The organism is Burkholderia cepacia complex sp. TUM26381 (genome assembly GCF_057439935.1).
The window spans coordinates 2,510,260-2,564,895 of sequence record NZ_CM172007.1 but is presented as its reverse complement, the minus strand read 5'-3'; the positions used below and the strand labels follow the sequence as shown (position 1 = coordinate 2,564,895).

The window sequence follows — 54,636 nt, the reverse complement described above, 5'->3', positions numbered from 1 at the left end:
GGGAGCCTGACATGTCGACCGCGCCGATTTCCACGCACACCGCGCAGGACGCAGGCCGCGCGCGACGCGCGCAGATCGTTCGTCTCGTGCAGGCGCGCGGTGCGATCGCGATTCTCGTACTCGTGTGCCTGATCGCCGGCCGCGTGTTCCCGCATTTCCTGAGCGCGCCGAACCTGCTCGACATCGTCGCGGCCGCCGCGTTCGTTGCGCTGATCACGATCGGCCAGAGCTTCGTGATCATCCTCGGCGGGTTCGACCTGTCGGTCGGCTCGCTCGTCGGGCTCGGCACCGTGATTGCCGCGTATGCCGCGCCGTATGGATGGGGCGCCGCGCTGGCCGCGCCCGTGTGCGTCGGGCTGATCGTCGGGCTCATGAACGGCTGGCTGATCGCGCGGGCGCGGATGGCGCCGTTCATCGTCACGCTCGCCGCGCTGCTCGGGTTGAAAGGGCTGTCGCTCGTGCTCGCGAGCCAGGACATGCTGATCGCGAACCCCGGATTGTTCGCGACGATCGCGAACGGCTCGCTGTTCGGGATCGGCAATCTCGTGTGGATCGTGCTCGTCGCGTATCTCGTCGCAGCGTTCGTGCTGAATCACACGCGCTACGGCGCGGGCGTGTTCGCGATCGGCGGCAACGAGGAAGCGGCGCGGATGCTCGGCGTGAACGTCGAAGGGTTCAAGGTCGTCACGTACGGATTGAGCGGGGCGCTCGCGGGGCTCGCCGGCGCGCTGCTCGCGTCGCGGCTCGATTCGGGGCTGCCGGGCGCCGGCAACAGCTACGAGCTGCAGTCGATCGCGGCGGCGGTGATCGGCGGCGTGCTGCTGACGGGCGGCGTCGGCACGCTGTTCGGCCCGCTCGCGGGCGTGCTGCTGCTCGGCGTGATCGAGAACGTGATCAACCAGGTCGGCACGTTGAGCCCGTACTACCAGAACCTCGCGAGCGGCGCGTTCCTGCTGCTCGCGGTGATCGCGCAGACGCTGCTGACCGGCAAGCAGCGCAAGCGGTGACGCGCACGGTGTCGTACGCTCGCAAACTGGAACGCTAAATGCTTGTCACGCGTGATCCTTTCGATGAAGGAGCACGACGATGAGCACACCGATTTCCACCGCGTTTTCCCACGTCAGGCCGCAGGACACCGCGTATCGCGGCGAAGGCCTGCGCGACTTCTTCCTGTATCGCGATCTCGGCATCGCGGCCGCGACGCACGGCAAAGTCGTCGCGCAACTCGTCAGGGCCAATCATGCACCGGTGGCGGGCACCGGCTGGCACCGTCACGAGGCCGAGTTCCATATCGTGATCATGCTGAAGGGCTGGGCGCGCTTCATGTACGGCGAGCAGGAGACGCTGGTGGCTGCCGGCGACTGCGTGCACCAGGCGCCGGGGATCGTCCACTACCTGTTCGACTACTCGCCGGACATGGAGTACCTGGAGATCGTCGGGCCGGCCGATTTCAAGTCGATCGACGTCGACGGGCCGTGCGCGGTGCCGCCGCCGACGCCGTGGGGCGAGGCGGGGGCTTAGCCTTCACGCGTTCCCGTGCACGCAATCGACAAACCGCCTGCGGGCGGTTTTTTGTTGGTCTGCCGAGGCTTGCGATCCGCGTCCCTCGCTCCGACGCGATGCTTCGAATTCCGAAGGGTCGAGAAGCTGAAGATCCGGAAAGAAAAGAAAGACATTCGTCAGCTTCGACCGTCGATTGACGGTGCGATGTCAAAGATCGTCAATTGCGCGTCGGTACGGTGCACGGCCTGTCGGCGCCAGGCGTTAAGGAGGTACCAGCCGGATCGCCGGTTGACCTATCCGGGAGAGTTTCACCATGAACCGCATCGCGAAGATCCTGACGGCAACTGCACTGGCTTGTGTCGTGCTCGTGCCGGCACTGGCCGAAGCGCATTCGCACCGCGTGTGCCACTTCGATCATCACCACCATCGTGTGTGCCGCTGGGTGCGGTAACCGAGGCTTTTCCCGGGGATGACCCGGACGCTTTCATCATTCAGGCAAATCAGGAGAGGATCATGAACAAGACGATGTTGATCGCCGCGCTGGTCGCCGGCATGGGTATGTCGATCGGTGCGTTCGCGCAGGTTCCGGCCAGCGCGCCGGCCGGCACGACCGGTCTGTGCAAGGACGGCTCGTTCTACTCGGGCGCGTCGAAGAAGGGCGCGTGTGCAGGCCACAAGGGGGTGAAGACGTGGTACGGCGCGTCGGCTGCAGCCGCGGCGAGCGCACCGGCCGCAGCACCGGCTACGGCGGCTTCGGCTGCGCCGGCATCGGGCACCGCTCCCGCGAAGAGCGCCGCCGCGACGACGGCAGCCGCAGCGCCGGGCGGCGGCCCGGGCAAGGTGTGGGCGAACGACAGCACGAAGGTCTATCACTGCTCGACCGACAAGTACTACGGCAAGACGAAGCACGGCAGCTACATGTCGGAAGCCGACGCGAAGGCGAAGGGCTACCACGCGTCGCACGGCAAGGCTTGCTCGTAACGCGCAGGGCCGGCGCGCGCGAGCATTCGCTCGCGTGTCGCCCGAACGCAGCGGCAACCGTCGCCCCGCCTCTTCGGCGGGGCGATTTATTTGCAACGCTGCGCACGCTCAGTGCGCGTGATGCGATCGCGTGTCAGTCGCCGCATCGCTTCCGGTTGCGCGCGCATCGAGCAGGGCGCGCAGCGTCACGTAGTGGGTGCCGCTCGTGCCGCCTTCCGCATTCGCGGTGCGATCGTACGGCTCGTTGTCATGGATCGTCGCCCGCACGATCGGATAGATCTGCGTTTCCCACCGGCTGCCGTTGAACACGCCGTAGTGCCCCACACCCGTCTGTACGTGGTGCGTCTTCAGATACGGCGGTAACCCCGAACACAGTTCCTGCGCGGCCACTGTCTGGCCTACCGCGCAGATATCGTCTTTTTCGCCTTCGATCGTCAACAGCGCAGTGCGATGAATCGCCGCCGGCTCGACGAGCCTGTCGCCGACCGTCAGCTCGCCGCGCGCGAGCGCGTATTGCTGAAACACCTTCTCGACCGTTTCCAGGTAGAACTCCGCGGTGAGGTCGGCCGTCGCGAAGTATTCGTCGTAGAAGTGCCGCAATGTGTCGGCCTTCGTGGGATCGCCTTTCGCGCGCTCGTAATACAGATCGGCGAACGACGCCGCGTGCCGGTCCGGATTCATCGACATGAACGCGCCGACCTGCACGAAGCCCGGATACACACATCGCTGCGCGCCGACGAAACCCGCCGGCACGACGCTGATCAGGTGATGCGCGAACCATTCGATCGGCTGGCTCGTCGCGAGCGCGTTGACCTTCGTCGGATTCACGCGGCAGTCGATCGGGCCGGCCATCAGCGTCAGGCTCGCGGGCTGAGCCGGATCGCCGCCGGCCGCCATCAGCGCGACCGCCGCGAGCGCGGCGACGGTCGGCTGACAGATCGCGAGCACGTGCGCGTCGGGGCCGATCTGGCGGATGAAGTCGATCACGTGCGCAACGTATTCGTCGAAGCCGAAGCGTCCGGCCGTCAGCGGAATGTCGCGCGGGTTGTGCCAGTCGGTGATGTACACGTCGTGGTCGGCCAGCATCGTGTGCACGGTGCCGCGCAGCAGCGTCGCGAAGTGCCCCGACATCGGCGCGACGATCAGCACGCGCGGCTGGCGCACGACCGGCCGAGCCTTGCGGAAATGCAGCAGCGTAGCGAACGGCGTGGCCGCTGCCGCTTCCTCGACGATCGGCACCGTGTCGCCGTCGACGACGATCGATTCGATCCCGAACGGCGGACGCCGATGCGAGAACGCGCAGCATTCGAGCAGTTCGCACAGCGCGTCGAGCATGCGGCCGGTCGGCGTCGACGTGGCGGGCGGCCACAGCGACATCGTCGCGCGCGTGGCGGCCGCCCACGCACGCGCCGGGCGCAGGCATTCGGCAGACCATTGATAAAACGGATAGGCAAGCAGAGTCATGACCGTCGCTCGTTGCGCCGCGTTGCAAGGAACGAGGCAAGCCGTGTGCCAGCGTGCGGCTGGCACGCGCGTTGCACGCGGTTCGGGAGCGCGGCGCGCGGGCGGCACGTGACGACGGATGGACGCAGGCGACGCGTTGCCGCGCCGGTCTCGCGTGCGATGCGTGCCGCGCCAATGTGCGGCGCTGCGCCAGTTCGGCGAATGCGCCGCACCGGCATGGTGCGGGTAGCGGCGTGACGCGTCCGTTATCGGTGCAGGGGTACGAACGGCAATCAGCAGGGGAGCGACATGGAATCCACCGGACAGACGACGCTGACCATCAGCAGCCGCAATTACTCGTCGTGGTCGATGCGCGGCTGGCTGCTCGCGAAACTGAGCGGGCTCGCGTTCGAGACGGTCAGCGTGCCGATCGATGCCGCGTCGCGAGCGGAATTGCTGCTGCTGTCGCCGTCGATCCTCGTGCCGTGCCTGACCCACGACGGCAGCACGGTGTGGGATACGCTCGCGATCGCCGAATACCTGAACGAGATCCGGCCGCAGGCGCGGCTGCTGCCCGACGACCGGCACGCGCGTGCGCATTGCCGGTCGATCTGCGGCGAGATGCATTCCGGGTTCAGCGCGTTGCGATCGGCGCTGCCGATGAACCTGCGCGCGCATTTCCCCGGCTTCCGGATCTGGTCGCGCGCGCAGCACGACATCCAGCGGATCGTCACGATCTGGCGCGAGTGCCTGGCCGCATACGGCGGGCCCTGGTTGTTCGGCGCGGAGATCGGCATTGCCGATGCGATGTACGCGCCGGTCGTCACGCGCTTCCTGACGTACGACGTGAAGCTCGAACCGGACGTCGCGGAGTACTGCATGCGCGTGCTCGCGCATCCGTTCGTCGCGGAGTGGATCGAGGCGGCGAAGGCCGAGCATGAAGACATCGACGAACTCGACATGGAGTTCTGACGCGTGCGATCGCGGCACGCTTTCAATTTCACTACAGGTGCACGGGACGAAACGAACGTTCGATGCGCTCGCGCAACCCGCAAACGTTTTACCTTGATTTCGGTTCGAACCGAGCATGAATTCCCTAAAGGATGTTGAGCCCGATGACGTAAACGAGTCACGGGGATGACTCGCGATCGCATGCTTTCGATGTGCGACGCGCAGTCCGCAATAACCAGCGCAGCAGGGGAATCGACTTGAATCGTCAGCAATCGTGGACGCGTACGGCGGCGCCCGGGGAAATCATTTATTCCGAGGGCTTCGCCGGCGAGCCCGTCATCTTTCTGATTACCGACGGCAAGGTCGAGCTGTCCACGCGATGCGACGACAAGCGCGTGATCGTCGCGACGCTCGGCCGCGGCGAGTTCTTCGGTGAATCCGCGCTGCTTGCCGCCGAGCCGCGCGCACATACCGCGAAGGCGCTTTCATTCTGTCAGCTCACGGTCGTGCCGGCCGGAATGCTCGACGAGGAAATCGAGCGCGTGTCCGCGCTGCTGCGCCACATCGTGCGGACGATGATTCGGCGCGTGAAGCGCAAGGACGACCAGCTTGCCACCTATACGCACGCGGACTTCATGCCGGGCGTGCTGTCGTACGCGCATGTGCTGTCGCTGATGGCGGGTGCCGACGCGCGCGAAGCGGGCGATGCCTGGGCGCGGCGACCGATGCAGGCGCATGCGGCCGAGACGTCGGTGCCGCTTGCCGAAGTGATCCGCAAATGCCGCGCGATTGCCGGCCATTCGCGACCGCACGTGCTCGCGATGCTGCGACGCATGGAGAAGCTCAATCTCGTCACGATCGAAGCCGCGCAGGCCGACCTCGCCGGCGGCGCAGCCGACTATGCGGCTTCGTCGGATGCGCGCCAGGTCGTCACCTTCGATGCGGCGCGCGTAATCGATCGCGCGCAGCAGGTCGCCGATCACGATCTCGACCTGTCGATCAACAGCGAACTCGAACTCATCGAACTCGCCGATCTCGAATCGCTGATCGGTGTCGAAAAGACGCTGCTGCTCAACAAGCTGTCGAACGGCGAGATTGCCGACGAAGTGTTCGCGTTCCGCAAATCGAAGGTGCTCAGCTACGTCGAGCAAAAGGGCGTTGCGTACTTTTCGCGGCGCAACGGGCGTCGCGGCGGCGACGTGCGCGCGCTGGAAGATCTCGTGTGGGTCGACCAGCGCACGCTGTTCGACGTGATCAGTGCGTTCGATACGTACGACCTGGCGAAGCTGATCGCGAATCTCGACGATCGCGCGGTGGCCGACAAGCTGTTTTCCGTGATGACCGAGGCGCGCCGCAACGAGGTGTCGTGGGTGATGCGTCGCGAACTCAAGCTCGATCCGGTCGAAGTCGAGGAGATCGAGCAGCGCGTGCTGGATGCCGTGCGTGCGGCGAAGGCGCCTGCTGCGGGCGTGGCGCCGGTGGCGTCGACATCGGCATCGGATGCGTGAGACGGAGGCGCGTATGGATCTGTTGACCCTGGCCGGTGTGGTGCTCGGCGGCGCGGCGATCGTGTTCGGTTTCGCGCTGGAAGGCGGGCATTTCTCGATGCTGTTCCAGTTCGAGGCGCTCGTGATCGTGCTCGGCGGCACGCTCGGCGCGGTGATGATCCAGAACACGTGGGCACGCTTCTTCGACGCGGTGAAGCAACTGCGGCTCGCGTTCGTGCGCGCACGCGAGGTCGATCGCAAGAACCTGTCCGACCTGCTCGAATGGGGCGATCGCGCGAAAGTCGACGGGCTGCTTGCGTTCGAATCGATGGACGTGAGCGGGATTCATCCGTTCGCGCGCCGCGGGCTCGAACTGCTGGCGAACGGCGTGTCGACTGCCGTGCTCGAGGATGCGTTGCAGCGCGAACTCGATGCGTACGAGCGCAGCCGCCTCGCGGCCGTGCGCGTGTGGCAGCAGGCCGGCGGCTATGCGCCGACGTTCGGCATTCTCGGCTCGGTGCTCGGGCTCGTGCAGGTGACGAGCCATATTCTCGAACCGGCGCAGCTCGGGCCGGGCATCGCGGTTGCGTTCGTCGCGACGCTGTACGGCCTCGCATTTGCGAACCTCGTGTTCCTGCCGCTGTACGGCAAGCTGCGCGCGCAGATCGACAGCGAGATGCGATTCCGCAAGCTGTATCTCGACGGCTTGCTCGCGATTTCGCGCAAGGAGTCGCCGCATACGATCGAAACGCGATTGACCGGCGATGTGCGCGGACGTGCGGCGGAATCGCTGGCTTGATGCGCGTGTGCTTGTTCAGGTGCCAGCGCCGTATGACGAACCGGGATGCTCGACCGTATGACAGCTCGAACTGACGGCGCATCCGCTGCCGATCGCGACGATGACGAACTCGAAGGCGCGCAGTCCGGGCGCTGGCTGATTTCGTACGCGGATCTCATCACGACGCTGATGGTGCTGTTTCTCGCGCTGTATGTGCTGCAGCTCGCGAAATACAACGCACTCGATGCGCGGTACCAGACGCTTGCACGGCAGGCTGGTGGTGCTGCGAGCGCTGCCGATTCGGTAACGCCCGGCCATGCGCCGCCGTGGCTCGCACTGCTCGATTCGTTGAAGTCGAATGGCCGGATTTCGTTGGTGAAGGCGCCGCACGGCGTCGAGATCGGGATCGATGCGAAGATCCTGTTCAATGTCGGCGATGCGCGCTTGCTGCCCGATTCGTCGCCGGTGCTGAACCAGATTGCGCAGGCGCTGAGCGATCATGCGACCGGCGACATCCTCGTCGAAGGCCACACGGACAGCGTACCGATCGCGAACGCGAAATACGAATCGAACTGGGAGCTGTCGTCGGCGCGAGCGGGGAGTGTCGTGCGCTACCTGACCGAGCGCGGAGTTGCACCACATCGGCTGGCGGCGATCGGCCGGGCCGATACGCAGCCGCTCGTCGCGGGTGACGATGCGGCTTCAAGAGCCCGAAACCGGCGTGTCACGATCTTCGTTGCGTACTGACCGGATTGCTCGCGTTCGTCCAAGAATAGAACCTGAGGGATTGTGTAGATGTCGACCGAGAATAATGCCGGGGCCGTTGCGGATGGCAAAGGCGAGCGAAGTGCTCGCGGTTTTGTCCAGCTGTTGATGCGTTTGTCGACAGCCGATTTGTCGCTGAAAAACCTGATCATCCAAACGGTTGTGCTCGCGTTGGCGATTGCATTGGCCTGCCATTACTGGCTGGGGCCGTGGATGGCCACACATCGCGATTACTTATGGTTGCGCCAGTGGCGCTGGGTGCCGTTGCCACTGGCACTGGGATATTTGGCGTTGATCGGATTCATGCGGCATCGGTCGCTGATGGCGGCGTACGCGGCCAGTCGGGAGTTTCCAGAGGGCACGCCGGACAAGGAGAAGAGCCGGCTCAAGAATCTGGTCGAAAGAAAGCGTAGCAAGTACAAGATGATCGGTGAAGTATTCGCAGCGATGTCGGTGCTCAGCGCTGTATTTTCGCTGATGGGGGCCTATACGTCGTTCGACGCAAGATTCCTGCGGCCCGGTCACGACGAGATCGCAGCGGATCTGACACAGATCCGAGTGCTGACGGAACAGACGTGCCGTATGGGTGTGACCGCCGACATCTGCACGACTCGCTGGCTCCCGCGTCAGATGATCGAAAACATCGAGAAGGAAACCGATCCTATTCAGCGACGAGCGGCGGTGGCCGAGATGCAAGAGCGCGTGCGCCCGTTGCTGGCTACGATTCAGGACGCCGGGCGCGACGAGCTGACGCGGTTGCTCGATAAAGTCGATGCCGCAATCCCCGACGAAGCGATGTTCTCGTTGGTACAGGTGGGCATTGCCTCGTTTCTGGTTCTGACGGTGACCGTTGCGGTCGGATTCAAGCTTGCTGTTGCCGTGTATGAATACCGGCTCACGCTTTTGCCTGCTAGCGACGGTGCGAAGCCAGCCGCCACATCCGACGTCAATCGGTGCGCGAAGATGCCCTGCGCTGCCGAATCACAGGAATCATCAAAATAAGCAGCACAAATCCCGATAGCACCGGGATATATCGATTTTCATATGATGGGCATCTAAAATCAGCGATGCGGTTCTGCGCGTGCATGCCGATAACTCAAACTGGCTCAGATCGAGCGGTTATCGAGGGTTCCCCATGCATTTCTGGCGCAAGCTTTCCATTCAGAACAAGCTGATTCTCAGCATGACGAGTTGCCTGCTCGTGTTCGTCGCGATTTCGAGCGGGCTCAGCGTCCGTCTGATCGGCAACGCGGTGCGCGATCGCGTCGTCCGCGAAGAGCTGCCGACGGCCGTGAACGGCATCCGCGCCGACGTGCAGCGCCAGATGGCCGGCCCGATCGCCGCGTCGCGCATCCTCGCGCGCGATGCGTTCGTGCTGCAATGGGAAGCCGACGGCGAACCCGATGCCGGCACGCGCAACTGGATCCAGCTGGCGAAGAACGTGAAGGACGAGCAGAAGGCGGCGTCCGTGCAGTGGGTGTCGGTCAAGAGCGGCAACTACTACACCGAAGCCGGCCTGCAGCGGAAGGTGACCGACAAGGATCAGTGGCTGACCAGCTTCCTGTCGTCCGGCAAGGCGTTCGATGTGAACATGGATCGCGAGGTGACCGTCGGCGGCTACATGATGTTCATCAACAGCCGTGTAGAGATCGACGGCGTGCCGATCGGCGCGGCGTGCATGAGCCTGTCCGTCGATGCGCTCGCGAAGGGCATTTCGGCCTACCGGATCGGCGAGACCGGGTTCGCGTATCTCGTGCGTCCCGACGGCGCGATCATGATGCATCGCGATACGTCGCTGATCGACGGCAAGCATTTCCTGAAGGATGAGCAGGGCTTGCCGGGCGATGCGTCGTCGACGCTGCTCGCCGGCAAGCCGTATGCGTACCTGAGCTACGAGGGTGACGGCGGCGCGCGCTTCATCGCGACGTCGTTCATTCCGGAGCTGAATGCGTATGTCGTCGTCGAGGTGCCGCAGGCCGAGTTGCTCGGGCCGGTGACGCGCGCGATCCGCAGCGCGGCGCTGGTTGCGGCGGTAGTGGGGCTCGGGGTTGCGCTGCTCGTGATCTGGCTGGTGGGTCGCGCGATTGCCGCGCCGATCCGCCGCGCGGCAACGCTGCTGTCGGAGATCGCCAGCGGCCAGGGCGACCTGACGCGCCGCATGACGGTCGAGAGCCAGGACGAGATCGGGCAGTTGTCGGATGCGTTCAACCGGTTCGTGTCGTCGCTGTCGACGCTGGTTCACCGGATTCGTGCGGCGTCGGCTTCGATTGCGACCGGATCGGCGCAGATTGCTTCGGGGAATGCGGATCTGAGCGAGCGGACCGAAGGCCAGTCGAGCAACCTGGAGCGGACGGCTTCGTCAATGGAAGAGATCACGGCCGTGGTGCGCAACAACACCGAGACGGCGACGACGGCCGCGAAGATGATCAACGGCGCGTCGGATACGGCGGCGCGCGGCGGGCAGGTGGTGGGCGAGGTCGTGACGACGATGGAGCAGATCAGCGACGCGTCGCAGCGGATCTCCGAGATCATCGTGATGATCGACAGCATTTCGTTCCAGACGAATATTCTGGCTTTGAATGCGGCTGTGGAAGCGGCGCGGGCCGGGGAGCAGGGGCGCGGGTTCGCGGTCGTGGCGTCGGAAGTGCGGAATCTGGCGCAGCGCAGCGCGCAGGCGGCGAAGGAGATCAAGGCGCTGATCGAACACAGCGCGGGGACGGTGAATACCGGGTCGCGGCTGGTGAGTGAGGCCGGGAAGGTGATGAGTGATGTTGTCTCGCAGGTTCAAGGCGTGAGCGCGATGATGAGCGAGATTGCCGAGGCGAGCCTGGAGCAGAGTGCCGGGATTGACCAGATTGGCGACGCGGTGCAGTCGCTCGATCAGATGACGCAGCAGAATGCGGCTTTGGTCGAGGAAAGCGCGGCGGCGGCGGCGAGTTTGAAGCAGCAGGCGGCGGAATTGACCAAGCTGGTGTCGGCTTTCAAGGTGGATGAGTAAAGGCTGATTCGCGATTTAGGATTGGGGCGTTTCTGAGGACGGCTGCCGTGGGTTCACGGTGGCCGTTTTTGCATGTTGGCGCGGGATTTGGTGACGTTTATAGAAATGAAACGCATTTCCAGGTTGACGGTTGGGGTGGGGCGAAGGGTGTCGGGTCGCCGACGGAGTCGTATCTGGCTTATCGGGAGAAGGTTGCGGCAGAAGTTGGTGCGGCGAAGATGGAAGATCAGGCGGATCTGGATAAGAAATACGCGGTCGACGTGAAAGGGTTTTCTGCGAAGGCGGGGAGTGTCGTGCAGAGCGTTGTGGCCGATGACGGGATGACGCCCGGGCCAGATGGGCTGTTCTTGACGTCGGATAGCGGGAGGGTGAATCTGCTCGTTACGACGGTCTTGCTTTTGAAGGCTTGGGCCAAGAGGGCGAATGCGGGGATCAAGTCTACGGATGATGTTGCTAGGACGTAATATGGCAAACGATCTGAACCAGGCAGCCTATTGGATTACGTTTATTCTTGAGCGCTGCCCATTTCCAAATCGAGACGCGCTTGCCGCGCAGTTCTTGAATGCAGAGATCGTCAGACTCTGTGAGTGTGGATGCAACACCTTTGGCCTGTCGTTGGTCGCGCCCGATAAAGTTCCTCCCATTGCCATCGCTTCAAGTGGACAGCCCTATCGAAGGGTGTTTGAAGCGGACTTCCGGGATCGGAGGGAACCGGAAGGCTGGGGGTCGATTGAGATTTTGCTCTTTGCCGACGAGTCAGGTCATCTAGCCGATGTCGAAATCGACTATTGCGGAAACGGCATACCCATGCCTGAAAGTCTGGATCCGGAAGCCATGCCTTATAACGTCTTCGTCAGCGAATCGCTCATTTCGTAGAGCGAGTGGCTGCAGTGGATCGAGAGTGCCTATTCGCTGAGCTTGACAGCAGACGTTCGGTGCAGATGATCAGCCGAACGTCCGCAAGGTAGCGTCAAGTCGACCTACCGCGGCCGACACGTGAACGCCTGCGAAGGCCGAGCACTTGCTGCTCAGCGCGCAGGCACGGGACCACGGATATCCGGTTGAACAGAGCTGTTGAGGCTGCGCGGGTTCCAACGGCGGTAGTAGACCGATTGATCGCCATATCCTCCACGAAGCGATCGACAACTTGGAACTATACTGGGCAACCTGGAGGCCTCCATGACCGATCACGACAGACTGCATCCACTACGCCCGCTCCTGAAAAATTGGGTTTGGGAACATGGTCGAATCGGGACTCGCTATCTGGACTGCGTTGATGGCGAAATCAGGTTTGACGAGGGTAAGAAGTCGCATTTCGCGGCCGAGAAATATATCTACGTGCCCCTTTGCAAGGACGCTGAAGACGATGCATCTGCCGAGGGTCCAGCGATCCAGGAGGCTGGACTTGCCCGGTTTTTGCGGGCCGCGCAGTTGGGTACGCCGGAGGAAGCCGGTTCTGTAGCGGATGTCCAGCGCGCAGTGCAGGACTGCGTGGAGATTGGCCTGTTCAGCGCATATCAACGGGAGGCTCGAAAGGCGTTTGCCCGATACGCGCAGGAACCAATGTTCGATGACGAGATCCGCGCGGCGGTTGTCGACGACATCCGGAGTATTTACGCCGGCATGCGGGAGCAACTGGCGCTGTATGATTTCAGTGTGCTCCACGGCTTGCCCATGCCGCTGCTTATCGGCGACACGCCCTTTATCGACTGGCGCGTGCGTGCCAGTCCGGCACTGCCGTTTGTATCGCTCCCGCTGGGACCTTATTGCCTGCTGGTAGGCGCGCCGTCAGGCAGGAAAAGCCGAATCGCCCCGGTGGTCTGGAAGGCCGCTGCCGCGATGGGCCCGTTGAAGGAGCACAACCGCCAAATCGAGGAGCAGGCGCGTCTGTGGCTGGTGGCGACCACGGATGACCAACTCGTCGCTGCGCAAAGCCGCATTGCTGCGGCCATCGGCTCCAGGCAAGGGAATGTGAAACCCTGACCGAAGTTGACCTAAAGCAGATCGTCGGCGGTGGCTGAGTTATGAGCGGTAGGCCGTTGCCTTGTCGGGCGGTTACGCTTGAACCTTGTTCTGCGACCTGCCGCGCCCGGTTGCTTTCATCGCTGTGCTTGCGGTGCAGCAAAATGAGTATCCTGTTGCCCGAGAGGCACCCGATGAGTGGCGCACTGGAAGGCGTGAACCATGCCGATCATGGTGAGCGTTATCAACATTTGATCCAAGTTTGGGAAATGCCATTTTGGATGAGTCAGCGTTGGAGCTTACGAAGCCGCGTGTTTCGTTGTTGCGGGCAAGTACCTCATGCACGCGTGTCATGCGTGTCGGAACTATGCTTGCGATGACTATGCTTTGGTCAGGTCATGCAAGCGCAGAACCGCAGTCCACTCTACGCCTTGCATTGCCTGGCGGAGCAGCAGTGCTCTATAGCAATGCTGCGAACCCTCAAGATCCATTGCCCCGTCGGGTCTGGAAGAAAGCGGTTTTCTCGTTTCCGAATGGAGCGACGTTCGGCCTGCTACCACGAGCAGGTGAGTCGAGCACCGGTGGCGGAACGCAGATGGAGCCTCCTAACAAATGGAATATCGCTCCTTCCGGTCAATATGTAATCGTTATGCGAAACGACCAGGGAACAGTGTTCACGGGGCAAGGGCAACCGGAAGCGGTACTGAACCGGGAGTACTGTTCCATGATTGAGATAAAGACAGGCTGCATTACGGCCGAGCAAACCGGAGAGATTTGCGGAGCAGGATGGCAACCGAATCAAGGTGCCCAGTGGGGTACAGATTCCCAAACTTCGATGATGCTCACGCGAGATCGTCCCTCGGCAAGCAGTAAGTTGACCTCCATCAACGCAGGACAGCCCCCACACTTGCTGATGCGCGATGCTTCGGGGGCCGACAATCTCTTGCGGTGTGACCCACTTTCCTCGGCCAATCGCGAGTCCTATCGGAAAATCGCAGCGGCTCTAAAGGCGGACGGGGCCCGCTTCGATGCGCAACTGGTGGATACGGCGCTTTCGAAAGGCTCTGCCACGTCTGGAGGTACGCCGGTAGAGCAAGGAGTGGGTGTTGAAGGCCCGACCGCTGCGGTGTCGGTCGCAAAAGCGACTCTGTTCACAGCCCCAGACGACACGACCGCAAGTCGAGCCTACCTCGTCCAGAATGATGTCGTAACTGTACTGAAGCAGTCTCCGACTGGGTGGGCTTACGTGGACTACGTGAACGCATCGGGTAAACATCTGCTTCGTTGGATCAAAGTCGATCAGATCTCGATCAAGCAATGATGCAAGTTGCCAAGCCCCACTCGTTAGTTTTGTCGGGCCTGAATAGCTCGCTCTAACAACGACATCTGCCTCAGTCCGCTCGAAGGAGCCGCATGTCGAGCGGACCTATATACCCTTTGGCCACTCCCCCTCAAATCCCCATTTCTGAGATGCCAGCCCAACTACACTGGTCATGAAGCCTTGCTTCTCGCCATCGGAAGTTGAACGCAGCTCCCTCCGCACCGATGGTCGAAAAATCCGTCTTGCCCAACAAGACACAGCGAGAGGGGAGAAAGAAGGGGAAACCCAAGGCAACAAAGAAGCGCGGGCCGCATGGGCGCCAACCCATACGACCCGCTGACCACCAGCAACTCACACCAGGAGTTGAAAATGGCTGACGCCAATAGTAAGACACGTCGCAGGAAGAACAAACCCGTCAACATGCAAAAGACGTTTGAACTCGTCCTGCGCAACTACCCGGATCTTCCCAAGCGTGGCTGGCCGTACCTGCCTTGGATGAAGGCGATCGATATCAATTTCAAGATCTTCGGATTCAAGCCGGGCGATCGCGTGTACCTCGACGTCAACGACGCCACCCGGCAGATCACGATCACGCCGGACAACGCCCAGCTGGCGCTGCGAGAGCAGCCGTATCACGATCCTGATCGGGGACCGTCGCCGCTATAACACCTGCAAGGGCTGCTTGATGCGGCTCTAGCGAGTGGAATGCAGGCGTTTCCAGAACGCGATTGACCGCCGGGGCGATACCGCCCTGGCCATTGCCTCGAACGCCGTGACTTACATCCACATCCACCGTCAACAAGTGTCACGACCACATGGACCGTGGGGCCAAAACACGCTTGCCGAAATCGCGCTGTCCGCTTCCCGCATTCATGCGAAGATTACCCACATCTCAAAAATTCCGAGACCGCCGTGACCCGATCGACCCCCGAGGGCAGCCCGGAAGCGACCGCCCACTCACCCTGGATGCCTGTCGCCCTGGCCGAACTCGGCATCCGCCGTCACCCGCCGGGCAGCATCAACCCGCGGATCGTCGAGTACAACAACCAGACGAACCTGGTCGGCTACGACGACAAAATTTCCTGGTGCTCGTCCTTCGTGAACTGGTGCATGACACACGCCGGATTCCGCGGCACCGGCTCCGCACTCGCACGCTCATGGCTCGAATGGGGCCGCCCGTTGGAGCGCCCGGTCTACGGCTGCATCGCGATCCTGACCCGCGACGACCCGACGAGCTGGAAAGGGCACGTCGGCTTCTACCTCCGCCACGACGCCGAACACGTGTACCTTTTCGGCGGCAACCAGCTGGAAGAAGTCCGCGAACTCGCATACCCGTTGAACGAAGTGATCTCCTATCGCTGGCCCTCCACCGCATGACCACGCAGCGGCAGCACACACAAAACGGCAAACGACACCTTTCCCGCCGCTGCTAATCTGTCGGACACACCGCATTGACCCACCCGGAGCCCGTCGGCCCGCGAACCCGTCGTCGCCGGCCTCCGCACCCACAAGGAGCCAGCAGTGCAAACCGGTAATCTCCGTCTCTACGCGGATGCGCAATACACGAGCCCTTACGCGATGTCGGTCTTCGTCGCGCTCGAGGAAAAATCGCTGCCGTACGAACTGGTGACCGTCGATCTCGGCAACCGCGCGCATTTCGCGCCGGACTATGCGGCGACGTCGCTGACGCAACGCGTGCCGACGCTCGTGCATGACGATTTCGCGCTGTCGGAATCGTCGGCGATTACCGAGTATCTCGACGAGACATTCCCGGGCACACGGATCTACCCGGCCGAGCCGCGCCAGCGTGCGCGGGCGCGTCAGGTGCAGGCGTGGCTGCGCAGCGACCTGATGCCGATCCGCTCGGAACGGTCGACCGAAGTGCTGTTCTACGGGCCGTCGAGCGAGCCGCTGTCGAGTCTCGCACAGGCCGCCGCGCAGAAGCTGTTCGCGGCTGCCGACAAGCTGCTCGCGCCGGGCGCGGCACACCTGTTCGGCGAGTGGAGCATTGCCGATGTCGATCTGGCGGTGATGCTGAACCGTCTGGTGCTGAATGACGATCCGGTGCCGCAGCGCCTCGCCGACTATGCGCGTGCGCAGTGGGAGCGGGCGTCGGTGCAGCGCTGGGTGAAGCTGAAGCGTCCGCCGCTGTAATTCGCAGAAGCAGGGGCGTGTCGGCGGCGCGGAGGAGTGCGCAGCGCGCCGGCACGTCGTACTACCCGCAGTCCGATACACACTGAAAATCGGCATGCCAGATTGGATCGGTTTTCTTCCTTCTCGACGAATTCACCCGAACCGCCATGAGCTATCTTCCCCAACTCGCCGCAGTCGGCGGCGTGATGTTGCTGGCGTGCGTCAGCCCCGGCCCCGACCTGATCGCCGTTTCGTCCCACGCGCTCGGCAATCGCCGTGCGGGCCTTCTGGCTGCATTGGGTATTGCGTCATCGCATGCGGTCTGGGCGGCGATGGCGATTTTCGGGCTCGGGCTGATCGTCGCGAAGCTCGCGTGGCTGTATGAGGCGATTCGCATCGCCGGCGCCGCGTATCTGATTTACCTCGGTATCAAGACGCTATCGGGCCTGCGTCAGTCCGCGCAACAGGCTGAATCCGCGAGTCAGCCCGTTGTGCGCGGCGGTTTGCACGCGTTTCGAAAAGGGCTGCTGGTCGGGTTGACCAATCCGAAAGCCGCAGCGTTCTTCGGCAGTCTGTTCGTCACGCTGCTGCCTGCACACGCACCGGCGTGGGTGCATGGCGCGACGCTGGCCGTGGTCGTTGCCGTCTCGTTGACGTGGTTCTGCACGGTCGCCGTGCTGTTCTCGACGAACCGCGTGCAGACGGGCTACGCGAAACTGCGCAAGCCGATCGACGCGGTAATGGGGACCATCCTGTTGGGGCTCGGCGCGAAGCTGGCGCTGGATCGGTAAGCAAGGCAGCGATCGGCTGTGCTATCGGTTCAATCGTCATTTGGCCCGCGCCAGCTACCAGCCTGATCACTGCGATCCCGTTCGGGCACACCGTCGCAAGCGCATCGTGAGTGTCGTCGTGGCTGGCGTTGTATCGCAGGCTTCGATAGTCGAGATGAAGCCGGCCGCCCGTTTGTTGTCGGCGGTTCGAAACGGCGAGCACACGTCCGGTGTCTGCGCATGTCGACCACCGGCTCTCGAGATAAAGGCGAAACTGCTGCGGGTCGGTATGCGGGATCGGGAATGATTGGGGAATGTCTTCAATTTCACTCCCTGAGTAGCCCGGCGTTCGGAGGTACAGAGTCGGGACACTGGTGTCCCCCCTCGATGCCTCCGGATAGCACGACCACATCAGATACCGACGCCGGTTTCGCACGAAGAAGTACGGCACTTGCGTTCCCTGGACGCTGTAGAGCGCTTCGCTGAACAAGCGGCCTGCGCCCCTGATAACTCCCATCCCGGTTGCCGCCGAGTCTGGCGATGTCGCTGTGCGATCGGATTCGCCCGCCTTTCGAGCCGTGTCTCGTTCGCAAGGCCGGCCTCGTCGAGCGTGCAACCGGCAAGATAGCCCGGTGCTCAGACGGAAAACTTCTCGTCGTCGGACAGGCGGCGCAGGTCGTGTCGCGGGCGACGTCACGAGTGCGAATCGAAAGGAAATCACAAGCCGGGCGCATGGGTGAAAGCCCGCTCACGAGTGCGTAATGCAGATTTACAAAGTCTGAGCGATGCAGCGTCAACAGTGGGTCGGGACGGGACGTTCACTACTGCAGCAACAATCCCTTTCACGACAAGACGGAAAAACTGCACTCATGAAACTCAAATCCATTCCCGTGATTCTGTGCGCCGCTTTGATGGCGAATGCCGCATTTGCCGATGAGCTTCACAACAAGGCGATGGCCGCCACGCACGATCTTCAGCGGTCCATCGAGGAAATGCACATCATCCAGCAGGAACACGGCGGCGAGTTCGGCGGCCACATGGCGCGTGCGGAGCAACTGGCTCGGCAAGCCGAGCAGGAGCGTGCCGCTGCGCTCGAGTACTACCGCGCACGGCATCCGGGCTGGCAGTAACCGCTGGCTGCAGCGCCCGACCACGACGTTAGGATGATCCATGATGAAATCGAAAACCTGTTACACCCTGGTCGCGTCACTGCTGCTGGGCGCATCGCTGTCCGGCTGCGTGGTGGCCCCGGCTGAACCGCCGGCTGTTGCCCCCGCTGGCGTCGTCTACGTTGCGCCGGTCGGCGTGATGCCGGCTCCCGGCTATTCGTGGCGCTATCACCCGCACTACGGGTGGGGATGGTGGCATCCGCACTACGGCTGGCATCGAGGCTGGCGCTGACGTGTGACGGCGCGCGGGAAGTCCCGAGCATCGATCGCGGATGCGAGAGCAAGGCACGGGGAAGGCCCCTTTGCCTTGCTGTCCGGCATGCCCGATGACGCATTTCCGCGATGGGGGAGTTGCGGGCACATTCGTGCGAAGATTGGCGCGGTGCGTGCGCGATCGCGCTCGCCGGCCCCATTCCTCTTCGCGCCATCAAATCAACATGGACCGCTTTGAAAGCATGTCGGTGTTCGTCGAGATCGTCGATACCGGCAGTCTGACCACCGCGGCCGAGCGGCTCGGCCTGTCGCCGAGCATGGTCGGCAAGCACCTGAACGCGCTCGAGGCGCGTCTTGGTGTGAAGCTGCTGCATCGCACGACGCGGCGCCACCATCTGACCGAGGCCGGCGCGCTTTACCTGGAGCGCTGTCGCGACATCCTCGACCGGGTCGAGACGGCAGACGACGCTGCGTCGGCGCTTGGAGGCGATCCAGCCGGCCACCTGCGCATCGCTGCACCGATCTCGTTCGGGGTGACGCAACTCGCACCAGCCGTTGCCGTCTTTCTCGCGCAGTATCCGCGTGTCGATATCGAGCTTGTGCTGACCGATGCAGCAGTCGATCCGGTCGGCGATGGCATTGATCTCGCGTTTCGCATCGGGCCGTTGGCCGATTCGTCGCTCGTCGCGCGGTCGTTGCCGTCGTACTACCGGATGGTCGTCTGCGCGTCGCCGGCGTATTTGTCCCGCCACGGCACGCCTGCTACACCGCAGGATCTGCTGAATCACGATTGCCTCGGCCATACGCGATGGGGGCCGCGTTATCGCTGGCGATTCGACGGGCCCGACGGGCCGATCGAAGTGCCGGTCACGTACCGGCTGCGGGTGGACAGCGGCCCTGCGCTACGCGAGGCCGCGCTGGCCGGCGGCGGCGTGATCCTGCAGCCGTTCGGCCTGGTCAAGGACGATCTCGATGCCGGCCGCCTGCGCGTGCTGCTGGCCGAGTACGAATCGGGCGGCCGCGATTTTTACCTGCTCTACGCACGCGATACCGGTGCACCCGCCAAACTTCGCGCGTTCATTGCGTTCGCGCTCGATCATTTTGGGGTTCCGGAGTTGGCGTCTTGAGGCCGTCGGCGTCCGGCGAGGCGGCGAACACGTCGGCCACGACGCCTAGCGCGTTGTTCACGGCGGCACCACCCGCATAGAACATCGTCTGCAGGATCGTCTCGATGATCTGCTCACGCGTCGCGCCCGCGACCAGTGCAGCTTCGACGTGCGCGCGCAACTGCGGCAGCGCGTATCCGAGCGTCACGCAGCTGGCGATCACGACCAGCTCGCGTGTCGCGAGGTCGAGCCCGGGCCGGTCCAGCACGCCGGCGAACGCCCATTGCATCGTCATCGTCAGGAAATCCGGGCAGAGCGTTTCGCGCGACTCGGCGAGATCCTTGCCGCTATGCGCGCCGTGCAGGCGCTCGAACAACGCGAGACCGCGTGCATAGGTGTCGTCTCGGGGAAGAAGTGGCTGCGTCATCGTTGACCTCGTCGGGAAGCGCCGAAATGCCGGCGGACAGACGCAGTGTGGGGGGAGGCGGCGCGTTGAAAAACACCTGTCTGGTTGGATCATTTCCCACTGGGAGTGGGGAATTGGCCATCCGCCTGGAGTCGCGTTGCGAGCGATTCCCGGGGCCGGTCAGGCGTTTCGTGTTCAACACAGATGATGCTTCCAACGAGGCGGTATGCGTCACAAACCGGCAGATCTGCCGGCGAAGTCCGCAAAGTTGCTTGAGCGATTCGGCAGCGGTCTGACGCTGCCTTGATTTCGCGTACAGCAGGAATTTGCTAATTTCCCATTTGTACGGAGGGTTGGATGTCAGAAAAGTCAGTGCCGAAACGGCAATGCACGGACGAATTCAAGATCGAGACTGCCACGCTCGCCGAATCCGTCGGCCAGCACGAAGCTGCATGGTTCGGGCTACGTGCGCGCGACATCGTGGGCTTCCCATTCACTCAACTCGCGGTGCATCTGTCGCTGGCGTTCTTCCTGCTGCGGGCCTGCGCGCGCACGCTCACCCATGCCATAGTCAGGCGTGAGCTTCAGGCAGCGCGAGCGAACTGGATCGTTTTCCCATGAATGAACGACTTCGCCTCAATCTGTCCGCCCTGCGGGCCCTCGAGACCGCCGAACGATGCCGGAGTTTCACGTTGGCCGCGAACGAACTGAGCCTGACGCATAGCGCCATCAGTCACCAGATTCGGCAGGTCGAGACCTTGCTCAATTTGTCCCTGTTCACGCGCAAGCAGGCGCAGATGATTCCAACGCCGACCTGCACGCGTCTCGCAGAGCGGGTGCGCAAGGGTTTGGCCGATATCGAGTTCGCGTTGCTGGAGGCCACGCACGCGGAGCAGCAGCAGCGACTGGTGCTCAAGCTGAGCGTGATGGCCGACTTCGCGACCGTCTGGCTGATTCCTGCACTTGACCTGTTTTACGACGAACATCCGAATCTCGATTTGTCGATTGCTGTCCGTCACACGCTGGAAGTGCCGGACGGTCACGAGTCGGATATCGGCATCTGGCACAAGAGTATCGAGCGTAACGGTTTCCAGTCGCGCAAGCTGTTCGACGATTCCGTGATCGCCGTATGCACGCCAGAATTTCGCGACAGGCAGATCGCCTTGAAAGGCTGGGATCTCGACCAAGGACCGCTGCTACGATTTTCCGGTCGATCGTGGCAGGAGTTTTTTCATGCCGCAGGTATCACCGACGCCACCCCGAAGTACGGCCCGATGTTCGACGATGCGGCATCGTTGCTCCATGCCGCGCTCGCCGGACAAGGGATTGCGATGCTGAGGGAGCGGTTGATAAGGGCATATCTGCGCGATGGAAAACTTGTGCAGGTCGGATCGACCCGAATACCCTCCAACCTCGCCTACTATTTCTGTTGGCGTGAGGACAACCCCAAACAGGCGGCCATCCTTCAGTTCGCGGCATGGTTGGAGGGGATGGTGGCGCGCATGAGCTGAATCATGACGGCCACGCGCAAGCACCGCGTCAGCGATGGGCGCGTGCGTTCGCGTCGTAGAAGCGAATATCTTCGCCTTCGCGCAGGTCGAGCACCTCGCAGCCGGTATCGGTGACTGCCACCACATGCTCCCAATAGACGGCCAGTGACTTGTCGGCGGTTTGGGCGGCCCGCGTCACGTTGTTCAAACGGATGCCTTCCCCCGATCCGGCACAGATGAACGGTTCGACCGTGATGACCATGCCCTTCTCGAGCACCCTTCCTTCATTGACGGACGACTCGTAGTAGGGGATCAGCCAGCCATCCGCGTGGACTTGGCCAGTCGAATGGCCCGTCCCGCTGGGTACGCGCAGCATGGAGAAGCCGAAGGATTCGACATAGGCCTGAACGCGCCGTGCGATGTCCTGGAGTTTTGCGCCAGGGCGAACCAGGCTGATGCCAAGACACATGGCCTGATACCCGACGGACATCAGCAGGCGCGCCTCGGAGCTGGTCTCTTCGCCAACGATCCACATACGTTGCGTATCGCCGCACCATCCGTTCTTCTTGATGCTGACATCCACCCCGAACAAATCCCCCTTCTTCAGTGGCAGGTCGTTCGGCTCGCCACTGAAGGCGTTCTCGTTGTGGGCGATCGAAATACAGGCGTACTGGCTCGAGTCGTACCCGGAGAGGTCTTCCCGGTCGATTTCCGCGTGGTACTTGTTGACGATCAGGTCGTAGGCGATGTCGTTGATCTGACGCGAAGTCACGCCGGGCTGAATGTGCGGGGTGAGATCCTGCAGAACCTGTGCCGCGATGAGCCCAGCCACCCGCAGCATCGCGATCTCTTCGGGCGTCTTGATGGAAATCTTGTTGTAGTCGACGTTTTGCATCATGTTTCACCGAGTATGTTGAGGTTGAAAACATGCCGCGATACTGGAGAGCGCAATTCCGGTGGCCGGTATCTGACCGAGACATCCAGAACGGATGCAATGGCTTCTCGTGCCGCAGCTTCGTGTCAATGCAGTACCGATTGCACTGTGTGAACCGAGTATGTTGCGGGCGGCACCATGAGTCCAACGACGAATATTCACGTTAGATGTGAACGGAATTTGACGCGAAACTGCTCAAGCCGATCGATGCGGCGATGGGGACGATCCTGCTGGGGCTCGGCGCGAAGCTGGCGCTGGATCGGTAACTCGGGTTGGAGGTCGTGCTTCAGTATCGAACGTAAGCAACATACGGCTTCGTGACAATGCGCAGCAATATGCTTCAACGACAAAGCCGGCCTTGTGCCGGCTTTGCTGGTGTGTGCCGCCGCCGGCATTGGCCGGGCGATCCTTCCGAAGTAGGATCGGCATTACTTTGACGTTATGCGTGGGAGCGAGGATCGATGAAAAAAGTTGGTTTCGTTGCGATCGCCATGGCGATTTCCTGTCAAGGAAGGGCCGCTGCGCCGAACGAAGATCTGGTTAAAAGCTGCCTTCTTGCGCAGTCCGTCGCGCCAACAGTTGCGATCGAGGCCATCAATACGCATGAAGTTCTGCAGGAGGACAACTACGCAGGCGGCTTCGACGCAAGCTATCTCGTCAAACATGAAGGCACCGACGTCGGCTACGCGGAACGGAAGTCGACACCGGCATTGATCTACGCTGGAAAACTCTATCGGTTGTCCGCGGCCAGGCCCGTTGGAAAGAACGGCGGAATCAAGCCGGCCGCATTCAATCCGTCGCTCGCGGAGTGGAGCATCGCAAGAGAAGGCCGTCAGCGCTATCTCTGCGTGAGCTTTGATTTCGACGGGTTGGGGCGAAGCGGGTCGTTTCAGAACGTTCACGGCGGGTACCTCCTGAACGCACAAACCAAAGACTTGTACTTTGCTGCCCGTGACGTCAGGAAGTGAATCATCCTATCTCCACGACGAACACATCGTGCAGGGGTAGCGAAATCATTCGACGACCGACTAACCCTGCACAACCCGGCGCTCAATTCTCCGCCACAGCCTCCACCTCCGGCCCACCCGCCGCCTCATTCCTGCTCCACCCACCCCCAAGCGACCGATACAACGCCACCGCAGCCAGCGCATGCTCGCGCTTGACCTGATTGAGCGAATCCGAATCCCGCAGATACACCTCCTGCGCCGACAGCACATCCAGAAAATCCGTCGCGCCCCCCTTGTAGAGCTGATTCGCCAACCCAAGCGCCTTGTCCGACGCAGAAAGCGCGCTACCCAGCTTCCGCGCAGCCTCATCCGAACTGACGAGATTCGCTCGCGAGTCTTCGACTTCCCGCAACGCTTGCAGCATCGTCTGCCGTAACCCGAGTTCCGACTCGCGCATCCGGCTTTCGCTCTGCGAGATATCCGCGGTAATCCGCCCTGCGTTGAAGATCGGGCTCGTCGCGCTCAACGCCGCGCTGAACAGGTTATCGGTCAACGTCGGCAACCCGAGATACGAAGCCGCGAGAATCCCGTCCGTCAGATTCAACGAAAACTTCGGATACCGTTCTGCCTTAGCCACGCCCACTTGCGCCGCACGCCGTTCAACTTGAGCATAAGCCGTCAGCACGTCCGGCCGCCGCAACAGCGCCTGCGACGGCAGCGTTCCCGGCGCACCAACCGGCGGCGCCGGAATCTCCCCGGCCTGCGCCAACACGAGCCGATCGACCGATTCCGGCGTGCGCCCCGAATACACGGCAATCAGATTGAGCTGATGCGAGATCTGCGCTTGCGTCGGCGGAATCCGCGCTTCGAGCGCATCGAGCTGGTTCTGCGCACGTGTGACGTCAAGCTCGGTCGACAGCCCGAACGCTTGCCGCTTGCGCGTGAGTTCGAGCGCATGCTGCCGGATCTTCGCGTTGTCCTGCAGGATCTTCAATTCCTGCTGCGCCCAGCGCAGATCGACATACGCGGATGCCGCATCGGCAGCGAGCGCGAGCCGCATCGCATCTTCCGCATGCTTTTGCCCGACGAGTTCCGCCTGAGCGGCAAGCAAATCGAGCCGTTCGCCGCCGAACACATCGGGCGACCAGCTCAACGCGAGCCCCGCGCCAGCCTGCCGCACATACCCGAGCGGCGGCGGCGTATTCTGCCGCGCGTCGGCCGCATGCGCAGTCGCATCGAGTTCGGGCAGCAGCACCGCGCGTTTCTGCACGGTCAGCGCCTGCGCCTGCTTCACGCGTTCGGCCGCTGCCTGCAGATCGAGGTTGCCGTCGAGCACGGTCGCGATCAGCTTGTCGAGCACGGGGTCGTGGAATTGCGCCCACCATGCGGCGGCGTCGATGTCCGTGCGCGGCACGTCGGTGTCCCACGCAGTGGGTGCGAGCGTCTGAACGGATTCGTTCAGCGCCGGATGCTGCGCGGGCTGCACTGCACACCCTGCGGCGAATGCACTGACAGCCAGCGCGAGAAGTAGCTTTTTCATGATGATGACCTTGGCCTCAGTGCGCGTCCGGCGGCGGCGCGTTCAACGTAATGGGTTTGGAAAACGCGACGGCAAGCAGCGCGACGACGAAGCACAGCGACAACGCGTAATACGCATCGGCATAAGTGAGCGTCAGTGCTTCGCGATAAATCAGCCGATGCAGGTTCGCGAGCCCGGCCTGCGCGGTATTCAGCGTATTGCCGGCAACAGAGCCCCAGTACGCAGCTTGCCGATCGAGCAGCGACGCGATCTGCGGTTCCCCGGCGCTCACGTGCTCGTTCAAGCGCAGGTAGTGAAAATTCAGTCGGTCGTTGAGCATCGTCGCGCTCACCGCGATGCCGATCGCACCGCCGAGGTTACGCATCAGGTTGAACAACCCGCTCGCCGATTTCAGTCGCGACTGCGGCAGCGAGCCGAGCGCCATCGTCACGATCGGCGGCACGCTGAATTGCTGGCCGATGCCGCGCAACGCCTGCGGCAGCAGCAGTTCCTGCCAGCCCCAGTCGTGCGTGATCGGCGTGTACAGGTAGCAGCCGAGGCCGAAACAGATCAGCCCGAACACGAGCAGCGCCCGCATGCTGAAGTAACGCGCGGCGAACGCATACGCACAGAGCGCGAGCAACTGGAACGCGCCGACCGACAGCAGCGCCATGCCAATTTGCAGCGAGCTGAACGCACGCACCTGCGCGAGAAACAGCGGCGTGAGAAACACGGTCACGAAGATCCCGATGCCGGTCACGAACGACAGCAGGCTGCCGATTCCGAAGTTGCGCACGGCGAGGGCACGCAGGTCGACGATCGGATCGTCGGCGGTCAACGCATGCACGAGGAACAGGAAGCCGCAGATGCCGGAGATCCACGCGCAGATGACGATCGCATCGTCGCCGAACCAGTTCTTGCGCGGGCCTTCTTCGAGCACGTATTCGAGGCAGCCGAGGAAGCCCGACATCAGCGCGATGCCGAGATAGTCGCCGCGCTTGATGAGGCTGAGATCGGGCTCGTCGATATGCACGTAACGCGGCACGAGCGCAGCCACCGCGATGCCCGGCACGAGGTTCAGGTAGAACAGCCAGTGCCACGACCATTGATCGGTGATCCAGCCGCCGATCACGGGCCCGATCGCCGGCGCGAGCGACGCGAGCGCGCCGATGGTCGTCGACGCGATCAGCCGCTGCTTGCCCGGAAACAGCACGAACGCGGTGGTGAACACGGTCGGGATCATCGCGGCGCCGAGCGCGCCCTGCAGCCCGCGAAACAGGATCATCGAGTTGATGTCCCACGCGAGCCCGCAGAGCATGCTGGTGATCGTGAAGCCGACGGCCGACGCGACGAACAGCCAGCGCGTCGACATCACCTTCGACAGCCAGCCCGACATCGGGATCACGATGATCTCGGCGATCAGGTAGGCGGTCTGCACCCACGACAACTCGTCCTGGCTCGCGGAAAGCCCGCCGCCGATGTCGCGCAGCGACGATGCGACGATCTGGATGTCGAGCGTCGCCATGAAGAAGCCGACGCACATCAGCGCGAACGCGAACACGCGCTGTCTGGTCGGTTGCGACGCGGGGTCGCCGGAAAACGCGGTGGTCATCGTCGTCTCCCGCTCAGTTCGCGTGGTCGGTATGCACGGTCACGACCGCCGACAGGCCGGGGCGCAGCACGTGTTCGATACCGGGTTGCGGATCGAGATGCACGCGCACGGGCACGCGCTGGACGATCTTCGTGAAGTTGCCGGTCGCGTTCTCGGGCGGCAGCACGCTGAAGGTCGCGCCGGTCGCGGGCGCGACGCTGTCGACGCGGCCGTGCAGACGCGTGCTCGACGCGTCGAGCGCGACGTCGACGCGATCGCCCGCGCGCATCTTGCGCAACTGGTCTTCCTTGAAGTTCGCGTCGATCCACAGCCCGGAGGCCGGCACGACCGTCAGCAGCGGCACGCCGACGTTCGCGAGCATCCCGACGCGGCCCGTGCGGTTGCCGACGTAACCGTCGACCGGCGAGCGGATCGTCGTGTATTCGACGTTGAGCGCCGCGACGCGCTGCGCGGCGAGCGCGGTGTTCACGCGGGCCTGTGCATCGGCGAGTTGTGCACCGAGCACGTCGAGCTGTCGCTTCGATGCGAGCAGCGCGGCGTCGCTGCGTTCGACGGCCGCACCGGCTTTCGAGTAATCGGCGTCCGCGCGCTCGACGATCTGGTTCGACACCGCGTCGGATTTGACGAGTTCGCGGTAGCGCACGCGGTCCGACGCGGCGCGCGTCAGTTCGGCCGACGATGCGTTCTTGTCGGCCGCATGCTGGCCGATCACCGCGAATTGCAGTTGCTGCTTCGCTTCGAGTTCGGTCACGGCGGAGCGCGCGCTGTCGACTTCGGCGGTTGCCTGGGCGAGCTTCGCGTCGTAGTCGCGCGCATCGAGCTGCACGAGCACGTCGCCGGCTTTCACACGCTGGTTGTCGGTCACGAGAATCCTGTCGACGAAGCCGTTGACCTTCGGCGCGAGCACCGTCACGTCGCCGCCGACATACGCATCGTCGGTGCTCTCCTGGAAGCGCAACACGAACAGCCAGTCGAGCACGGCCGCGGCCACGACGACGACGGTGACGCCTACCGCGATGCGCATCCACGGCACGCGGCGCTGCTGCTTCGCGGGCCGCTCGGTTGTGGCTGCTTCGCGCGATGCGGCAGCGGCTTGGGTCGTTTCCATCGATTCACCTATGTATATGCACTTATCAAAACGATCGGCGACGTCGCGTCGATCGGGGAAGGGGCTAGCGTTCCGGCAGGTTGTGCGTGATCCGGAACAGTTCGTCTCTGAGGCGGGCCGCCTGCGTCGGCCCGAAGCGCCGCTCGAACGCTTCCTGCGCGGCGAGCCAGTGCACGTGCGCGTCGGCGACCTTCGTTTCGCCGTGCGCGGTCAGCGCGAAGGTCTGGCGGCGGTGCGGCGGTTCGATCCGGCCCATCACCAGCGCCGCGCCGACGAGCGGCTTGAGCGCGCGCAGCAGCGCGGTGCGTTCGATCACCAGTACGCTCGACAGTGCCGCCATCGTCAGGCCCGGCCGGTCGCGCAGCAGCGCGAGAATGTTGTACTGCGACGGCGTCACGCCCGCCTGCGACAGATAGCGCTCGTAGAACTGCGAGATCCGGCGGGCGGCTTGCCGGACCGCAAAGCAATCGTCGTCGGTGAGGGTGATCTTGTGCATGTGCACATGTTAGGGCGCAGGCAGCCGCGAATCGATGGGCGGGGCAGGATCAGATTGGTGTCGTGGCTGTACCAATCGCCATCAGGCGGCCGCCGGGACGATCCAGCCTTCGCGGTCGCAGTAGGCGGCCGTGTAGTCGATGAAGGCTTTCACTTTCGCGGGGAGCAGCACGCGGTTCGCGTAGGCGAGCTTGATTTCGACGAACGCGTCGACGAGGTCGGCGTCCGCCAGCAACTGCACGAGCGCGCCCGACGCGAGTTCGGCCTGGACGAGCGCTTTCGGGACGACGCCGATGCCGAAGTCGTGCATCACCATTTCGCGGTTGAAGACGGGGCTGTTCGACGAGATGTCGAAGCGGAACGGCACGGTGAGCAGGTCGCCGTCGACGCGGAACGACAGCGCGGGCCGGCGCAGCGACGGCGACAGCGGCACGAACGCATGATCCGCGAGGTCGGCCGGCGTTTCGGGGCGCGCATGTTCGCGCAGGTACGCGGGTGTCGCGACGATCACGACCGGAATGCGATCGACCAGCCGCACGACGGTCGATTCGCTCGTCAGCATGTACGGCACGACGATGCCGATGTCGTAGCCTTCGCCGACGAGATCGACCGGGCGCTCGGTGAGCGTGACGTCGAGGCGCACCTTCGGATGCGCGCTCTTGAAGCCGGCGATCAGCGGCACGAGCCGGTTCAGCGCGGCCGTCGTATGCGCGACGAGGCGCAGCAGGCCTTCGGGTTCGCGGGTGTGCGTCTGCGCTTCGACTTCGAGCGCATCGAGTTCGTCGAGCACGGCCGCGCAGCGTTCGTAGATGCGCTCGGCCGTTTCGGTCAGCGACACCTGGCGCGTGGTCCGGTGCAGCAGCCGGCTGCCGAAGCGCGCCTCCAGATCGGCGACCGCGCGCGACACGACGGGCCGCGCGAGGCCGTGCATGTCGGCTGCGCGCGTGAAGCTGCGCATCTCCACCACCGACCGGAAAATCCGCAGCTTGTCGATGTAGTCCATGTCCGTCTCCTTGACGCGCGGGCCGGCCGCCGGCCTCGGGTTACGGCGGAGTGTACATTGACTTTATGCATATGCACATATAAATTGCCGAACATGAACGACACCTCGATTGCCCAAGCGTGCCACTGCCTCGCGCTGCGTCAGGCGGCGCGCTTCGTCACGCAACTGTACGAACGCCATCTGGCCCCGGTCGGCGTCACGCCCGCGCAGTTCTCGATCATGGCGAACCTGACGTACCGGCCTGGCCTGTTGATGAGCGAACTCGCCGACAAGCTCGTGATGGACCGCACGACGCTGCTGCGCGCGCTGAAGCCGCTGCAGCGCGACGGTTTCGTCGAGACGGCCGCGTCCGAACACGATGCGCGTGCGCATGCGCTGCACCTGACGCAGCTCGGCGAGCGCACGTTCGCGCAAGCGAAGGTCGCGTGGCAGGCGGCGCAGAACGAATTTGAGACGCAGTTCGGCAGCGAGCGTGCGAAGGCGTTGCGCGGCGAGCTGTTCAACCTGACCGCTGAACGCTAGACGAACTGGAGCCGAATTCGAGCCATTGGCCATCGTGGTGGTCTCTCGTAACGGGAATTGGTCTTTAAACTGTCCGGATTGATGTCGATCTGGACAGTTTTTATTTCCAGTTGTAGAGTCCTCTGACGGATTTCACGGGCCGGCGCCGCCGCCCGAGTCACGAGGAGCAACCGATGCTGCAGTTGAGTGACCGCGACGACGCGATGTTGCGCGGGGATTTCGGCGATGGCGTCGCGCGTGCGATGCGGATCGTCGCGCGTACGGCGCAGGTGATGTCCGCGCCGCACCTGATCGACATTACGTCTGCCCATATCGACGGCTGTCTGTACCACGGCCAGACGAGCCTCGACTTCGTCGAGTATTTCGTCGACACCGGCGCGAAGGTCGCGGTGCCGACCACGCTGAACGTCGGGTCGCTCGACCTGATCCATCCCGAGCTGTACCACGGTGATCGCACGATCCAGCGCGATGCGCAGCGCCTGATGGACGCGCATCTGCAACTCGGCTGCGAATCGAGCTTCACGTGCGCGCCGTATCAACTGAAGAACCGTCCCGCGAAGGGCGAGCAGATCGCGTGGGCGGAATCGAATGCGATCGTGTTCGCGAACTCGGTGCTCGGCGCGCGCACGAGCCGGTACGGCGATTTTCTCGATCTGGCCGCCGCGATCACCGGGCGCGCACCGTATGCGGGGCTGCATGTCGAAGCGAACCGCGCGGCGCGGATCGTATTCAACGCGCCGGATTTCACCCGCCTGCCGTCGCGCGACATTTACTTCGCCGCGCTCGGCTTGGCTGTCGGCAAGATCGCGGGCGCGGTCGTGCCGGCGATCGTCGGGCTGCCGGCGGACACCACCGAAGACGAACTCAAGGCGCTCGGCGCGGCCGCCGCATCGAGCGGCGCCGTCGCGCTGTTCCATGCAGTGGGCGTGACGCCCGAGGCGCCGACGCTCGGCGCCGCGTTGCACGGGCAATCGGCGCAACGCACGGTCGACGTCACGATGGCCGATCTCGACGAGATTCGCCGCACGCTGAACCACGGCGCGGCGGGCGACGCACTCGTCGCGGTGGCGCTCGGCACGCCGCATTTCTCGCTCGCCGAATTCCGCACGCTCGACACGTTGCTCGACGCGTTCGACGGCAAGCCGGCCTGCGATTTCTACGTGAACACGAGCCGCTTCATCCTGTGGGAACTGGAGGAAGCCGGCCTCGCTGGCAAGTTCGCCGCGCGCGGCATCCAGATCGTCGTCGACACCTGCACGTACATCACGCCGGTGATGAAGCAACTGTCGGGGCTGGTGATGACCAACTCGGGGAAATGGGCGTCGTATGCGCCCGCGAACATCGGCGTGACGGTGGCATACGGCAGCATGCGCGAATGCGTGCGGTCGGCGTACGAAGGAAAGGTGCGATTCGATGACTGAAGCGACGGGCAAGCAATTGACGGGCGACACGCTCGTGCCGGGCAGCGCATGCGCACGCCCGTTCGTGCTCGACAAGCCGCTCAGCTTCTGGGGCGGCTACGACTCGGGCGCGGGCAGGATCGTCGATCGCGGCCATCCGCAGGCCGGGGCGAGCCTCGCCGGCAAGGTGATGGTGATGCCGCATGCGAAGGGCTCGAGTTCGAGCAGCAGCGTGCTCGCGGAAGCCGTGCGCAACGGCACGGGGCCGGTCGGGATCGTGCTGAAGGAACGCGACCTGATCATCTCGATCGGCGCGATCGTGGCCGCCGAGCTGTATGCGATCGCGGTGCCGGTGGTGTGCGTGAGCGACGACGTGTACGACGCGATCGTCGCCGCGACGGGCGATGTGCGGATCGAGGCGGGTGAGGGGGAGGGCGGCGCGCGGATTACCGTTGGTGGCTGATGAATCGCATGCGAGTGTTCCGCTTTACTCGCGTGCCGCATCCGCAGCCGCAGCCGCTTCCCGGTACGCACTCGGTGTCTGCCCGGCCCAGCGCCGGAACGCGCGCGTGAAATTCGCCGGGTCGGTGAACTGCAAGCGCTCGGCGATCGTCTTCAAGTCCAGATCCGACGCGGCGAGCAACTGCTTCGCGTCGCGAAACCGTGCTTCGTCGAGCAACTGCCGATAGCTCGACCCGGCTTCCTCCAGCCGGCGCCGCAGCGTGCGCGTCGATACGAGCAAGGCATCGGCGAGCATTTCCGGCCCCGGGTATTCGCCTGCCGCGCGCGCCAGCTCCGCGCGCACGCGTTCGACGAGATCCCCTTCCTCCTGGCGCACCTGCGCATATTCGCGCTCGACCTGCACGAGTGCCTGCCGGTGCGCGACTTCGTCGGCGAGCGGCAGCGGCCAGTCGAGCACGTCGCGCGCGATCCACAGCGCGTTCGCCGCGCAGCCGAATTCGACCGGCGGCAACTGGTCGCGATAGCGCGCGAAATACGCAGGCTCCGGCCACGCGAACTGCAGCTTGATCGGCGGCGACGCGCGCCCGGCCCATTGCGAGATGTTCTGCGCGAGCCCCGTCAGCACGAATTCGAACATCACATGATGCTGCAGCACGGGGCTTGCCTGCACGCCGTGCAGTTCGAGCGTCGCGCCGCGTTCGTCTTCCGCATAGGTCAGCCGGTACTGGCGATTGCGCATCCGGAAGTAGCGCTGCGTGACCGACAGCGCTTCTCGGATGTCCCGCGCGGTCAGCGTCGCGTAGCCGAGAAAGCCGTGCACGGTCGGTTTCAACAGCAGCCCGAACGCGAGCCCGATGCCCGGATCGCCGCCGATCTCGATCGCATTGAGCACGAGCCGCCCCCATTGCGACGGCGCGACGCGTGCGTCCGGTTCGGCCAGCACCGCGTCGCGCAAGCCGGTGCCGGCGCGCACGGCGGCCAGGTCGACACCGCGTGCGCCCAGCGCCTGCAGCAGCAGGCGCGTATAGGCAACCGGAATCGTCGGCCGGCGCAGCCCGAGGCGGTCTTTGGCGAGAAGGGAGGTCATGTCATTTTGGCCGGAAATGACAAGCATTATGGCTGTTTGCCCCCTCACGCTCAAGGCGGCGCGCGCCTACGATGGCAGGCATCGACTCTGGGCTGATTCATCATGACAACCTCCTTTCCCCACCTGCTCGCGCCGCTCGATCTCGGTTTCACGACGCTGAAGAACCGCGTGCTGATGGGCTCGATGCACACGGGCCTCGAAGACAGCCGCAAGACGCTGCCGCGCCTCGCCGAATATTTCGCCGAGCGCGCGCGTGGCGGCGTCGGCCTGATCGTGACGGGCGGCTTCGCGCCGAACGTGGCCGGCTGGACCAAGCCGTTCGGCGGCACGCTGATGACGTCGGCCGCCGCGCGCCGGCATCGCGAGATCACGGACGCCGTGCATGCGGAGGACGGCAAGATCGCGCTGCAGATCCTGCATACGGGCCGCTATGGTTATCACCCGTTCGCGGTCGCGCCGTCGAAGATCAAGTCGCCGATCTCGCCGTTCGCGCCGCATGAGCTGAGCGCGCGCGGCGTCGAGCGGCAGATCCGCGCGTTCGTGCGTTGCGCGAAGCTCGCGCGCGAAGCCGGTTACGACGGCGTCGAGATCATGGGCTCCGAGGGCTACCTGATCAACCAGTTCATCTCGATGCATACGAACAAGCGCACCGACCAGTGGGGCGGCTCGTACGAGAACCGCATTCGTCTGCCGATCGAGATCATCGAGCGCACGCGCGAAGCGGTCGGCCGCGATTTCATCCTGATCTACCGGCTGTCGATGCTCGATCTGATTCCGGACGGCAGCGACTGGAACGAAACCGTGCAGCTCGCGAAGGCCGTCGAGCGCGCGGGCGCGACGATCATCAACACGGGGATCGGCTGGCATGAGGCGCGTGTGCCGACGATCGCGACGTCGGTGCCGCGCGGTGCGTTCGCGTGGGTGACGAAGAAGATGAAGGGCGAGGTCGGCATTCCGCTCGTGACGACCAACCGGATCAACCGGCCGGAAGTGGCCGAGCAGATTCTCGCGGATGGCTGCGCGGACATGGTGTCGATGGCGCGCCCGCTGCTCGCGGATGCCGAATTCGTCGTCAAGGCCGCGCAAGGCCGCGCCGACGAGATCAACACCTGCATCGGCTGCAACCAGGCGTGTCTCGATCACGCGTTCAAGAACAAGATCGCGTCGTGCCTGCTGAATCCGCGCGCGTGCCACGAGACGGAGCTGAAATACACGCCCGTGCAGCAGCCGAAACGCATCGCGGTGGTCGGCGCGGGGCCGGCCGGGCTCGCATGCTCGACCGTGCTCGCGCAGCGTGGCCATCACGTCGACCTGTTCGACGGCGCAGCGGAGATCGGCGGCCAGTTCAACATGGCGAAGCAGGTGCCGGGCAAGGAAGAGTTTCATGAAGCGCTGAGCTACTTCGGCCGCCAGGTCGAGCTGACCGGCGTGAACCTGCACCTGAACCGCCGCGTCGATGCGAGCGACCTGATCGCGGGCGGTTATGACGAGATCGTGCTCGCAACGGGCGTCGCGCCGCGCGATCCGAAGATTCCGGGGCAGGACGGGCCGAACGTGCTCAGCTATATCGACGTGCTCGCGGGCAAGCAGCCGGTCGGACGGCGGGTCGCGGTGGTCGGCGCGGGCGGGATCGGCTTCGATGTCGCCGAATATCTGGTGCAGGACGGCGAATCGCCGGCGCTCGATCTGGAAGAATGGAAGGCCGAGTGGGGCGTGACCGACCCGGCCGCGACGCGCGGCGGCGTGACGCGTGCGCAGGTCTCGGCGCCCGCGCGTGAAGTGACGCTGCTGCAGCGCAAGGCCGCTCCGCTCGGCAAGGGGCTCGGCAAGACGACCGGCTGGATTCACCGCGCGACGCTGAAGATGAAGCAGGTGAAGATGGTCGGTGGCGTGAACTACGAGCGGATCGACGCGCGCGGGTTGCACGTGTCGTACGGCGAGCAGCGCACCGACCACGAGCTGATCGAAGCCGACACGATCGTGCTCTGCACGGGGCAGGAGCCGCAGCGCGCATTGCTCGCGCCGCTGCAGGCGGCCGGGCGCTCGGTGCATCTGATCGGCGGCGCGGAACTGGCCGCCGAACTCGATGCGAAGCGCGCGATCGATCAGGGCTCACGGCTGGCGGCAAGGCTGTAACGGGCGGCGGCTTTGACGGTCGCCTGGACGGACGTCGCGCGGCGGAGAGCCGCCTGCGCGACGGTTTGCGGCTACCGTCCGGTGCGCCGATTTGCTGACGCAGGGCCGCCATGAACGGCAGCGCCGACCGCGTCACCACGCAACGTGGCGGCGCGGCTCCGGCAGATCGTGACCGCGAACGGTCATGACGCGTCAGGCCGCTTCGGCCCGTTCTTCCTCTTCCGCGTCGAGCATCGCCTTGACGATCAGGTAGATGGCCGGCAGGTCGTCATCGTCGCGGCGCCAGTCGACCGGTTCCTCGACGTCCGCGGCGACCAGCCGGCTGTCGCGCAGCCGGATGAACGCGTCGACGACGGCCGGGTCGTTGCGGTTCAGGAAACCGGCATTCGAGAATGCCAGCTCTTCGACGTTCAGCAGCGCCTGCCAGCTCATCGTGCGGACGGCCGCAGGATGGGTGCGGCGCCGCAGGCCGAGCGCACGTTGCGCGGGGCCGCCCGCGACACGCTGCAAATCGACGACCGCCCGCTGCGCGGCGCGCTCGAAGTGGACGGGATTGAAGCCGGGTTGCTCGGGATCGAATGCGGATGCCTGGAACATGGTCGCCTCACAAAAGTCCGTTCGTCTGTGGATGACGGAATTCGGGTCAAATGGTGCAAAAGCACTGTAAATATATACAGTGTTTGGCGGGGTTTCAAGCCCCGAATGAAGGATTTCGTGCCGCGGCGCTCGCAGCGGGCGGCCGTACCGATCCGGCGAACGGCTTACACCGCTGCCGCGATCGTCTCCCGCAGCCACCGATGCGCCGGATCGCGATGCACGCGCTCGTGCCACAGCATCGACATTTCATAGCCGGGCACCTCGACCGGCGCGTCCACCACCCGCAGCGCGGGCACGTCGCGCACCAGCCGCTCGGGCAGCATCGCGACGAGATCGGTGCTCGCAACGGCCGACATCACGAACAGGAAGTGCGGCACCGACAGCACGACGCGCCGCGCGGCGCCGACCTTCGCGAGCGCTTCGTCCGTCACGCCGAAGAAGCCGCCGCCGTCGGGCGACACGATCACGTGCTCGAGCGTGCCGAACTGCGCGAGCGTCGGGCGCCGTTTCAGCTTCGGATGCCCGGCGCGGCCGATCAGCACGTAACGCTCGACGAACAGCGGCAGGCGCCGCATGCCGGGCGGTGAACCCTCGGTTGTATGGAACGCGAGGTCGATGCCGTTTCGTTCGGCATCCTGCTCGATGCGCGGCGGCACGAGTTCGACGACGGCGAGCCGCGTACCGGGCGCGGCCGAGCGCAGCGTATTCAGCGCGGGCAGCACGATCGTCGATTCGCCGTAGTCGGTCGCGGCCACGCGCCACGTGTCCGTCGCGGTCGCGGGATCGAACGGCGTGGCCGGAATCACCGCGCGTTCGACCGCTTCGAGCGCATCGCGTAACGGCGCGCGCAACGCTTCCGCGCGCGCGGTCGGCCGCATCCCGCGGGGCCCGGGCAACAGCAGCGGATCGCCGAACACGTCGCGCAGTTTCTGCAGCTGTACGCTGACCGACGGCTGCGACATGTTCAGCTTCTCGGCCGCGCGCGTGACGTTGTGCTCGGCGAGCAGCACGTCCAGCGTGACGAGCAGGTTCAGATCGAGCCGTCTGAGATTATTCATGGCTATACCTGGAATATCAGGAATTCATTTCAAATATACCTTTGGCAGCGGCATCCTGCAGTCATTCAATCCACGGAGTGACGAACATGAAGGTGCTGATCGTGTATGCCCATCCCGAACCGCGTTCGCTGAACGGCGCGCTGCGCGACTTCGCCGTCGCGCATCTCGAAGCGGCCGGCCACGCGGTGCAGGTGACCGACCTGTATGCAATGAACTGGAAGGCGGCGTTCGATGCGAACGACGTGACCGATCGTGCGCCCGACGCGCGCTTCGATCCGTCGCTCGACTCGAAGCGCGCATTTGCGGCCGGCACGCAAAGCGACGACATCGCGCGCGAGCAGGAGAAGCTGAAGTGGGCCGACGCGGTGATCCTGCAATTCCCGCTGTGGTGGTTCTCGATGCCGGCGATCATGAAGGGCTGGTTCGAGCGTGTGTATGCGTACGGCTTCGCGTACGGCGTTGGCGAGCATTCCGATACGCACTGGGGCGATCGCTACGGCGAAGGCATGTTTGCCGGCAAGCGGGCGATGGTGGTCGTCACGACGGGCGGGTGGGAGTCGCACTACAGCCCGCGTGGCATCAACGGGCCGATCGACGACGTGCTGTTTCCGATCCAGCACGGCGTGCTGTATTACCCGGGGTTCGACGTGCTGCCGCCGTTCGTGATCTACCGGACGGGCAAGATGAACGAAGCGCGCTTCGCCGAAACGCGCGCGGCGCTCGGCCGGCGGCTCGACGATCTGTGGACCACGCAGCCGATTCCGTTCCGGCAGCAGAACACCGGCGACTACGAGATTCCCGCGCTGACGCTGAAGGACGGGATCGCGCCGGGGAAGGTGGGGTTTGCGGCGCATCTGACCGCGTGACGGTTGCCGCGCACGCCGATGCCGTACGGCACGGGCAACCGCCGCCAAACGCAAAACGACCCGCGCAGCCTGCGAGACATCGCGGGCCGCCCGGGTCGGGCAGCTCGCGGCCGTCGGTCACGGCCGCGCTTCACCGCTGCTTACCGGTCGTCGTCGCGAATCGACGACGGATGCCGGCACAGCGCCCGCACTTCCATCTCCATGTACGGAAACAGCGGCAGCTGGCTCAGCAGGTCATGCAGTTGCTGCACGCTCTCGACGTCGAAGATGCTGACGTTCGCATATTGCCCGGCGATCCGCCACAGATGGCGCCAGACGCCTTCGTTCATCAGCCGCTGGCACATCGCCTTTTCTTCCGCCTTCAGCGTGGCCGCCTTGACCGGATCCATGTCCGCCGGCAGGCGAACGGTCATTTCCACATGAAACAGCATCCTGCACTCCTTGAGTTGTCGATTCGTCGAACGGGAAGGGCGCTCAGGCCTGCGCGCGTGCCCGCTCGACTTCGCTTCCCGGTACGTCCTGCTTTTCCTTGAGCAGCGAGAAATCGAAGTCGATCAGCGCGAACTGCCCGTCGACGCCGTACGGTTTGCCTTCCGCGCCTTCGGCCTGCTTGACCGGCGGGATCAGGCCGTCGCGCGTCGCGAACGCAAAGTCGTCCCACAGATGCGGATCGCCGTCGATGTTGATCTGCGTCGTCAGCTTACGATAACCGTCCGCCGAAACGAAGAAGTGAATGTGCGCCGGGCGATGGCCATGACGGCCGAGCTGGTCGAGCAGTTGCTCGGTCTTGCTGCCCGGCGGCACGCTGTAGCCGACCGGCAGCACGCTGCGGAAGCTGTAGCGGCCGTCGGCGTCGGTGCGGATCGAGCGGCGCAGGTTGAACGCGGGCTGCGACTGGTCGAAGTACGAGTAGTTGCCCAGGTGGTTCGCGTGCCACACCTCGACGAGCGCATTCGCGATCGGTGCGCCGTCCTGGCCGAGCACCTGGCCGCGCATGATCAGCGTCTGGCCCGGATCGGTGCCGTCGTCGAGACGCGCATGGCCGACCGATTCCGGTGCGCCGGCGACATACAGCGGCCCTTCGATCGTGCGCGGCGTGCCGCCCTGGATGCCGGCCTTTTCCTCGGCTTCGTCCATCCGCACGTCGAGGAAGCGCTCGAGGCCGAGGCCCGCGGCGATCAGCCCGAATTCGCGGCCGGCTTCGTTCAGGTAGTTCAGCGCCGTCCAGAATTCGCTCGGCTGCACGTCGAAGTCCTCGATCGTGTAGCAGATGTCCTGCACGATCCGGTTGACGATCGCGCGCACGCGCGGGTTGCCGGGTTTCTCTGCGGCGTCGTCGAAGGTCTTCAGCAGTGCGTCGATGGCTTGCTTGTTCATCTGTGTCTCCGGTTTCGGTTGTCGTGTGGGGATCAGCGGGCGTCGCGTCGCATCCGTTCGATGCGGGCCCAGTCGAAGGTGATGCCGAGGCCGGGCGTCGCCGGCAGATGCAGCTTGAAATCCTCGTAACGCAGCGGCTCGACGAGGATTTCCTCGGTGAGCAGCAGCGGGCCGAACAGTTCGGTGCCCCATTTCAGCGAGTCGAACGTGCTGAACAGTTGCGCGGACGCCATCGTGCCCGCCGCGCCTTCGAGCATCGTGCCGCCGTACAGCTCGATGCCGGCCGCCGCCGCGATCGACGCGACGCTCGCCGCGCCCTGCAGGCCGCCCGATTGCGCGATCTTCACCGCGAACACGTCGGCCGCGCGGTCCTGCGCGAGCGCGAATGCATCGACGGGGCCGTGCAGCGCCTCGTCCGCCATGATCGGCACCTGCGCGAGCTGCGTGAGGCGCTTGAGCCCCGCGCGGTTGGTCGCGGCGATCGGCTGCTCGACGAGGCTCACGCCGGCTTCCGCCAGTCGCGCGCCGGCCCAGATCGCATCGGTTTCGCTCCATGCCTGATTCACGTCGACCCGCACGTCGCCGCGCTCGCCGAGCGCACGCTTGATCGCGACCACGTGTGCGACGTCGTCGGCGACTGCGTTCGAACCGATCTTCAGCTTGAACGCGCGATGGCGGCGGGCTTCGAGCATCGCTTCGGCTTCCGCGATGTCGCGCTGCGTATCGCCGCTCGCGAGCGTCCACGCGACATCGACCGCATCGACCCGGCGGCCGCCGAACAGCTCCGACAGCGGCACGCCCAGACGCTGCGCCTGCGCGTCGAACAGCGCAGTTTCGATTGCGCACTTCGCGAAACGGTTGCCCTGGAACAGCTTGCGCGCGCGCGCCAGCGCGGCGCCCGGACGCGTCGCGTCCATGCCCTGCAGCAGCGGCGCAAAGTACGTGTCGATGTTGACCTTGATGCTTTCGGGGCTCTCCTCGCCGTACGCGAGACCGCCGATGGTCGTCGCCTCGCCGACGCCTTCGATACCGTCCGTGCATCGAACACGGACCAGCACGAGGGTCTGGCAATTCATCGTCGCGACCGACAATTTGTGGGGCCTGATCGTCGGCACGTCGACGAGGATCGTCTCGATGCGTTCGATGGTGGCGGCAGTTGCTATCATGCGATTCCTCCTGTTGGTGCACATGGTAGGAATTCCCGCACCGCGTCGTCCAACACTCTTTCCGACTACTTCCATACCTTTGGGGCATGAAATGGAATTGCGTCAGCTCCGCTACTTCATCGCCGTTGCCGAGGAAATGAACATCACGCGGGCGGCGGAGCGGCTGCACATGACGCAGCCGCCGCTGAGCCGCCAGCTCCAGGCGATCGAGGACGAGATCGGCTTGCCGCTGTTCGAGCGCGGCGCGCGGCCGCTGAAACTGACCGATGCGGGGCGCGTGTTCTATGCGCAGGCGAAGCGCCTCGTCGACCAGGCCGACGAGCTCGGCCCGCTGACGCGGCGGCTCGCGCAGCTGTCGGAGCGGATCGTGATCGGTTTCGTGCCGTCGACGCTGTATGGCGCGCTGCCGGACGTGATCCGCGCGTTTCGCGAGGCGCAGCCGGACGTCGAGCTGTCGCTGATCGAAATGTTCACGCTCGAACAGCTCGGCGCGCTGAAGGGCGGGCGGATCGACGTCGGGTTCGGCCGGCTGCGCTTCGACGACGATCAACTGGTGCGCGAGGCGCTGATCGAGGAAAAGCTGATCGCGGCGCTGCCGGTCGGGCATCCGCTCGCCGATCCGGACCGGCCGCTGACGCTCGCGGATATCGCGAACGAGACGATGATCGTCTACCCGAGCACACCGCGACCGAGCTTCGCCGACCAGCAACTGTCGGCACTGCGCGACGGCGCGGTCGTGCCGGCGGCCGTTCACGAGGTGCGCGAGCTGCAGACGGCGCTCGGGCTCGTCGCCGCGCAGGTGGGCGTGTCGCTGGTGCCGGAGAGCGTGGAGGGCGTGCGGGTGAGGGGCGTCGTCTACCGGCGGCTGCCGGAGCCGGCCGCGACGTCGCCGATCATCATGAGCCGCCGGCTGCATGGCGAAAGCGCGGCTACGGCGGCGTTCTGCGCGATTGCGCGGGAGATGATCGTGCCGGCGGCGTAGCGGTAACGGCCGACGTCGACACAATAAATCGCAACTAACGGTCGGTTTCCGCGCGCACCGCCGAATTCGGCGAGGGTGGCGCGATGACATACCGTTCCGGCTTCCGTCGCAGCCGGCCGGCAAGCCGTCGCGCGGCGTGCCAGGCGAACGGTAACGGCTACCGCTTCCCGTCGAGCGTTTCCGACGGCGATTCGCCGAATTTTTCCCGATACGCGATCGCGAACCGCCCGAGGTGCGTAAACCCGCAATCGAGCGCGACATCGGCGATCCGCCGGTCGGACGCCGTGCCGCGCAGCAACTCTCGCGCATGGTCGAGCCGTGTCGCGCGCAGGTATTGCATCGGGCTCATCCCGCGGAATTGCAGGAATGCGTCGCGCAGCGTCCGTTCGGGCACGTTGGCGGCCTGGACGATATCGGCGAGCTGCAGCGGCTGCGCGTAGTGCGCGTTCACGAACTCCTGCGCGCGTCGCACGAAGCCCGGCGCCGGGTCGCGGTGCGACGCTTGCAGCACCGATGGCGGATGGCCTTCGATCAGCAGGTCGATCAGCAAGTGCTCGAGCTGCGACGCGACACGCGGGTTCGCATTCGCCCGTTCGAGCAGTTCGGGCGACCGTGCGACGAGCATCAACTGCTGGCGCCACGCGGCGAGTGCGGCGTCGCTGATGTGCAGCACGGGGTCGAGGGTCGCGCGCGGGTCGCCGGTCAGCGAACCGACGGTTGCCGCGTCGATGCGCAGCACGAACTGCTCGCAGTCGGCGGACAGCACCGCGTCGAAGGGCTCGCCTGGGGCGCACAGCACGCCGGTCTGGCCGTCGACGCCGAGTTGCCGCCCCATCGCGCGTACGTCGGCATGCCCGGACAGGCAGAACATCAGCAGGTAATAGCCGTCGACCGCGTCGACCTGCACGCGCATCGCGTCGCCGAACGCGATCGCGCCGATCCCGAGCCCGCCGAGCCTGACGAAATCCATGTGTGACGCACCGTGCACGCGGCCGTTCGGCAGCAGTGCATGCGGCTGCATCACGCGCGAGATGCGCTCGCGCGTCTCGTCGAGATCGCGGGATTCGAACAGCCGGTGCGCGCGCAGCGCGAGCGGCTCGAACGACGTTGGGGACATGGGCCTCAGCCTTGGTATGGGCGACGTGCGCTTCGATCCGACGAATGGGTCGCGATCGTGCGCCGGGTCGCGTGTGCCGCCATGCTAGCGCAGAAATCCGCCGAAAGTGGATATTGCACCGCCGCAATCGCACTTTCCGGATAGACGGCGAATATTAGCTTTTCAAAAATCGGCTCCATGCATTCAACGCAACGGATCGACAAGGAGTCCGACATGGAGCAGACAGAATCGCCCGTCGTTTTCGCCGCACGCGGCGACGTATCCGACGTGACCTTTCCGCACGACGACGGCTCGCGCGTGCCATACAAGGTGTTCAGCTCGCGTGCGGTCTACGATCGCGAGCAGGAACGCATTTTCCGCGGGCCGACGTGGAACTTCGTCGCGCTCGAAGCCGAAATCCCGAAGGCCGGCGACTTCAAGAGCACGTTCGTCGGCGACACGCCGGTGGTCGTCACGCGCACCGAGGACGGCACGCTCTCGGCGTGGGTGAACCGCTGCGCGCACCGCGGCGCGCAGGTGTGCCGCAAGTCGCGCGGCAACGCGAGCTCGCATACGTGCGTGTATCACCAGTGGAGCTTCGACAACCAGGGCAACCTGCTCGGCGTGCCGTTCCGGCGCGGCCAGAAGGGGATGACCGGGATGCCGGCCGACTTCGACCCGAAGCAGCACGGGCTGCGCCAGCTGCGCGTCGACAGCTATCGCGGGCTCGTGTTCGCGAGCTTCAGCGACGAGGTCGCGCCGCTGCCCGAGTATCTCGGCGAGCAGATGCGCCCGTGGATCGACCGCATTTTCCACAAGCCGATCGAGTATCTCGGTTGTACGCGCCAGTATTCGAAGTCGAACTGGAAGCTGTACATGGAGAACGTGAAGGACCCGTATCACGCGAGCATGCTGCACCTGTTCCATACGACCTTCAACATCTTCCGCGTCGGGATGAAGGCGCGCTCGATTCCGGATGCAAACCACGGCCTGCACAGCATCATCACGGTGACGAAGACGAACGACGACACGTCGGCCGCGTACAAGCAGCAGAACATCCGTTCGTTCGACGAGGGCTTCCACCTCGAGGACGAATCGATCCTCGATCTCGTGTCGGAATACGACGAGGATTGCACGAACCATATCCAGCCGATCTTCCCGCAGCTCGTGATCCAGCAGATCCACAACACGCTGGTCGCACGGCAGATCCTGCCGAAAGGCCCCGACAACTTCGAGCTGATCTTCCACTTCTTCGGTTACGCGGACGACACGCCCGAACTGCGCGCGCTGCGCATCAAGCAGGCGAACCTCGTCGGGCCGGCCGGCTACATCTCGATGGAAGACACGGAAGCAACCGAGCTCGTGCAGCGCGGCACGGTGCGCGATGCCGATGCGACGTCGGTGATCGAGATGTCGCGCGGCAATCCGGACCAGCAGGACACGGTGATCACCGAGAGCCTGATCCGCAAGTTCTGGGTCGGCTACCAGAAGCTGATGGGCTATTGAGGCGGGAGCGAAAAATGACGGAAGACATGAAGACGTGGTTCGAGATTTACATGCTCCAGAACCGCTATATCGGGCACCTCGACAACGACCGGCTCGAACACTGGCCGGAGATGTTCACCGAGGACTGCCTGTACGAAATCGTGCCGAAGGAAAACGCCGATCTCGGGCTGCCGGTCGGGATCGTCCACTGCACGAACCAGCGGATGCTGCGCGACCGCGTGGTGTCGCTGCGGCACGCGAACATCTACGAAGAGCACACGTACCGGCACATGACGTCGGGCCTGACGATCGTCGCCGAGCGCGACGGCGAGATCGATACCGAGAGCAACTACGTCGTCGTGCAGACGCGCAGCAACGGCGAATCGAACGTGTATCAGGCCGGCAAGTACTACGACACGGTCGTGCGCACGCCCGACGGGCTGCGCTACAAGACCAAGCGGGTGATCTACGACACGTCGCGCGTGCAGACGCTGCTCGCGACGCCGATCTGACGAAGCAAGGAACAGACATGACCGAAGCAACGCTGGCCGAGTGGCATCCGCTCGGCGCTTTCGACGAATTCTCCGAGGACGAACCGGCGGCGCGCGTCGCCGGCCAGAAGCCGATCGCCATATTCCGGATCGGCGACGAACTGTTTGCGATGCACGACCTCTGTACGCACGGCCATGCGCGGCTGTCTGAAGGCTACGTGGAGGACGGCTGTGTCGAATGTCCGCTGCATCAGGGGCTGATCGACATCCGCACCGGTGCGCCGAAATGCGCGCCGATCACGGAGCCGGTGCGGACCTATCCGATCCGGATCGTCGACGGCCAGGTGGAAGTCAATGTCGGCTGATCCGTTCGTGATCGTCGGCGCCGGCCACGCGGCGCGGCGCACGGCCGAAGCGCTGCGCGAACGCGACGCGGCGGCGCGCATCGTGATGATCGGCGCGGAGCGCGTACTGCCGTACGACCGGCCCGCGCTGTCGAAGGACGCGCTGCTGACGGACGGCGGCGAGCAGCGCGCGTTCGTGCGCGATGCGGCGTGGTACGACGCGCAACGCATCGAGCTGCGGCTCGGTACGCGCGTCGATGCGATCGAACGTGCTGCGCAGCGCGTGCGGCTCGACGACGGCACGACGTTGCCGTACGCACGGCTCGTGCTCGCGACGGGTTCGCGCGTGCGCACGTTCGGCGGTGCAATCGACGAAGGCGTCGTGCCGCACTACGTCCGCACGGTGGACGATGCGCGTGCATTGCGTGCGCAACTTGCTCCGGGTCGTCGCGTGGCGGTGCTCGGCGGCGGTTTCATCGGGCTGGAGGTCGCGGCGGCGGCACGCCAGCTTGGTTGCGACGTGACGGTGATCGATCCGGCGCCGCGTTTGCTGCAGCGTGCGTTGCCGGACGTGGTTGGCGCATATGCGCGCCAGTTGCACGATGCGCGCGGCGTGGTGTTCCAGATGGCGACGCTGCCCAGCGCGATCCGTCGCGCACCGGGCGGCGGCGCGATCGTCGAGACCGATCGCGGTGACGTGCAGGCCGACATCGTCGTGGTCGGTATCGGCGTGGTGCCGAACATCGAGCTGGCGCAGGCGGCCGGGCTCGACGTCGACAACGGGATCCGCGTCGATGCGGGCTGCCGCACGGCCGATCCGGCGATCTTCGCGGCGGGCGAGGTGACGATGCACTTCAATCCGCTGCTCGGGCGTCACGTGCGGATCGAGTCGTGGCAGGTGGCCGAAAACCAGCCGGCCGTCGCGGCCGCGAACCTGCTCGGCGCCGACGACACCTATGCCGAGCTGCCGTGGCTGTGGTCCGATCAGTACGATTGCAACCTGCAGATGCTCGGGCTGTTCGGCAGCGAACGCACGATCGTCGTGCGCGGCGATCCGGCGAGCGGGCCATTCACGGTGTTCGGGCTCGGCGGCGACGGCAGGATCGTCGCGGTGGCCGCGGCGAACCTCGGGCGCGACATCGGCGCGTCGCGCCGCCTGATCGCGGCAGGGGCGGTGCCCGATCCGGTGAAGCTGGCCGATCCGGCGGTGAACCTGAAGTCGTTCATGTAGCAACGGGATGCGCGGCGCGTGCGCCGTGCATCCCGACTCCGCCTGCGCGTTTGTCGGCCGCGGCGAAATCGGGGATATTAGCGGCATCGCCGATCCGCCGGTCCTCCATGACGCCCGACAAAGCTCTCGAACTGAAACGCAGCAAGCGCCGCGCCCTGTGGCTGCTGCTGGCCGCCGTCGCGGTGTTCGTCACGACGATCCTGCTGCCGCGCGGCCCGTGGGTCGACGGCGTCAAGGCCGTGGCCGAAGCCGCAATGGTCGGCGCGCTCGCCGACTGGTTCGCGGTCGTCGCGCTGTTCCGCCGCGTGCCGATCCCGTTCGTGTCGCGCCATACCGAGATCATTCCGAAGAACAAGGACAAGATCGCCGACAACCTCGCGGTGTTCGTGCGCGAGAAATTCCTCGGTCCCGACGCGCTCGCCGCGCAGATCCGCCAGCACGATCCCGCGCGGAAACTCGGCGCATGGCTCGGCGAACCCGCGAACACCGATGCGCTCGGCGGCTACGTGACGAAGCTGATGAGCTTCGCGCTCGACATGACCGACGACGCGCGGATCCAGTCGTTCGTGCACGATGCGTTTCGCGCGGCGATCGACCGGGTCGACCTGTCGCAATCGGCCGGCGCGATTCTCGACACGCTGACGAAGGACGGCCGCCACCAGGTGCTGCTCGACGACGCGATCGAACAGGTGGTCGACGTGCTCGACAAGGAAGAGAACCGCGAGGTGATCGCGGGCTTCATCGTCGATTGGCTGAAGACGCAGTATCCGAAGGTCGAGAAGATCATGCCGACGCAGTGGTTCGGCGAGAACGGCGCGCGGATGCTCGCGAGCGCGGTGAGCCGTGTGCTCGAAGGCGTGGCGGCCGACCCCGAGCACGAGTTGCGGCAACGTTTCGACCGGACGGTCGTGCGGCTGACCGAGCGGCTGAAGCACGATCCCGCATTCATCGCGAAGGGCGAGGAGATCAGGCGCTATATCCGCGACGGCGATGCATTCAACGAATATGTGCGCGACCTGTGGGACCAGTTGCGCGCGTGGCTGAAGGCCGATCTCGCGCGTACCGATTCGGCGCTGCACCGGCAGGCCGCGACGCTCGGCGGCTGGCTCGGCGCGCGGCTCGCCGAGAGCCCGGCACTGCGCGCGTCGCTGAACGAACACGTCGAGCGCGCCGTACACGAGATGGCGCCGGATTTCGCCGATTTCCTGATGCGCCATATTCGCGACACGGTGCGCAACTGGGATGCGCGAGAGATGTCGCGTCAAATCGAGCTGAACATCGGCAAGGATCTGCAATACATCCGCATCAACGGTACGCTGGTCGGCGGGCTGATCGGGCTCGGGCTGTATCTGGTGTCGCTGGTGCCGCGCTGGGCGGCCGGCTGGCTGCATTGACGCGGCCGGAGGCATCGCGCGCTGCGAGCGACACCGGCCACGCGTGCATCACGCGTGCGCTTTCGAGCCGTGCAGCTGCAGGCCGAGCGCCTTGATGACCTTCAGGATCGTGCCGAAGCTCGGGTTGCCGTCGTGCGACAGCGCCTTGTACAGCCCTTCGCGCGACAGCCCCGCATCGCGCGCGACCTGCGACATGCCGCGTGCACGGGCGATCACGCCTAGCGCGTGCGCGATGAAGGCTGGATCGTCGCCGGCCTCCTGCAGGCACGCGTCGAAGTAGTCGGCCATGTCGTCTGCGGTTTTCAGGTGTTCGGCCGAATCCCACGGCCGGGTCTTGATCTTGTCCATCGATCACTCCATGTCGAGGTGCGCAAGCATCGCGTGTGCGGCGCGGATATCGGCCTGTTGCGTCGATTTATCGCCGCCGCAGAGCAGGATCACCCAGCGCATTCCACGCCGGACGTAGTAGACGCGATAGCCGGGCCCGTGATCGATGCGCATTTCGACGATGGGCGAGCCGGCGGATTTCCAGTCGCCCGGATTGCCCATCGAGAGGCGGTCGATGCGCGCCTGGATGCGGCGCCTGGCGATGCGATCGGACAGGCCGGCAAACCAGGCGTCGAAGACGGCGGTGGTCCGGACGCTGAACGTAGGCGCACTGTAGGGCACCGATTGCAGTATGTCAACCATGGTTCACATGCGAGGAGGCGGGTGGCGGGTTGTTTCGTGGCTGCTACGGTAGGGCCGCCCGCTTCGTTTGTGTGTGGATTGGCCATCCGGCCGAAGCCGGAATTCCGCGAATCCGTCTACAATCAAAAACGTCTTTGCCGCCCGTGCGCGTTTGCCGCGCGCGGGCGGATCCGTTCGTTCTCCGGTATGGCCGGAGGCGCCGCCGCGCATTGCAAGCGCGTATTGCGCGGCGGGAAGTGCCGTGGTTTGTGTCCAGTAGGTCAGCGTCCGCGTGCCGTAGGCCGGCGCGCGTTATGAACGCCGCGTGTCCGTAGGCCGGGCAGGCGGCATAACCGAGAGTCCCCCATGAAAGCATCGGATCTGTTCGTGAAGGCGCTGGAAGCCGAAGGCGTCGAGTACGTGTTCGGTATTCCCGGCGAAGAAAACCTCGATCTGCTCGAATCGCTGCGGCGATCGAAGATCAAGCTCGTGCTGACCCGGCACGAGCAGGCGGCCGGGTTCATGGCCGCCACCTACGGCCGCCTGACGGGCCGCACCGGCGTGTGTCTCGCAACGCTCGGGCCCGGCGCGACGAACTTCGTCACGGCCGCCGCGTATGCGCAGCTCGGCGGCATGCCGATGCTGATGATCACCGGGCAGAAGCCGATCAAGTCCAGCAAGCAGGGCCACTTCCAGATCGTCGACGTGGTCGACATGATGCAGCCGCTCACGAAGCTCACGCGGCAGATCGTGTCGATCGGCAACATCCCGTCGGCCGTGCGCGAGGCGTTCCGCCGCGCGGAGGAGGAGCGCCCGGGTGCCACGCACCTCGAACTGCCGGAAGACATCGCGCACGAGGAGGGCGACGGCAAGCCGATCCCGCGCAGCTACAGCCGGCGGCCGGTGGCCGAGGAGAAGGCGGTCGCGCATGCGGTCGACGCGATCCAGGCCGCGCGCCATCCGCTCTTGATGATCGGCGCGGGCGGCAACCGCAAGACCACCTGCAAGATGCTGCTCGAATTCGTCGACAAGACGGGCATCCCGTTCTTCACGACGCAGATGGGCAAGGGCGTGATCGACGAGACGCATCCGCTGTGGCTCGGCAACGCGACGCTGTCCGATGGCGACTTCGTGCACCGCGCGATCGAGCATGCGGACTGCATCATCAACGTCGGCCACGACGTGATCGAGAAGCCGCCGTTCTTCATGCGCACCGACGACAAGACGGTGATTCACGTGAACTTCCTCGGCGCGCAGGTCGATCCCGTCTATTTCCCGCAGATCGAGGTGGTCGGCGACATCGCGAACGCGGTGTGGCAGATGAAGGAGGCCGTGTCGCCGCAGCCGCACTGGGATTTCGCGCGCTTCGCAATGATCAAGGAGCACTTCGACGCGCACCTGGAGAAGGGCCAGCACGACCCGCGCTTCCCGATGTATCCGGTGCGCATCGTCAACGACCTGTACAACGCCATGCCGGTCGACGGCATCGTCTGTCTCGACAACGGGATGTACAAGATCTGGTTCGCGCGCTACTGGCGTGCGCACGAGCCGAACTCGCTGCTGCTCGACAACGCGCTCGCGTCGATGGGCGCGGGCCTGCCGTCGGCGATCGCGACGAAGATCGTGCATCCGCAGCGCCAGGTGATCGCCGTGTGCGGCGACGGCGGCTTCATGATGAATTCGCAGGAGCTCGAAACGGCCGTGCGGCTGAAGCTCGACATCGTCGTGATGATCCTGCGCGACGACGCGTTCGGGATGATCCGCTGGAAGCAGGAGAACATGAATTTCCCCGATTACGCGATGACGCTGCAGAACCCCGATTTCGTCGCGTATGCGCAAAGCTATGGCGCGCACGGGCACCGCGTCGAATCGGCCGACGATCTCGAGCCGCTGCTGCGCGAGTGCTTCTCGTCGCCGGGTGTGCACGTGATCGACGTGCCGATCGACTATTCGGACAACGAGCGCGTGCTGAACCGCGAGATCAAGCGTCTGTCGGCGCAACTCTGAAATCCCCGTTCACAGGAAGGAGTCGTTCCATGTTGAAGGAAACCTATCCGTACTACCTCGCCAACGAAGCCGTCTACGCGAATACCGATCTGGAGGTGACGGACAAGTTCGGCGGCAAGGTCGCGACGCGCGTCGCGCTGGCCGACGCGAAGGCGATCGATGCGGCGATCGCCGCGGCGGTCGACGCGGCGAAGCCGATGCGCGAGATGCCGGCCTACAAGCGGCAGGCCGTGCTCGACCATTGCGTCGCGCGCTTTCGCGAGCGCTTCGACGAGCTGGCCGAGGCGCTGTGCATCGAGGCCGGCAAGCCGATCAACGATTCGAAGGGCGAAGTCACGCGGTTGATCGATACGTTCCGCGTCGCGTCCGAGGAATCGGTGCGCATCGACGGCGAGATCATCAACCTCGAGATCTCCGCGCGTGCGCAGGGCTATACGGGCTACACGAAGCGCGTGCCGGTCGGCCCGTGCTCGTTCATCTCGCCGTTCAATTTTCCGCTGAACCTCGCCGCGCACAAGGTCGCGCCGGCGCTCGCGGCGGGCTGCCCGTTCGTGCTGAAGCCCGCGAGCCGCACGCCGATCGGCGCGCTGATCATCGGCGAGGTGCTCGCGGAAACCGACTTGCCGAAGGGTGCGTTTTCGGTGCTGCCCGCACATCGCGACGGCGCCGACCTGTTCACGACCGACGAGCGCTTCAAGCTGCTGTCGTTCACGGGTTCGCCGGCCGTCGGCTGGGCGCTGAAGGAGAAGGCCGGCAAGAAGAAAGTCGTACTGGAACTCGGCGGCAACGCGGCCGCGATCGTCGATGCGGACCAGCGCGACCGGCTCGACTACGTGGTCGAGCGTCTCGCGTTCGGCGCGTACTACCAGTCGGGCCAGAGCTGCATCGGCGTGCAGCGGATCCTCGTGCATGCGGATCTTTACGACGCGCTGCGCGAGAAGCTGATCGCGAAGACGCGTTCGCTGAAGATGGGCGATCCGAAGGATCCGTCGACGTTCGTCGGCCCGATGATCTCCGAATCCGAATCGCGCCGGCTGTCGGGCTGGATGGATGCGGCCGTCGCGGCGGGCGCGAAGATCGTCGCGGGTGGCAAGGTCGATGGCGCGATGTTCGAGGCGACGCTGCTCGAGAACGTCGGGCATGAGCAGGACCTGTACCGGAAGGAGGCGTTCGGCCCCGTTGCGATCCTCGAGAAGTTCGACCGCTTCGACGATGCGCTCGCGCGCGTGAACGACAGCGACTTCGGGCTGCAGGCCGGCGTGTTTACCGATTCGCTCACGCATGCGCAGCGTGCGTGGGACGAACTGGAGGTCGGCGGCGTCGTGATCAACGACGTGCCGTCGTTCCGCGTCGACAACATGCCATATGGCGGCGTGAAGGATTCAGGCCTCGGCCGCGAAGGGATCCGCTACGCGATCGAGGACATGACCGAACCGCGGCTGATGGTCGTGCGGCGCCGATAACGCGCGGGTGCGCGGCACGGAGCCGCGACGGCACGCAGGCAGGCGATCGGGCCGGCCTGCGTGCCGTTTTTCATCGCGGCGTGCGCATCGGGCCGACGCAGCTCGCGCGTCCCCCCCGCGCGGTGGCCCGCCGGCCGCGCGCTCGACTGCGAGCCTCGCCTCGTGATGTAATCGCGCCAAACTGCCGACCGGGGTACGACGCCGGAAAGCGCGAATTCATTCTTCACGAGGTCGATTCATGTCCCCCGTCTCGGCATTCAAGCTGGTTCTGTTGTCATTCCTGGCGATCGTCGCGCTCGAATGCATCGCCAAGCGGTTGCGGCTGCCGCCGGCCGCCGCGCTGCTGATCGGCGGCATCGGCATCGCATTCATCCCCGGCCTGCCGCCGATCAACCTCGATCCCGAGCTGGTGCTGCTGGTGTTCCTGCCGCCGCTGCTGATGGACGGCGCGTACTTCTCCGTGTGGGAAGAGTTCAAGCGCAACGTCGGCGGCATCCTGATGCTCGCGATCGGCGCGGTCGCGTTCACCACGTTCGCGGTCGGCTTCGCCGTGCACTGGGTGGTGCCGGCGCTGCCGTGGGCCGCGTGCTTCGCGCTCGGCGCGATCGTGTCGCCGCCCGACGCGGTGGCCGCGAAGGCCGTGCTCGAACGCGTCGCGCTGCCGCGCCGGCTGATGGTGCTGCTCGAAGGCGAGAGCCTGCTGAACGACGCGGCCGGCCTCGTGCTGTTCCGCTTCGCGGTCGCGGCCGCGCTCACCGGCGCGTTCAGCCTCGAGCATGCGGTCGTGCGTTTCGCGGAACTCGGGCTCGGCGGGGTCGTGGTCGGCTTCGTGGTCGGCAAGCTCGTCGTGTGGTTCCTCAAGCTGCTCGACGACGACTATCTCGTGATCACCGTCGCGGTCATCGCCGGCTGGATCGCGTACATCGCCGGCGAAATGGTCGAGGTGTCGGGCGTGATCGCAACCGTCACGGCCGGGATGATCGTCGGCTGGCATCAGCATGAGGTGTTCTCGGCGGCCGTGCGTACGCGCGGCACCGCGTTCTGGCAGGTCATCGTGTTCCTGCTCGAAGCGATGGTGTTCGTGCTGATCGGGCTGTCGCTGCGTGGCGCGATTCACCGCCTCGGCGGTTTCGAACAGGTGCTCGCCACGATGGTGCCGCCGGTGCTTGCGGTGCTGGCCGCGGCGATCGTGTCGCGTTTCGTGTGGATCTACGCGGTCGAGGCGCTGAAGTGGCCGGTGCGCGGGTTCGCGCGGCGCGGCGAAGCACCCGACTGGAAGGCGGCGACGATCATGAGCTGGGCCGGGATGCGCGGCGTCGTGACGCTCGCGATTGCGCTGTCGCTGCCGGAGGCGCTGCCCGGCCGCGACGTGATCCTGGTCGCGTCGTTTGCGGTGATCCTCGTCACCGTGCTGCTGCAGGGCACGACGATCGGGCCACTGATCCGGCTGCTGCGCCTGCCGCAGCGCGAGGAGCGCGCCGCGCACCACCTGACCGAGCCGCAGACGTGGGCACACGTCGAGGCCGCGCAGCTCGCGGCGATCCAGCCGCTCGTGCGCGACGAGAACGGCGTCGTGATCCATCCGCGCCTGCTCGAGCAATACACGTATCGCGCGGAACTGACCGAGCGGGCGAAGAACGAGCCCGAATACCCGGCGGAAGTGCGCGCCGCGCACTACGATGTGGTGCTGGCCGCGATCCGGGCCGGGCGCGCGGAGCTGTTGCGCCTGCACCGTTCGGGGCGCATCCACGACGAAATGCTGCACGCGCTCGAGCGCGACCTCGACCTGCAGGAAGTGTCCGCGCAGCACGCGCGCGGGTAAGCGGGCGCGACCCGCCTTCTCACGGGCCGGCGTCCTGCCGGCGCCGATGCGCGCACAGGGCGATCCTCGCCCGTCACGCGACTTTTTGCTCCCGCCCGCGCGCCGATTCGGTGTTTCTGAATCCGGCCCTCAATACGACCGGCAGCCAGCCTTGCAGCGCATGCAAACCTGATGGCGCCGGTCTCGCAAACGTTATCGTGTTTCGAATCCGGAAATGATCTGATTTATCTGATTCCGTCTCTTTCTGCATATTTGGCAAAACTAAACCGGAAGGAGATAGATGCTGTGTTCTAATTTCATTTAGAATCAGCCGGTTATCTTTATTGAGAGAAAGAATGCGGAGGTAATGCGGTCGCCGACGGGGAAAGAAGCGGCGTCCAAAGCCCCGCAAGGCAGTGCCGACAGGCTAAATCGGCGGAATCAGGCGGGTTTATCAACCGCCAAAATAAGATGGCGTCCAAGTCGGATAAACAACTCCTATGAAAGAATCGATTGGAGATTCGGCGTTTGAAACTGTATTTATGAAAGAATCGAGCAGTGATAATGCCTCGGATTGTCTCGAATCGGGGTTATCGGTCCTCCTGGTCGACGATCAGCCGTTCGTCGGTGAGGTGATCCGCCGCGCATTGCGCAGCGAGCACGACATCGACCTGCACGTGTGCACCGACGCGCACCGGGCGATGGCGGTCGCGCGCGACGTGAAGCCGACGGTGATCCTGCAGGACCTCGTGATGCCGGAGATCGACGGCCTCGATCTCGTTCGCGCGTGGCGCGCCGACGCCGGCACCGCACGCGTGCCGATCATCGTGCTGTCCGCGAAGGAGGAGCCGATCGTCAAGCGTGAGGCGTTCATCGCCGGCGCGAACGACTATCTGGTGAAGCTCCCCGACGCGATGGAACTGACCGCGCGCATCCGTTATCACTCGAATTCGTACCTGATGTCCCGGCAGCGCGACGAGGCGCTCGATTTCCTGTCGCACGACATGCGTTCGCCGCAGACGTCGATCCTCGCGCTGCTCGACGTCTACCGCACCGAGCACGGCGACATGCCGGCGATCATGGAGCGAATCGCCGGCCATGCGCGGCGCGCGCTCGCGCTCGCCGACGGCTTCATCCATCTGACCCGTGCGCAGTCCGAGCGCCGTGCGCATGACGTCGTGAGTCTCAACGAAATCGTGCTCGATGCCGTCGACCAGCTGTGGGAGAAGGCGGCCGGGCTCGGTTGCCGGGTCGTCGCGCATGTGCCCGACGCCGAGTGCGTGACGATGGGCGACCGCATGATGCTCACGCGCGCGGTCGCGAACCTGATCGACAACGGGCTGAAGTACGGCCCGGCCGGCACGGACGTGCATTGCACGCTGAGCGTCGAGGATGGCGCCTGGCTGATCGGCGTCGAGGATACCGGCGCCGGCATCGCACCGGAGCAGCGCACGGCTGCGACCGAGTCGTTCGTGCAGCTCGAATCCGCGCATGGCGCGGCGCGCAGCGGCTTTGGCCTCGGGCTCGCGTTCGTTCGCGCGACGGCGGCGCGGCATCGCGGCCAGATCCTGATGCGCAATACGGCGCGCGGCTTCATGGTCGCGCTCCGGCTGCCGGCGCAACCGGAGCGGTGATTTCGCGGTGCGGCCAGCCGGCGCCGCGCCGCCCGCAGACCCCGATGCGCTCGTGGCGCGCCTTCCGGCGCGCAGGCGGGCGCGGATTTTTTCAACGCTGATTTTAGAAAGCCCATAACGAACATGGCCACCGTGACGCCCCGCGCGACCAATGAAAGCCTGCATCCGACGATCGGCGCTGCCCGGCTGACGCTCGGCAATCGCATCCTGCTCAGCTTCGGCGTGCTGTTCGTGCTGATGCTGGTGACAGCCGGCGTGTCGTACGAGCGACTGC

Annotated in this window: 58 protein-coding genes (2 of these 58 cut by a window edge); 41 read left to right on the top strand and 17 right to left on the bottom strand. The window is 64.8% G+C overall.

The annotated features are described in order from the left end of the window. The 5 genes from ACWMMN_RS28165 to ACWMMN_RS28145 form a co-directional block, all read left to right on the top strand. On the top strand, positions 1-10 hold the end of the coding sequence (locus ACWMMN_RS28165) for an ABC transporter permease (RefSeq protein WP_256086658.1). Its footprint begins 968 nt before the window's first position; only the last 10 of its 978 coding nucleotides appear in the window; the start codon falls outside the window, past its left edge; it ends in the stop codon at positions 8-10. Position 11: 1 nt separating this feature from the next. Next, a complete protein-coding gene (locus ACWMMN_RS28160) occupies positions 12-1,007 on the top strand; it encodes an ABC transporter permease (protein WP_486423439.1) in 996 nt (331 codons plus the stop codon). A gap of 79 nt (positions 1,008-1,086) precedes the next feature. Then, the gene (locus tag ACWMMN_RS28155) at positions 1,087-1,521 is read left to right on the top strand and encodes a cupin domain-containing protein (protein WP_174993085.1); all 435 of its coding nucleotides are present in this window, start codon (positions 1,087-1,089) and stop codon (positions 1,519-1,521) included. Between the two features lie 295 nt (positions 1,522-1,816). Continuing rightward, a complete protein-coding gene (locus tag ACWMMN_RS28150) occupies positions 1,817-1,954 on the top strand; it encodes an HHHH-motif protein (protein WP_174993086.1) in 138 nt (45 codons plus the stop codon). A gap of 62 nt (positions 1,955-2,016) precedes the next feature. Further along, positions 2,017-2,484, top strand: a complete 468-nt coding sequence (locus ACWMMN_RS28145; RefSeq protein WP_059237429.1) for a DUF3761 domain-containing protein — start codon at positions 2,017-2,019, stop codon at positions 2,482-2,484. Between the two features lie 108 nt (positions 2,485-2,592). On the opposite strand, the gene ACWMMN_RS28140 is transcribed toward ACWMMN_RS28145, so the two are convergent. Then, on the bottom strand, positions 2,593-3,948 hold the full coding sequence (locus ACWMMN_RS28140) for a polyhydroxyalkanoate depolymerase (protein WP_486423438.1): 1,356 nt from the start codon (positions 3,946-3,948) through the stop codon (positions 2,593-2,595). Between the two features lie 288 nt (positions 3,949-4,236). Between ACWMMN_RS28140 and ACWMMN_RS28135 the strand changes: the two genes are divergently transcribed. From ACWMMN_RS28135 to ACWMMN_RS28055, 17 genes are all read left to right on the top strand, one after another. Then, a complete protein-coding gene (locus ACWMMN_RS28135; protein WP_059237427.1) occupies positions 4,237-4,899 on the top strand; it encodes a glutathione S-transferase family protein in 663 nt (220 codons plus the stop codon). A gap of 236 nt (positions 4,900-5,135) precedes the next feature. Beyond that, a complete protein-coding gene (locus ACWMMN_RS28130; RefSeq protein ID WP_059237426.1) occupies positions 5,136-6,386 on the top strand; it encodes a Crp/Fnr family transcriptional regulator in 1,251 nt (416 codons plus the stop codon). A gap of 13 nt (positions 6,387-6,399) precedes the next feature. Further along, positions 6,400-7,164 carry a flagellar motor protein gene (locus tag ACWMMN_RS28125; protein ID WP_059237425.1) on the top strand — a complete coding sequence of 255 codons (765 nt, stop codon included), beginning with the start codon at positions 6,400-6,402 and terminating at the stop codon, positions 7,162-7,164. A gap of 57 nt (positions 7,165-7,221) precedes the next feature. Next, the gene (locus tag ACWMMN_RS28120) at positions 7,222-7,890 is read left to right on the top strand and encodes an OmpA/MotB family protein (RefSeq protein ID WP_174993088.1); all 669 of its coding nucleotides are present in this window, start codon (positions 7,222-7,224) and stop codon (positions 7,888-7,890) included. A gap of 48 nt (positions 7,891-7,938) precedes the next feature. Continuing rightward, positions 7,939-8,910: a hypothetical protein gene (locus tag ACWMMN_RS28115; RefSeq protein WP_174993089.1), complete on the top strand. Its 972-nt coding sequence runs from the start codon at positions 7,939-7,941 to the stop codon at positions 8,908-8,910. 133 nt (positions 8,911-9,043) lie between these two features. Beyond that, complete coding sequence (locus ACWMMN_RS28110; RefSeq protein WP_486423437.1) at positions 9,044-10,906, top strand: methyl-accepting chemotaxis protein; 1,863 nt, start codon at positions 9,044-9,046, stop codon at positions 10,904-10,906. A 47-nt stretch (positions 10,907-10,953) separates the two neighbouring features. Further along, complete coding sequence (locus ACWMMN_RS28105) at positions 10,954-11,370, top strand: hypothetical protein (RefSeq protein WP_174993091.1); 417 nt, start codon at positions 10,954-10,956, stop codon at positions 11,368-11,370. Between the two features lies 1 nt (position 11,371). Next, positions 11,372-11,782: a hypothetical protein gene (locus ACWMMN_RS28100; protein ID WP_174993057.1), complete on the top strand. Its 411-nt coding sequence runs from the start codon at positions 11,372-11,374 to the stop codon at positions 11,780-11,782. A gap of 303 nt (positions 11,783-12,085) precedes the next feature. After that, entirely contained in the window at positions 12,086-12,889 is an 804-nt protein-coding gene (locus ACWMMN_RS28095) for a hypothetical protein (RefSeq protein ID WP_174993092.1), read from the top strand. A gap of 433 nt (positions 12,890-13,322) precedes the next feature. Further along, positions 13,323-14,189 carry a hypothetical protein gene (locus ACWMMN_RS28090; protein ID WP_174993093.1) on the top strand — a complete coding sequence of 289 codons (867 nt, stop codon included), beginning with the start codon at positions 13,323-13,325 and terminating at the stop codon, positions 14,187-14,189. A gap of 369 nt (positions 14,190-14,558) precedes the next feature. Then, positions 14,559-14,855, top strand: a complete 297-nt coding sequence (locus tag ACWMMN_RS28085; RefSeq protein ID WP_174993135.1) for a hypothetical protein — start codon at positions 14,559-14,561, stop codon at positions 14,853-14,855. A gap of 300 nt (positions 14,856-15,155) precedes the next feature. Then, positions 15,156-15,566, top strand: a complete 411-nt coding sequence (locus ACWMMN_RS28080) for a TIGR02594 family protein (RefSeq protein ID WP_340625751.1) — start codon at positions 15,156-15,158, stop codon at positions 15,564-15,566. A gap of 144 nt (positions 15,567-15,710) precedes the next feature. Then, complete coding sequence (gene yfcF, locus ACWMMN_RS28075; RefSeq protein ID WP_081051937.1) at positions 15,711-16,343, top strand: glutathione transferase; 633 nt, start codon at positions 15,711-15,713, stop codon at positions 16,341-16,343. A 146-nt stretch (positions 16,344-16,489) separates the two neighbouring features. After that, positions 16,490-17,113, top strand: a complete 624-nt coding sequence (locus tag ACWMMN_RS28070; RefSeq protein WP_486423436.1) for a LysE family transporter — start codon at positions 16,490-16,492, stop codon at positions 17,111-17,113. Positions 17,114-17,961: 848 nt separating this feature from the next. Further along, on the top strand, positions 17,962-18,222 hold the full coding sequence (locus tag ACWMMN_RS28065; protein WP_155627214.1) for a hypothetical protein: 261 nt from the start codon (positions 17,962-17,964) through the stop codon (positions 18,220-18,222). A gap of 43 nt (positions 18,223-18,265) precedes the next feature. Then, positions 18,266-18,493, top strand: a complete 228-nt coding sequence (locus tag ACWMMN_RS28060) for a hypothetical protein (protein ID WP_011355943.1) — start codon at positions 18,266-18,268, stop codon at positions 18,491-18,493. Between the two features lie 40 nt (positions 18,494-18,533). After that, on the top strand, positions 18,534-19,601 hold the full coding sequence (locus ACWMMN_RS28055) for a LysR family transcriptional regulator (protein WP_486423435.1): 1,068 nt from the start codon (positions 18,534-18,536) through the stop codon (positions 19,599-19,601). Here ACWMMN_RS28055 and ACWMMN_RS28050 read toward each other — a convergent pair. Beyond that, positions 19,552-20,007: a carboxymuconolactone decarboxylase family protein gene (locus ACWMMN_RS28050; RefSeq protein WP_342705841.1), complete on the bottom strand. Its 456-nt coding sequence runs from the start codon at positions 20,005-20,007 to the stop codon at positions 19,552-19,554. The two genes, ACWMMN_RS28055 and ACWMMN_RS28050, sit on opposite strands and share 50 nt — an antisense overlap. 336 nt (positions 20,008-20,343) lie before the next feature. On the opposite strand from ACWMMN_RS28050, the gene ACWMMN_RS28045 reads away from it, so the two are divergent. Continuing rightward, positions 20,344-20,607, top strand: coding sequence for a hypothetical protein (locus tag ACWMMN_RS28045; protein WP_486424117.1), 264 nt, complete (start codon positions 20,344-20,346; stop codon positions 20,605-20,607). Further along, the gene (locus ACWMMN_RS28040; RefSeq protein ID WP_486423434.1) at positions 20,604-21,497 is read left to right on the top strand and encodes a LysR substrate-binding domain-containing protein; all 894 of its coding nucleotides are present in this window, start codon (positions 20,604-20,606) and stop codon (positions 21,495-21,497) included. The genes ACWMMN_RS28045 and ACWMMN_RS28040 overlap by 4 nt, the downstream gene beginning before the upstream one ends. Positions 21,498-21,525: 28 nt before the next feature. Here the strand turns inward: ACWMMN_RS28040 and ACWMMN_RS28035 are convergent, their stop codons facing one another. Then, on the bottom strand, positions 21,526-22,371 hold the full coding sequence (locus ACWMMN_RS28035) for a M24 family metallopeptidase (protein WP_486423433.1): 846 nt from the start codon (positions 22,369-22,371) through the stop codon (positions 21,526-21,528). A 500-nt stretch (positions 22,372-22,871) separates the two neighbouring features. Between ACWMMN_RS28035 and ACWMMN_RS28030 the strand changes: the two genes are divergently transcribed. After that, positions 22,872-23,378, top strand: a complete 507-nt coding sequence (locus tag ACWMMN_RS28030; RefSeq protein ID WP_174993098.1) for a hypothetical protein — start codon at positions 22,872-22,874, stop codon at positions 23,376-23,378. Between the two features lie 82 nt (positions 23,379-23,460). On the opposite strand, the gene ACWMMN_RS28025 is transcribed toward ACWMMN_RS28030, so the two are convergent. The 5 genes from ACWMMN_RS28025 to ACWMMN_RS28005 all read right to left on the bottom strand — a co-directional run bounded on the left by ACWMMN_RS28025 (position 23,461) and on the right by ACWMMN_RS28005 (position 29,094). Next, entirely contained in the window at positions 23,461-24,897 is a 1,437-nt protein-coding gene (locus ACWMMN_RS28025; RefSeq protein ID WP_486423432.1) for an efflux transporter outer membrane subunit, read from the bottom strand. A 16-nt stretch (positions 24,898-24,913) separates the two neighbouring features. After that, entirely contained in the window at positions 24,914-26,488 is a 1,575-nt protein-coding gene (locus tag ACWMMN_RS28020; protein ID WP_059237412.1) for a DHA2 family efflux MFS transporter permease subunit, read from the bottom strand. A gap of 13 nt (positions 26,489-26,501) precedes the next feature. After that, positions 26,502-27,596: an HlyD family secretion protein gene (locus tag ACWMMN_RS28015; RefSeq protein WP_059237411.1), complete on the bottom strand. Its 1,095-nt coding sequence runs from the start codon at positions 27,594-27,596 to the stop codon at positions 26,502-26,504. 64 nt (positions 27,597-27,660) lie between these two features. Continuing rightward, positions 27,661-28,092, bottom strand: coding sequence for a MarR family winged helix-turn-helix transcriptional regulator (locus tag ACWMMN_RS28010; RefSeq protein WP_486423431.1), 432 nt, complete (start codon positions 28,090-28,092; stop codon positions 27,661-27,663). 81 nt (positions 28,093-28,173) lie between these two features. Continuing rightward, a complete protein-coding gene (locus ACWMMN_RS28005) occupies positions 28,174-29,094 on the bottom strand; it encodes a LysR family transcriptional regulator (protein ID WP_059237409.1) in 921 nt (306 codons plus the stop codon). A 93-nt stretch (positions 29,095-29,187) separates the two neighbouring features. On the opposite strand from ACWMMN_RS28005, the gene ACWMMN_RS28000 reads away from it, so the two are divergent. From ACWMMN_RS28000 to ACWMMN_RS27990, 3 genes are all read left to right on the top strand, one after another. Then, positions 29,188-29,616, top strand: a complete 429-nt coding sequence (locus tag ACWMMN_RS28000) for a MarR family winged helix-turn-helix transcriptional regulator (RefSeq protein WP_059237408.1) — start codon at positions 29,188-29,190, stop codon at positions 29,614-29,616. Between the two features lie 173 nt (positions 29,617-29,789). Continuing rightward, positions 29,790-31,037 (top strand): aconitase X, encoded by a 1,248-nt coding sequence (locus ACWMMN_RS27995; RefSeq protein ID WP_174993100.1) that lies wholly within the window; start codon positions 29,790-29,792, stop codon positions 31,035-31,037. Next, complete coding sequence (locus ACWMMN_RS27990; protein WP_059237406.1) at positions 31,030-31,479, top strand: aconitase X swivel domain-containing protein; 450 nt, start codon at positions 31,030-31,032, stop codon at positions 31,477-31,479. Before ACWMMN_RS27995 ends, ACWMMN_RS27990 begins: the two co-directional genes overlap by 8 nt. A gap of 24 nt (positions 31,480-31,503) precedes the next feature. Here the strand turns inward: ACWMMN_RS27990 and ACWMMN_RS27985 are convergent, their stop codons facing one another. Next, the gene (locus ACWMMN_RS27985; RefSeq protein ID WP_486423430.1) at positions 31,504-32,592 is read right to left on the bottom strand and encodes an AraC family transcriptional regulator; all 1,089 of its coding nucleotides are present in this window, start codon (positions 32,590-32,592) and stop codon (positions 31,504-31,506) included. A 75-nt stretch (positions 32,593-32,667) separates the two neighbouring features. On the opposite strand from ACWMMN_RS27985, the gene ACWMMN_RS27980 reads away from it, so the two are divergent. Next, positions 32,668-34,701, top strand: a complete 2,034-nt coding sequence (locus ACWMMN_RS27980; RefSeq protein WP_059237404.1) for an NADPH-dependent 2,4-dienoyl-CoA reductase — start codon at positions 32,668-32,670, stop codon at positions 34,699-34,701. 192 nt (positions 34,702-34,893) lie between these two features. Here ACWMMN_RS27980 and ACWMMN_RS27975 read toward each other — a convergent pair whose 3' ends face one another. Then, positions 34,894-35,298: a DUF2471 family protein gene (locus tag ACWMMN_RS27975; RefSeq protein WP_059237403.1), complete on the bottom strand. Its 405-nt coding sequence runs from the start codon at positions 35,296-35,298 to the stop codon at positions 34,894-34,896. A gap of 164 nt (positions 35,299-35,462) precedes the next feature. Beyond that, positions 35,463-36,356, bottom strand: coding sequence for a LysR family transcriptional regulator (locus ACWMMN_RS27970; protein WP_059237402.1), 894 nt, complete (start codon positions 36,354-36,356; stop codon positions 35,463-35,465). Positions 36,357-36,442: 86 nt separating this feature from the next. Between ACWMMN_RS27970 and ACWMMN_RS27965 the strand changes: the two genes are divergently transcribed. Continuing rightward, a complete protein-coding gene (locus tag ACWMMN_RS27965; RefSeq protein WP_174993103.1) occupies positions 36,443-37,222 on the top strand; it encodes an NAD(P)H-dependent oxidoreductase in 780 nt (259 codons plus the stop codon). Between the two features lie 140 nt (positions 37,223-37,362). Here ACWMMN_RS27965 and catC read toward each other — a convergent pair whose 3' ends face one another. Genes catC through ACWMMN_RS27950 form a run of 3 tightly spaced genes read right to left on the bottom strand, consistent with a single transcriptional unit; the run spans position 37,363 to position 39,765 of the window. Continuing rightward, positions 37,363-37,653, bottom strand: a complete 291-nt coding sequence (gene catC, locus ACWMMN_RS27960; RefSeq protein WP_059237400.1) for a muconolactone Delta-isomerase — start codon at positions 37,651-37,653, stop codon at positions 37,363-37,365. A gap of 43 nt (positions 37,654-37,696) precedes the next feature. Further along, on the bottom strand, positions 37,697-38,599 hold the full coding sequence (catA, locus tag ACWMMN_RS27955) for a catechol 1,2-dioxygenase (protein ID WP_059237399.1): 903 nt from the start codon (positions 38,597-38,599) through the stop codon (positions 37,697-37,699). Between the two features lie 32 nt (positions 38,600-38,631). After that, on the bottom strand, positions 38,632-39,765 hold the full coding sequence (locus tag ACWMMN_RS27950; protein WP_059237398.1) for a muconate/chloromuconate family cycloisomerase: 1,134 nt from the start codon (positions 39,763-39,765) through the stop codon (positions 38,632-38,634). A gap of 91 nt (positions 39,766-39,856) precedes the next feature. On the opposite strand from ACWMMN_RS27950, the gene ACWMMN_RS27945 reads away from it, so the two are divergent. Beyond that, positions 39,857-40,747, top strand: a complete 891-nt coding sequence (locus ACWMMN_RS27945) for a LysR family transcriptional regulator (RefSeq protein WP_059237397.1) — start codon at positions 39,857-39,859, stop codon at positions 40,745-40,747. 157 nt (positions 40,748-40,904) lie between these two features. On the opposite strand, the gene andR is transcribed toward ACWMMN_RS27945, so the two are convergent. Further along, positions 40,905-41,864, bottom strand: coding sequence for an anthranilate 1,2-dioxygenase regulatory protein AndR (gene andR, locus ACWMMN_RS27940; protein WP_059237396.1), 960 nt, complete (start codon positions 41,862-41,864; stop codon positions 40,905-40,907). A gap of 213 nt (positions 41,865-42,077) precedes the next feature. On the opposite strand from andR, the gene andAc reads away from it, so the two are divergent. The 5 genes from andAc to ACWMMN_RS27915 all read left to right on the top strand — a co-directional run bounded on the left by andAc (position 42,078) and on the right by ACWMMN_RS27915 (position 46,788). Next, positions 42,078-43,349 carry an anthranilate 1,2-dioxygenase large subunit AndAc gene (gene andAc / locus ACWMMN_RS27935; RefSeq protein ID WP_342705849.1) on the top strand — a complete coding sequence of 424 codons (1,272 nt, stop codon included), beginning with the start codon at positions 42,078-42,080 and terminating at the stop codon, positions 43,347-43,349. A gap of 14 nt (positions 43,350-43,363) precedes the next feature. Further along, positions 43,364-43,840 carry an anthranilate 1,2-dioxygenase small subunit AndAd gene (andAd, locus tag ACWMMN_RS27930; protein ID WP_059237395.1) on the top strand — a complete coding sequence of 159 codons (477 nt, stop codon included), beginning with the start codon at positions 43,364-43,366 and terminating at the stop codon, positions 43,838-43,840. Positions 43,841-43,857: 17 nt separating this feature from the next. Continuing rightward, positions 43,858-44,184, top strand: a complete 327-nt coding sequence (gene andAb, locus ACWMMN_RS27925) for an anthranilate 1,2-dioxygenase ferredoxin subunit AndAb (RefSeq protein ID WP_059237394.1) — start codon at positions 43,858-43,860, stop codon at positions 44,182-44,184. Then, complete coding sequence (andAa, locus tag ACWMMN_RS27920) at positions 44,174-45,394, top strand: anthranilate 1,2-dioxygenase system ferredoxin--NAD(+) reductase (protein WP_342705850.1); 1,221 nt, start codon at positions 44,174-44,176, stop codon at positions 45,392-45,394. Before andAb ends, andAa begins: the two co-directional genes overlap by 11 nt. Before the next feature lie 107 nt (positions 45,395-45,501). Further along, positions 45,502-46,788 carry a DUF445 domain-containing protein gene (locus ACWMMN_RS27915; protein WP_486423429.1) on the top strand — a complete coding sequence of 429 codons (1,287 nt, stop codon included), beginning with the start codon at positions 45,502-45,504 and terminating at the stop codon, positions 46,786-46,788. A 48-nt stretch (positions 46,789-46,836) separates the two neighbouring features. On the opposite strand, the gene ACWMMN_RS27910 is transcribed toward ACWMMN_RS27915, so the two are convergent. Both ACWMMN_RS27910 and ACWMMN_RS27905 read right to left on the bottom strand, forming a co-directional pair. After that, complete coding sequence (locus ACWMMN_RS27910) at positions 46,837-47,136, bottom strand: addiction module antidote protein (RefSeq protein WP_256086647.1); 300 nt, start codon at positions 47,134-47,136, stop codon at positions 46,837-46,839. Positions 47,137-47,139: 3 nt separating this feature from the next. Further along, a complete protein-coding gene (locus ACWMMN_RS27905) occupies positions 47,140-47,478 on the bottom strand; it encodes a type II toxin-antitoxin system RelE/ParE family toxin (RefSeq protein ID WP_059237391.1) in 339 nt (112 codons plus the stop codon). Positions 47,479-47,823: 345 nt separating this feature from the next. On the opposite strand from ACWMMN_RS27905, the gene ACWMMN_RS27900 reads away from it, so the two are divergent. The 5 genes from ACWMMN_RS27900 to ACWMMN_RS27880 form a co-directional block, all read left to right on the top strand. After that, the gene (locus ACWMMN_RS27900; protein WP_486423428.1) at positions 47,824-49,464 is read left to right on the top strand and encodes an acetolactate synthase large subunit; all 1,641 of its coding nucleotides are present in this window, start codon (positions 47,824-47,826) and stop codon (positions 49,462-49,464) included. A 29-nt stretch (positions 49,465-49,493) separates the two neighbouring features. Then, complete coding sequence (locus ACWMMN_RS27895; protein ID WP_486423427.1) at positions 49,494-50,927, top strand: aldehyde dehydrogenase family protein; 1,434 nt, start codon at positions 49,494-49,496, stop codon at positions 50,925-50,927. Positions 50,928-51,165: 238 nt separating this feature from the next. Next, entirely contained in the window at positions 51,166-52,749 is a 1,584-nt protein-coding gene (locus ACWMMN_RS27890) for a Na+/H+ antiporter (RefSeq protein ID WP_486423426.1), read from the top strand. A 479-nt stretch (positions 52,750-53,228) separates the two neighbouring features. Then, complete coding sequence (locus tag ACWMMN_RS27885; RefSeq protein WP_059237387.1) at positions 53,229-54,362, top strand: hybrid sensor histidine kinase/response regulator; 1,134 nt, start codon at positions 53,229-53,231, stop codon at positions 54,360-54,362. Positions 54,363-54,485: 123 nt separating this feature from the next. After that, positions 54,486-54,636, top strand: the 5' end (the start) of a protein-coding gene (locus tag ACWMMN_RS27880; protein ID WP_059237386.1) for a methyl-accepting chemotaxis protein. 1,526 nt of this gene lie beyond the right edge of the window; 151 of the gene's 1,677 nt are visible here — the first part of the coding sequence; it begins with the start codon at positions 54,486-54,488; its stop codon lies off the right edge, out of view.

What these genes read in the sequence shown, in the direction of transcription:
- ACWMMN_RS28110 (WP_486423437.1), top strand. Translation starts at nt 9,044, where the DNA reads ATGCATTTCTGGCGCAAGCTTTCCATTCAGAACAAGCTGATTCTCAGC.
- ACWMMN_RS28095 (WP_174993092.1), top strand. Translation starts at nt 12,086, where the DNA reads ATGACCGATCACGACAGACTGCATCCACTACGCCCGCTCCTGAAAAAT.
- ACWMMN_RS27895 (WP_486423427.1), top strand. Translation starts at nt 49,494, where the DNA reads ATGTTGAAGGAAACCTATCCGTACTACCTCGCCAACGAAGCCGTCTAC.
- ACWMMN_RS28135 (WP_059237427.1), top strand. Translation starts at nt 4,237, where the DNA reads ATGGAATCCACCGGACAGACGACGCTGACCATCAGCAGCCGCAATTAC.
- ACWMMN_RS27965 (WP_174993103.1), top strand. Translation starts at nt 36,443, where the DNA reads ATGAAGGTGCTGATCGTGTATGCCCATCCCGAACCGCGTTCGCTGAAC.
- ACWMMN_RS27975 (WP_059237403.1), bottom strand. Translation starts at nt 35,298, where the DNA reads ATGTTCCAGGCATCCGCATTCGATCCCGAGCAACCCGGCTTCAATCCC.
- ACWMMN_RS28060 (WP_011355943.1), top strand. Translation starts at nt 18,266, where the DNA reads ATGAAATCGAAAACCTGTTACACCCTGGTCGCGTCACTGCTGCTGGGC.
- ACWMMN_RS28005 (WP_059237409.1), bottom strand. Translation starts at nt 29,094, where the DNA reads ATGGACTACATCGACAAGCTGCGGATTTTCCGGTCGGTGGTGGAGATG.
- ACWMMN_RS28025 (WP_486423432.1), bottom strand. Translation starts at nt 24,897, where the DNA reads ATGAAAAAGCTACTTCTCGCGCTGGCTGTCAGTGCATTCGCCGCAGGG.
- ACWMMN_RS28030 (WP_174993098.1), top strand. Translation starts at nt 22,872, where the DNA reads ATGAAAAAAGTTGGTTTCGTTGCGATCGCCATGGCGATTTCCTGTCAA.
- ACWMMN_RS28055 (WP_486423435.1), top strand. Translation starts at nt 18,534, where the DNA reads ATGCGAGAGCAAGGCACGGGGAAGGCCCCTTTGCCTTGCTGTCCGGCA.
- catA (WP_059237399.1), bottom strand. Translation starts at nt 38,599, where the DNA reads ATGAACAAGCAAGCCATCGACGCACTGCTGAAGACCTTCGACGACGCC.
- andAa (WP_342705850.1), top strand. Translation starts at nt 44,174, where the DNA reads ATGTCGGCTGATCCGTTCGTGATCGTCGGCGCCGGCCACGCGGCGCGG.
- ACWMMN_RS28015 (WP_059237411.1), bottom strand. Translation starts at nt 27,596, where the DNA reads ATGGAAACGACCCAAGCCGCTGCCGCATCGCGCGAAGCAGCCACAACC.
- andAc (WP_342705849.1), top strand. Translation starts at nt 42,078, where the DNA reads ATGGAGCAGACAGAATCGCCCGTCGTTTTCGCCGCACGCGGCGACGTA.
- ACWMMN_RS28145 (WP_059237429.1), top strand. Translation starts at nt 2,017, where the DNA reads ATGAACAAGACGATGTTGATCGCCGCGCTGGTCGCCGGCATGGGTATG.
- ACWMMN_RS28140 (WP_486423438.1), bottom strand. Translation starts at nt 3,948, where the DNA reads ATGACTCTGCTTGCCTATCCGTTTTATCAATGGTCTGCCGAATGCCTG.
- ACWMMN_RS27990 (WP_059237406.1), top strand. Translation starts at nt 31,030, where the DNA reads ATGACTGAAGCGACGGGCAAGCAATTGACGGGCGACACGCTCGTGCCG.
- ACWMMN_RS28085 (WP_174993135.1), top strand. Translation starts at nt 14,559, where the DNA reads ATGGCTGACGCCAATAGTAAGACACGTCGCAGGAAGAACAAACCCGTC.
- ACWMMN_RS28125 (WP_059237425.1), top strand. Translation starts at nt 6,400, where the DNA reads ATGGATCTGTTGACCCTGGCCGGTGTGGTGCTCGGCGGCGCGGCGATC.
- ACWMMN_RS28050 (WP_342705841.1), bottom strand. Translation starts at nt 20,007, where the DNA reads ATGACGCAGCCACTTCTTCCCCGAGACGACACCTATGCACGCGGTCTC.
- catC (WP_059237400.1), bottom strand. Translation starts at nt 37,653, where the DNA reads ATGCTGTTTCATGTGGAAATGACCGTTCGCCTGCCGGCGGACATGGAT.
- ACWMMN_RS27995 (WP_174993100.1), top strand. Translation starts at nt 29,790, where the DNA reads ATGCTGCAGTTGAGTGACCGCGACGACGCGATGTTGCGCGGGGATTTC.
- andR (WP_059237396.1), bottom strand. Translation starts at nt 41,864, where the DNA reads ATGTCCCCAACGTCGTTCGAGCCGCTCGCGCTGCGCGCGCACCGGCTG.
- ACWMMN_RS28115 (WP_174993089.1), top strand. Translation starts at nt 7,939, where the DNA reads ATGTCGACCGAGAATAATGCCGGGGCCGTTGCGGATGGCAAAGGCGAG.
- ACWMMN_RS28120 (WP_174993088.1), top strand. Translation starts at nt 7,222, where the DNA reads ATGACAGCTCGAACTGACGGCGCATCCGCTGCCGATCGCGACGATGAC.
- ACWMMN_RS27910 (WP_256086647.1), bottom strand. Translation starts at nt 47,136, where the DNA reads ATGGACAAGATCAAGACCCGGCCGTGGGATTCGGCCGAACACCTGAAA.
- ACWMMN_RS28065 (WP_155627214.1), top strand. Translation starts at nt 17,962, where the DNA reads ATGAAACTCAAATCCATTCCCGTGATTCTGTGCGCCGCTTTGATGGCG.
- ACWMMN_RS28045 (WP_486424117.1), top strand. Translation starts at nt 20,344, where the DNA reads ATGTCAGAAAAGTCAGTGCCGAAACGGCAATGCACGGACGAATTCAAG.
- ACWMMN_RS27915 (WP_486423429.1), top strand. Translation starts at nt 45,502, where the DNA reads ATGACGCCCGACAAAGCTCTCGAACTGAAACGCAGCAAGCGCCGCGCC.
- ACWMMN_RS27970 (WP_059237402.1), bottom strand. Translation starts at nt 36,356, where the DNA reads ATGAATAATCTCAGACGGCTCGATCTGAACCTGCTCGTCACGCTGGAC.
- ACWMMN_RS28160 (WP_486423439.1), top strand. Translation starts at nt 12, where the DNA reads ATGTCGACCGCGCCGATTTCCACGCACACCGCGCAGGACGCAGGCCGC.
- ACWMMN_RS28000 (WP_059237408.1), top strand. Translation starts at nt 29,188, where the DNA reads ATGAACGACACCTCGATTGCCCAAGCGTGCCACTGCCTCGCGCTGCGT.
- ACWMMN_RS27900 (WP_486423428.1), top strand. Translation starts at nt 47,824, where the DNA reads ATGAAAGCATCGGATCTGTTCGTGAAGGCGCTGGAAGCCGAAGGCGTC.
- ACWMMN_RS28040 (WP_486423434.1), top strand. Translation starts at nt 20,604, where the DNA reads ATGAATGAACGACTTCGCCTCAATCTGTCCGCCCTGCGGGCCCTCGAG.
- ACWMMN_RS27905 (WP_059237391.1), bottom strand. Translation starts at nt 47,478, where the DNA reads ATGGTTGACATACTGCAATCGGTGCCCTACAGTGCGCCTACGTTCAGC.
- ACWMMN_RS28080 (WP_340625751.1), top strand. Translation starts at nt 15,156, where the DNA reads ATGCCTGTCGCCCTGGCCGAACTCGGCATCCGCCGTCACCCGCCGGGC.
- ACWMMN_RS27945 (WP_059237397.1), top strand. Translation starts at nt 39,857, where the DNA reads ATGGAATTGCGTCAGCTCCGCTACTTCATCGCCGTTGCCGAGGAAATG.
- ACWMMN_RS28010 (WP_486423431.1), bottom strand. Translation starts at nt 28,092, where the DNA reads ATGCACAAGATCACCCTCACCGACGACGATTGCTTTGCGGTCCGGCAA.
- ACWMMN_RS28100 (WP_174993057.1), top strand. Translation starts at nt 11,372, where the DNA reads ATGGCAAACGATCTGAACCAGGCAGCCTATTGGATTACGTTTATTCTT.
- ACWMMN_RS28020 (WP_059237412.1), bottom strand. Translation starts at nt 26,488, where the DNA reads ATGACCACCGCGTTTTCCGGCGACCCCGCGTCGCAACCGACCAGACAG.
- andAb (WP_059237394.1), top strand. Translation starts at nt 43,858, where the DNA reads ATGACCGAAGCAACGCTGGCCGAGTGGCATCCGCTCGGCGCTTTCGAC.
- ACWMMN_RS27890 (WP_486423426.1), top strand. Translation starts at nt 51,166, where the DNA reads ATGTCCCCCGTCTCGGCATTCAAGCTGGTTCTGTTGTCATTCCTGGCG.
- ACWMMN_RS27885 (WP_059237387.1), top strand. Translation starts at nt 53,229, where the DNA reads ATGAAAGAATCGATTGGAGATTCGGCGTTTGAAACTGTATTTATGAAA.
- ACWMMN_RS28035 (WP_486423433.1), bottom strand. Translation starts at nt 22,371, where the DNA reads ATGCAAAACGTCGACTACAACAAGATTTCCATCAAGACGCCCGAAGAG.
- ACWMMN_RS28150 (WP_174993086.1), top strand. Translation starts at nt 1,817, where the DNA reads ATGAACCGCATCGCGAAGATCCTGACGGCAACTGCACTGGCTTGTGTC.
- ACWMMN_RS27985 (WP_486423430.1), bottom strand. Translation starts at nt 32,592, where the DNA reads ATGCTTGTCATTTCCGGCCAAAATGACATGACCTCCCTTCTCGCCAAA.
- ACWMMN_RS27950 (WP_059237398.1), bottom strand. Translation starts at nt 39,765, where the DNA reads ATGATAGCAACTGCCGCCACCATCGAACGCATCGAGACGATCCTCGTC.
- ACWMMN_RS27980 (WP_059237404.1), top strand. Translation starts at nt 32,668, where the DNA reads ATGACAACCTCCTTTCCCCACCTGCTCGCGCCGCTCGATCTCGGTTTC.
- ACWMMN_RS28070 (WP_486423436.1), top strand. Translation starts at nt 16,490, where the DNA reads ATGAGCTATCTTCCCCAACTCGCCGCAGTCGGCGGCGTGATGTTGCTG.
- ACWMMN_RS28155 (WP_174993085.1), top strand. Translation starts at nt 1,087, where the DNA reads ATGAGCACACCGATTTCCACCGCGTTTTCCCACGTCAGGCCGCAGGAC.
- andAd (WP_059237395.1), top strand. Translation starts at nt 43,364, where the DNA reads ATGACGGAAGACATGAAGACGTGGTTCGAGATTTACATGCTCCAGAAC.